This window comes from Anaerobacillus sp. (assembly GCF_046314235.1).
Classification (GTDB): Bacteria; Bacillota; Bacilli; order Bacillales; family Anaerobacillaceae; genus Anaerobacillus.
This window is the reverse complement of sequence record NZ_JBKBWN010000022.1, coordinates 1-47,444: the sequence shown is the minus strand read 5'-3', so window position 1 is coordinate 47,444 and position 47,444 is coordinate 1. Positions and strand designations below refer to the sequence as shown.

At 36.0% G+C, this 47,444-nt stretch carries 52 protein-coding genes and 3 riboswitches; of the genes, 14 read left to right on the top strand and 38 right to left on the bottom strand.

What is annotated here, in order from left to right:
- On the bottom strand, positions 1–704 hold a 704-nt coding region (locus tag ACK4M9_RS20360; RefSeq protein WP_409854555.1), incomplete at its 3' end, for a superoxide dismutase.
- A 169-nt stretch (positions 705–873) separates the two neighbouring features.
- Between ACK4M9_RS20360 and ACK4M9_RS20355 the strand changes: the two genes are divergently transcribed.
- Complete coding sequence (locus ACK4M9_RS20355) at positions 874–1,680, top strand: DUF2935 domain-containing protein (protein WP_409854554.1); 807 nt, start codon at positions 874–876, stop codon at positions 1,678–1,680.
- Between the two features lie 54 nt (positions 1,681–1,734).
- On the opposite strand, the gene ACK4M9_RS20350 is transcribed toward ACK4M9_RS20355, so the two are convergent.
- From ACK4M9_RS20350 to ACK4M9_RS20340, 3 genes are all read right to left on the bottom strand, one after another.
- Positions 1,735–2,226, bottom strand: a complete 492-nt coding sequence (locus ACK4M9_RS20350) for a DUF3907 family protein (protein ID WP_409854552.1) — start codon at positions 2,224–2,226, stop codon at positions 1,735–1,737.
- 140 nt (positions 2,227–2,366) lie between these two features.
- Entirely contained in the window at positions 2,367–2,954 is a 588-nt protein-coding gene (gene scpB, locus ACK4M9_RS20345; protein ID WP_409854560.1) for an SMC-Scp complex subunit ScpB, read from the bottom strand.
- Positions 2,947–3,711 carry a segregation/condensation protein A gene (locus ACK4M9_RS20340; RefSeq protein WP_409854551.1) on the bottom strand — a complete coding sequence of 255 codons (765 nt, stop codon included), beginning with the start codon at positions 3,709–3,711 and terminating at the stop codon, positions 2,947–2,949. Before ACK4M9_RS20340 ends, scpB begins: the two co-directional genes overlap by 8 nt.
- 409 nt (positions 3,712–4,120) lie before the next feature.
- Here ACK4M9_RS20340 and ACK4M9_RS20335 point away from each other — a divergent pair, with 409 nt between their 5' ends.
- Positions 4,121–4,639, top strand: a complete 519-nt coding sequence (locus tag ACK4M9_RS20335; RefSeq protein WP_409854549.1) for a DUF309 domain-containing protein — start codon at positions 4,121–4,123, stop codon at positions 4,637–4,639.
- Positions 4,640–4,793: 154 nt separating this feature from the next.
- Here ACK4M9_RS20335 and ribH read toward each other — a convergent pair whose 3' ends face one another.
- The 26 genes from ribH to ACK4M9_RS20205 form a co-directional block, all read right to left on the bottom strand.
- A complete protein-coding gene (gene ribH / locus ACK4M9_RS20330; protein ID WP_409854547.1) occupies positions 4,794–5,261 on the bottom strand; it encodes a 6,7-dimethyl-8-ribityllumazine synthase in 468 nt (155 codons plus the stop codon).
- Between the two features lie 71 nt (positions 5,262–5,332).
- On the bottom strand, positions 5,333–6,526 hold the full coding sequence (locus ACK4M9_RS20325) for a bifunctional 3,4-dihydroxy-2-butanone-4-phosphate synthase/GTP cyclohydrolase II (RefSeq protein WP_409854545.1): 1,194 nt from the start codon (positions 6,524–6,526) through the stop codon (positions 5,333–5,335).
- 42 nt (positions 6,527–6,568) lie between these two features.
- Entirely contained in the window at positions 6,569–7,222 is a 654-nt protein-coding gene (gene ribE, locus ACK4M9_RS20320; RefSeq protein ID WP_409854543.1) for a riboflavin synthase, read from the bottom strand.
- A gap of 1 nt (position 7,223) precedes the next feature.
- Complete coding sequence (gene ribD / locus ACK4M9_RS20315) at positions 7,224–8,312, bottom strand: bifunctional diaminohydroxyphosphoribosylaminopyrimidine deaminase/5-amino-6-(5-phosphoribosylamino)uracil reductase RibD (RefSeq protein WP_409854541.1); 1,089 nt, start codon at positions 8,310–8,312, stop codon at positions 7,224–7,226.
- Positions 8,313–8,484: 172 nt separating this feature from the next.
- Positions 8,485–8,632, bottom strand: a riboswitch (FMN riboswitch).
- A 205-nt stretch (positions 8,633–8,837) separates the two neighbouring features.
- Positions 8,838–9,272, bottom strand: a complete 435-nt coding sequence (locus ACK4M9_RS20310) for a peptidylprolyl isomerase (protein ID WP_409854539.1) — start codon at positions 9,270–9,272, stop codon at positions 8,838–8,840.
- Between the two features lie 257 nt (positions 9,273–9,529).
- Positions 9,530–10,852 carry a diaminopimelate decarboxylase gene (lysA, locus tag ACK4M9_RS20305; protein WP_409854538.1) on the bottom strand — a complete coding sequence of 441 codons (1,323 nt, stop codon included), beginning with the start codon at positions 10,850–10,852 and terminating at the stop codon, positions 9,530–9,532.
- A gap of 161 nt (positions 10,853–11,013) precedes the next feature.
- Positions 11,014–11,191, bottom strand: a riboswitch (Lysine riboswitch).
- Between the two features lie 99 nt (positions 11,192–11,290).
- A complete protein-coding gene (locus ACK4M9_RS20300; RefSeq protein ID WP_409854558.1) occupies positions 11,291–12,727 on the bottom strand; it encodes a spore germination protein in 1,437 nt (478 codons plus the stop codon).
- A gap of 55 nt (positions 12,728–12,782) precedes the next feature.
- Positions 12,783–13,355, bottom strand: coding sequence for a stage V sporulation protein SpoVABEA (gene spoVAEA, locus ACK4M9_RS20295; RefSeq protein WP_409854537.1), 573 nt, complete (start codon positions 13,353–13,355; stop codon positions 12,783–12,785).
- Between the two features lie 4 nt (positions 13,356–13,359).
- The gene (spoVAE, locus tag ACK4M9_RS20290; protein ID WP_409854535.1) at positions 13,360–13,710 is read right to left on the bottom strand and encodes a stage V sporulation protein AE; all 351 of its coding nucleotides are present in this window, start codon (positions 13,708–13,710) and stop codon (positions 13,360–13,362) included.
- A 54-nt stretch (positions 13,711–13,764) separates the two neighbouring features.
- Positions 13,765–14,763 (bottom strand): stage V sporulation protein AD, encoded by a 999-nt coding sequence (gene spoVAD, locus ACK4M9_RS20285; RefSeq protein ID WP_409854533.1) that lies wholly within the window; start codon positions 14,761–14,763, stop codon positions 13,765–13,767.
- A gap of 18 nt (positions 14,764–14,781) precedes the next feature.
- Positions 14,782–15,249: a stage V sporulation protein AC gene (gene spoVAC / locus ACK4M9_RS20280; protein ID WP_409854531.1), complete on the bottom strand. Its 468-nt coding sequence runs from the start codon at positions 15,247–15,249 to the stop codon at positions 14,782–14,784.
- Positions 15,250–15,261: 12 nt separating this feature from the next.
- Positions 15,262–15,684 carry a stage V sporulation protein AB gene (locus ACK4M9_RS20275; protein ID WP_409854557.1) on the bottom strand — a complete coding sequence of 141 codons (423 nt, stop codon included), beginning with the start codon at positions 15,682–15,684 and terminating at the stop codon, positions 15,262–15,264.
- Positions 15,674–16,297, bottom strand: coding sequence for a stage V sporulation protein AA (locus tag ACK4M9_RS20270; RefSeq protein WP_409854529.1), 624 nt, complete (start codon positions 16,295–16,297; stop codon positions 15,674–15,676). Before ACK4M9_RS20270 ends, ACK4M9_RS20275 begins: the two co-directional genes overlap by 11 nt.
- Positions 16,298–16,456: 159 nt before the next feature.
- Positions 16,457–17,215, bottom strand: a complete 759-nt coding sequence (sigF, locus tag ACK4M9_RS20265) for an RNA polymerase sporulation sigma factor SigF (RefSeq protein WP_409854528.1) — start codon at positions 17,213–17,215, stop codon at positions 16,457–16,459.
- A gap of 12 nt (positions 17,216–17,227) precedes the next feature.
- Positions 17,228–17,668: an anti-sigma F factor gene (gene spoIIAB / locus ACK4M9_RS20260; RefSeq protein WP_409854526.1), complete on the bottom strand. Its 441-nt coding sequence runs from the start codon at positions 17,666–17,668 to the stop codon at positions 17,228–17,230.
- Between the two features lies 1 nt (position 17,669).
- A complete protein-coding gene (spoIIAA, locus tag ACK4M9_RS20255; protein ID WP_409854524.1) occupies positions 17,670–18,020 on the bottom strand; it encodes an anti-sigma F factor antagonist in 351 nt (116 codons plus the stop codon).
- Between the two features lie 164 nt (positions 18,021–18,184).
- Positions 18,185–19,348, bottom strand: a complete 1,164-nt coding sequence (locus ACK4M9_RS20250) for a D-alanyl-D-alanine carboxypeptidase family protein (protein ID WP_409854522.1) — start codon at positions 19,346–19,348, stop codon at positions 18,185–18,187.
- Between the two features lie 170 nt (positions 19,349–19,518).
- Positions 19,519–20,820 carry a pyrimidine-nucleoside phosphorylase gene (locus ACK4M9_RS20245; protein ID WP_409854521.1) on the bottom strand — a complete coding sequence of 434 codons (1,302 nt, stop codon included), beginning with the start codon at positions 20,818–20,820 and terminating at the stop codon, positions 19,519–19,521.
- A gap of 47 nt (positions 20,821–20,867) precedes the next feature.
- Positions 20,868–21,671 (bottom strand): purine-nucleoside phosphorylase, encoded by an 804-nt coding sequence (locus tag ACK4M9_RS20240; RefSeq protein WP_409854519.1) that lies wholly within the window; start codon positions 21,669–21,671, stop codon positions 20,868–20,870.
- A complete protein-coding gene (gene deoB, locus ACK4M9_RS20235) occupies positions 21,664–22,869 on the bottom strand; it encodes a phosphopentomutase (protein WP_409854518.1) in 1,206 nt (401 codons plus the stop codon). The genes ACK4M9_RS20240 and deoB overlap by 8 nt, the downstream gene beginning before the upstream one ends.
- A gap of 204 nt (positions 22,870–23,073) precedes the next feature.
- Positions 23,074–23,964 (bottom strand): site-specific tyrosine recombinase XerD, encoded by an 891-nt coding sequence (gene xerD / locus ACK4M9_RS20230; RefSeq protein ID WP_409854516.1) that lies wholly within the window; start codon positions 23,962–23,964, stop codon positions 23,074–23,076.
- Positions 23,965–23,986: 22 nt separating this feature from the next.
- On the bottom strand, positions 23,987–24,220 hold the full coding sequence (locus ACK4M9_RS20225) for a YqzK family protein (protein ID WP_409854515.1): 234 nt from the start codon (positions 24,218–24,220) through the stop codon (positions 23,987–23,989).
- Between the two features lie 264 nt (positions 24,221–24,484).
- Positions 24,485–24,934 carry a ferric iron uptake transcriptional regulator gene (gene fur, locus ACK4M9_RS20220; protein ID WP_409854514.1) on the bottom strand — a complete coding sequence of 150 codons (450 nt, stop codon included), beginning with the start codon at positions 24,932–24,934 and terminating at the stop codon, positions 24,485–24,487.
- A 137-nt stretch (positions 24,935–25,071) separates the two neighbouring features.
- Positions 25,072–25,716, bottom strand: a complete 645-nt coding sequence (gene spoIIM, locus ACK4M9_RS20215; RefSeq protein WP_409854513.1) for a stage II sporulation protein M — start codon at positions 25,714–25,716, stop codon at positions 25,072–25,074.
- A 186-nt stretch (positions 25,717–25,902) separates the two neighbouring features.
- Positions 25,903–27,075, bottom strand: a complete 1,173-nt coding sequence (locus tag ACK4M9_RS20210; protein WP_409854511.1) for an endonuclease Q family protein — start codon at positions 27,073–27,075, stop codon at positions 25,903–25,905.
- 1 nt (position 27,076) lies between these two features.
- Positions 27,077–27,622, bottom strand: coding sequence for an NUDIX hydrolase (locus ACK4M9_RS20205; RefSeq protein WP_409854509.1), 546 nt, complete (start codon positions 27,620–27,622; stop codon positions 27,077–27,079).
- A gap of 152 nt (positions 27,623–27,774) precedes the next feature.
- On the opposite strand from ACK4M9_RS20205, the gene mciZ reads away from it, so the two are divergent.
- Positions 27,775–27,909: a Z-ring formation inhibitor MciZ gene (gene mciZ, locus ACK4M9_RS20200; protein WP_409854507.1), complete on the top strand. Its 135-nt coding sequence runs from the start codon at positions 27,775–27,777 to the stop codon at positions 27,907–27,909.
- 2 nt (positions 27,910–27,911) lie between these two features.
- Here the strand turns inward: mciZ and ACK4M9_RS20195 are convergent, their stop codons facing one another.
- Positions 27,912–28,988, bottom strand: coding sequence for a DUF3866 family protein (locus tag ACK4M9_RS20195; protein WP_409854506.1), 1,077 nt, complete (start codon positions 28,986–28,988; stop codon positions 27,912–27,914).
- 139 nt (positions 28,989–29,127) lie between these two features.
- On the opposite strand from ACK4M9_RS20195, the gene ACK4M9_RS20190 reads away from it, so the two are divergent.
- Positions 29,128–30,042, top strand: a complete 915-nt coding sequence (locus tag ACK4M9_RS20190; RefSeq protein WP_409854504.1) for an aldo/keto reductase — start codon at positions 29,128–29,130, stop codon at positions 30,040–30,042.
- 30 nt (positions 30,043–30,072) lie between these two features.
- On the opposite strand, the gene crcB is transcribed toward ACK4M9_RS20190, so the two are convergent.
- Together crcB and ACK4M9_RS20180 are read right to left on the bottom strand one after the other, a co-directional pair.
- Positions 30,073–30,456: a fluoride efflux transporter CrcB gene (gene crcB, locus ACK4M9_RS20185; protein ID WP_409854502.1), complete on the bottom strand. Its 384-nt coding sequence runs from the start codon at positions 30,454–30,456 to the stop codon at positions 30,073–30,075.
- Positions 30,453–30,869, bottom strand: a complete 417-nt coding sequence (locus ACK4M9_RS20180; protein WP_409854500.1) for a fluoride efflux transporter FluC — start codon at positions 30,867–30,869, stop codon at positions 30,453–30,455. Before ACK4M9_RS20180 ends, crcB begins: the two co-directional genes overlap by 4 nt.
- 173 nt (positions 30,870–31,042) lie before the next feature.
- On the opposite strand from ACK4M9_RS20180, the gene uppP reads away from it, so the two are divergent.
- Entirely contained in the window at positions 31,043–31,873 is an 831-nt protein-coding gene (uppP, locus tag ACK4M9_RS20175) for an undecaprenyl-diphosphatase UppP (RefSeq protein WP_409854499.1), read from the top strand.
- A 57-nt stretch (positions 31,874–31,930) separates the two neighbouring features.
- Here uppP and ACK4M9_RS20170 read toward each other — a convergent pair whose 3' ends face one another.
- The gene (locus ACK4M9_RS20170) at positions 31,931–32,920 is read right to left on the bottom strand and encodes a CobW family GTP-binding protein (RefSeq protein WP_409854497.1); all 990 of its coding nucleotides are present in this window, start codon (positions 32,918–32,920) and stop codon (positions 31,931–31,933) included.
- Between the two features lie 218 nt (positions 32,921–33,138).
- Here ACK4M9_RS20170 and ACK4M9_RS20165 point away from each other — a divergent pair, with 218 nt between their 5' ends.
- Positions 33,139–34,170: a permease gene (locus ACK4M9_RS20165; RefSeq protein WP_409854495.1), complete on the top strand. Its 1,032-nt coding sequence runs from the start codon at positions 33,139–33,141 to the stop codon at positions 34,168–34,170.
- 32 nt (positions 34,171–34,202) lie between these two features.
- Positions 34,203–35,156: a TIGR03943 family putative permease subunit gene (locus tag ACK4M9_RS20160; protein WP_409854493.1), complete on the top strand. Its 954-nt coding sequence runs from the start codon at positions 34,203–34,205 to the stop codon at positions 35,154–35,156.
- A gap of 52 nt (positions 35,157–35,208) precedes the next feature.
- Here ACK4M9_RS20160 and trpB read toward each other — a convergent pair whose 3' ends face one another.
- Together trpB and cimA are read right to left on the bottom strand one after the other, a co-directional pair.
- Positions 35,209–36,381 (bottom strand): tryptophan synthase subunit beta, encoded by a 1,173-nt coding sequence (gene trpB / locus ACK4M9_RS20155; protein ID WP_409854492.1) that lies wholly within the window; start codon positions 36,379–36,381, stop codon positions 35,209–35,211.
- A gap of 71 nt (positions 36,382–36,452) precedes the next feature.
- Positions 36,453–38,078, bottom strand: coding sequence for a citramalate synthase (gene cimA, locus ACK4M9_RS20150; protein ID WP_409854490.1), 1,626 nt, complete (start codon positions 38,076–38,078; stop codon positions 36,453–36,455).
- Between the two features lie 482 nt (positions 38,079–38,560).
- Positions 38,561–38,662, top strand: a riboswitch (purine riboswitch).
- A 141-nt stretch (positions 38,663–38,803) separates the two neighbouring features.
- Between cimA and ACK4M9_RS20145 the strand changes: the two genes are divergently transcribed.
- Positions 38,804–39,373: a xanthine phosphoribosyltransferase gene (locus tag ACK4M9_RS20145; protein ID WP_409854488.1), complete on the top strand. Its 570-nt coding sequence runs from the start codon at positions 38,804–38,806 to the stop codon at positions 39,371–39,373.
- 77 nt (positions 39,374–39,450) lie between these two features.
- A complete protein-coding gene (locus ACK4M9_RS20140; RefSeq protein ID WP_409854486.1) occupies positions 39,451–40,968 on the top strand; it encodes an NCS2 family permease in 1,518 nt (505 codons plus the stop codon).
- 64 nt (positions 40,969–41,032) lie between these two features.
- On the opposite strand, the gene ACK4M9_RS20135 is transcribed toward ACK4M9_RS20140, so the two are convergent.
- The gene (locus tag ACK4M9_RS20135) at positions 41,033–41,779 is read right to left on the bottom strand and encodes an SDR family NAD(P)-dependent oxidoreductase (protein WP_409854485.1); all 747 of its coding nucleotides are present in this window, start codon (positions 41,777–41,779) and stop codon (positions 41,033–41,035) included.
- Positions 41,780–41,902: 123 nt separating this feature from the next.
- On the opposite strand from ACK4M9_RS20135, the gene ACK4M9_RS20130 reads away from it, so the two are divergent.
- Both ACK4M9_RS20130 and ACK4M9_RS20125 read left to right on the top strand, forming a co-directional pair.
- Positions 41,903–42,178, top strand: coding sequence for a ubiquitin-like small modifier protein 1 (locus tag ACK4M9_RS20130; RefSeq protein ID WP_409854484.1), 276 nt, complete (start codon positions 41,903–41,905; stop codon positions 42,176–42,178).
- A complete protein-coding gene (locus ACK4M9_RS20125; RefSeq protein ID WP_409854483.1) occupies positions 42,179–42,439 on the top strand; it encodes a MoaD-like domain-containing protein in 261 nt (86 codons plus the stop codon).
- 205 nt (positions 42,440–42,644) lie between these two features.
- Here the strand turns inward: ACK4M9_RS20125 and ACK4M9_RS20120 are convergent, their stop codons facing one another.
- Positions 42,645–44,468, bottom strand: a complete 1,824-nt coding sequence (locus ACK4M9_RS20120) for an aldehyde ferredoxin oxidoreductase family protein (RefSeq protein WP_409854482.1) — start codon at positions 44,466–44,468, stop codon at positions 42,645–42,647.
- A gap of 164 nt (positions 44,469–44,632) precedes the next feature.
- Here ACK4M9_RS20120 and ACK4M9_RS20115 point away from each other — a divergent pair, with 164 nt between their 5' ends.
- The 3 genes from ACK4M9_RS20115 (at position 44,633) to ACK4M9_RS20105 (ending at position 47,104) form a co-directional block, all read left to right on the top strand.
- The gene (locus tag ACK4M9_RS20115; protein ID WP_409854481.1) at positions 44,633–45,667 is read left to right on the top strand and encodes a ThiF family adenylyltransferase; all 1,035 of its coding nucleotides are present in this window, start codon (positions 44,633–44,635) and stop codon (positions 45,665–45,667) included.
- A 95-nt stretch (positions 45,668–45,762) separates the two neighbouring features.
- Complete coding sequence (locus tag ACK4M9_RS20110) at positions 45,763–46,473, top strand: class I SAM-dependent methyltransferase (RefSeq protein WP_409854479.1); 711 nt, start codon at positions 45,763–45,765, stop codon at positions 46,471–46,473.
- A 373-nt stretch (positions 46,474–46,846) separates the two neighbouring features.
- Positions 46,847–47,104, top strand: coding sequence for a hypothetical protein (locus tag ACK4M9_RS20105; protein ID WP_409854477.1), 258 nt, complete (start codon positions 46,847–46,849; stop codon positions 47,102–47,104).
- Positions 47,105–47,444 lie beyond the last annotated feature (340 nt).

Genomic DNA, 47,444 nt, shown 5'->3' with positions numbered 1-47,444 from the left:
ACTAAAATCGCCCAACCAACTGCCTCTACTTTTTTTGCGGCTTCTGAAAAATGCTCTTTAAATTTAGCAAAACTGCCAAAATCAAGATTAATTTGTTCGGCCAGTGCTCCTTTAGGCTCACCGCCCCCCTTTGGACTCATAACATTCCAAAAAATCGTGTGTAAATAATGACCAGCACCATGAAAAGCCGCTTCGCGTTCCCAATGCTTAATTAAATTGAAATCCCCACTTTGTCTGGCCTTCTCCATCTCGGTTTCCGCTTTATTTAAGCCATCCACATAGGTTTTATGATGTTGTGCATGGTGCAATCTCATAATTTCTTCATCAATATAGGGTAAAAGTGCATTATACGCGTATGGGAGTGGTGGTAGCCGATGTCCCCCTATAGGTATTCTAGTAACTTCCGCTTCCTTCCTTTGTTCTACACCACTGTATACTTCTCTGTTTACAAATTTTTCATCACCTAAAACATGTTGACCATGATTTAGTTCCATGTAAACTTGGTTCGCTTTTTGCGCTAAATTGCTAAGCTCCTCACTAGATATAAACGAAGTTCTTCTTTGTATGTTAGATAAGCCTCTTTCCAGATCTAAAAATTTTGCTTGCAGATTGCCATCGACTAAATCTGTACCTACACTTTTTTGTAATTCTCTTGACCAACTTAGTAAACGATCAACGTAGTGCATTTGCTCATTTCGTTCCATATTAGCCTCCCAATGAATAAAATAACGGAATTCACCTAGGTTTACTATATGCCTAGTACTGATTTTTGTGCTTAGGATTAGTAGGCAAAAAAGAATGCTTAACATGAATGATTTAAAATGAACATACAATTAAAATTAGGTTACTATTTAACTAAAAGGAGATGAAGACATGAAGAGTTATATCGAAATTTCTTTGTTTGAACATCAGTTTTGGCTTCAAGTATTGGGGGATCATGGGAGATTTATTCGTGATGCACTCTCTCCTGACGAAATTGATGAAGTTAAAAAAGCAAAGACATTCATTTCCATTTTTGACCAACTGTTAGCCCAAACCACTCCTAAAATCACCACATCTAACTTAGATACACTAAATAAACAAGCATATGAATATGCTAATAGAATAAAGGATTTTAAACTAGACCTTATTAAGCTGCACTTAATTGGAGATATATCTATCAATTTACCACCAACTTTTTTAAACCATATGGTAAATGAAGTAGAGGAATACTTACGAATACTCCCTTACTTAATCAAAGGAGAAAACCCACCTTTATGTCATCCACTTCACCATCACCTTGTATGGCTACTTGATGCAGCAGGTCATTCTGATGCAATTACCGGTTCTTTAGACTTAGTGGAAAAACAGCTGCGACAAAAAGGCGAAGATTTCACAAAGAAGTTTGAGTATTTTTATATAAAAGCAGTAGAACTCGCTGGCTATTTAAGAACAAACCTGGAATCGTTCCCCGCCCTTGCCCGATTTAACAATCAAGTTGAATTAGAAATTGCTATTTTTAAAGTTTTCTTAAATGAGTTACAGGAGCTCGAAATTGCTAACGCTTCGTTGAGTACACTTTCTCCTTTAATGGCTGACCATATGGCTAGGGAAGAATGCTACTATTTAACGAAATTAGCGGAAAGTGCAAAGGAAGTCAAAAAGCCCGAATGCGATCCGACAAAACCGCGTACCGAATAGAAATAAACGAAGAGAAGAGGATGACGAAACACTCTATCATCCTCTTCTCTTCGTTTATTTTGTTTGAATAACTTTCGTTTGATAATCTGTTTCGTAATATTCAAGTTCTTCTCGAACTGTTTGGAATGGTCCTTCAATGCTAGCAACCAAATTTCTTAATGACTGTGGTACGTCATATGCAAATTTTATCGCATTTTTACCTGTATAAGCTGCACGACTGTCTTCATACCAATTTTCAATTCTTGGATTGAAGAATTCTTCTACACAATTATGGTAAATCCAAAACAACGTTTTTTCTGCAGCTGCCTTACGAAATGTATTTCCATTTAAAATAACTTCACAGGAGTTTTTCCCCTCATCACAAAATACATTTATTCTTCTTAGTGAAACGAGTAAGTCTCCATAGTAGCCTGCTCTTTCTTCCACTTTTTCTGCTTTCAGATTAGTAACAGTAGCTTCATTCAAAAACTCACTAACAATATTGCTAATCTTACTGAGCTGCTCAAGCGTTAATGTAATTTGTCCTTTTACAAGGCTATCACCCATAATGATCCTCCTAGATTTTTTCATTTTGAAGAAAACTTAATACACTATCTATTTATTACTTATGATTGTTTACCCTATTATACGATAAAAAAGGTGCAAGCTGTGAACCTTTTTGTGAAATTATCTAACTTTTCTTATAACTAATTATCACCGTTTTGAATGAGTTCTTCTTGAAAACGTTCAAAAAATAGATCTGCTTCCTCTATCTCTAATTTCTTTTCTGGAAGTGGTGGAAGCTCTTGTAAGGATTTTAAACCGAAGTGATCTAAAAACGCTTTTGTTGTTCCATAAATAATTGCTCTTCCGGTACCTTCTGCCCTGCCAACTTCCTTAATTAAAAGTTTCGCAATTAATGTTTGTAATGGTCTTTCTGATTTAACTCCTCTAATTTCTTCTATTTCCGCCCTGGTAATTGGTTGTTTATATGCAATGATGGCTAATGTTTCTAGTGCAGCTTGAGAAAGTGTTGCTGAACTTGGTGAATTAATTAGACGCTTAAAATAAATAGCATGCTCTTGTTTTGTAGTAAATTGATAAAGCCCCGCAAGTTGAGTGATTTGCATTCCCCTTACACCATTTTGGTACTCTTCAATAAGCTCATTAAGTATATCTTTCACAAAAATCAGCTCAATTTGTAGTACTTCAGCAATTTGTTTATCTTCAATTCCTTCCTCACCAGAAATAAATAGAAGCCCTTCAATAATAGCCTTTATTTCATTTCTATCCAACAATTGTGCTCTCCTCCCAGCGGCAAACGGAAATATCGTTAAAGTTCGCATCTTGCTCACATACAATTTTTTTCGCCTTCATTAATTCTAAAACAGCTAAAAAGGTTACGATTAATTGGCCACGCTCTTCATATTCGAATAATTGAAAGAACGACGTTCTACCATTACACTGATTTAATATATCGATGATTTCTTCCATCCTTTTCTCAAGTGGAAAATCTTCTCGATGTATCTTTGTTTGTTTAGGAATTTTTAACGTTTTTCTTTTCATAAGCTGATCGAAGGCATCTAACATATCATAAAGGCTGGCATTAATTCGTTGTGGTTCCTTTTTTATCTCGTCTATGTATGGCCCCAGATCACTTGGCATTTTACTGAAAATTAATCCTCGATCTTTTTCTCGTTCTTTTAAAGTGTCTGCCGCTTCCTTATAACGACGATACTCAATTAAACGATTAATTAAATCTTCTCTAGGATCATCCTCATCAAATATATCCTCGTTTTCAGCAAATAAATCGTCGTCATGTTTTGGCAGCAACATTTTACTTTTAATAGCAAGCAATGTTGCTGCCATCACTAAATATTCACTTGCTATATCTAGTTCGAACCTTTGCATCTTATGAATATAATTCATGTATTGATCTGTGATCTTCGCAACAGGTATATCATAAATATCTACTTCAGCTTTATTGATTAAATGTAAAAGTAAATCTAGTGGTCCTTCAAAAGCATCTAATTTAACATTATATTGTGTCATCAATTCCACCATTTTCTTATATGCACTTTAATAGAAATTATATTATGATTTGGCGGAGAAAACTATGCCGCCACATTTTCAATGAAAAGGCGCTGTCTTCCCTTTCTCTTCGCCGTAAAACTCTAACGAATTTTAGAGGCTCGTTCAAAGAAATCCAGCGACATCGTTTACCAGGTTGTTTTGATGTCCTTATATATTGAGATATTGGTATATTTAGTAAATGCTAATTTCACACATAACATTCATGATTTATTGTCCTCAACCCAGAATGAAAATGTAATCAATATGAAATTATATCATAATTTTTAAAAGATAACCTTGTTTTTATGGACGAATGTCTTTCGTTTACGATTATTTTTTATACTATGTTAAGATAAATCTAGATTATTCAAATGAAAGGTGGAAAGTTATGTATCCGCAGCCATTAATTTATTATTTAGTATACTTCCATAGTTTGCGTGATTATTTTGAATGTCATGAAGTCTTAGAGGAGTATTGGAAGGAAGATGGGAAAAACAATAAAATCTGGGTAGGTTTTATTCAGCTTGCAGTAGCTATGTACCATCATCGCAGAAAAAACTATCTTGGGGCAGAAAAACAATTGAGGAATGCAATCGATATATTTGATCAGGAAAAGCTACAATTAGATACATTAGGCTTTGATCCGGAGGAATTTTCAAGGGTACTAAAAGAAAAAAGCATAGAAATAAAACAACGACTACCCTATTCTTCTATCAACCTTCCTATCGTTAATCATAACGTAAATCAAGCTTGTATAAAAACAGCGAAAGAGCTTGGTGCCTGTTGGGGAGAAGAAAATTTAATTATTAGTAAGGAAATAATTGATAAACATAAATTAAGGGACCGCTCAGCTGTCATTGCAGAACGTGATAAACAATTATTAAAGAGAAGAGATAAGAATTTATGATTGGATTGTCAAATGAAGAATTGTATTAACTAAATAATAAATTTACTAAAATAAAAAAGAGAATGTTAATGTAGGTTAATTAAATCAATCAACTAATCATTTAATCATTCTCTTTTGTTTAACTAATTATAGGCTGAACTTTCGCTTTGCTTTTTTATTCAAACGACTTAGAAAGGTTAGCCATTTCAATTGCTGCTGCAGCCGCTTCCCATCCTTTATTACCAGCTTTCGTTCCTGCTCTTTCAATCGCTTGTTCAATAGTATCAGTAGTTAATACACCAAAAATAACAGGCACTTCGTTTTGTAGACTTATTGAAGCTACACCTTTAGCAACTTCACTACAAACATAGTCAAAATGAGGAGTAGAACCACGGATAACTGTACCCAACGTAATAACTGCATCGTATTTTTTCGAACTCGCCATTTTCTTTGCAATGAATGGAATTTCAAAAGCTCCTGGAACCCAAGCGATATCAATATCGGCCTCGTTTACACCGTGACGTCTAAGCGCATCTTCCGCTCCACCTAAAAGCTTGCTTGTAATAAATTCGTTAAACCTTCCTACAACAATCGCTACCTTTAAACCACTACCTACTAAATTACCTTCAAAAAGATTTCCCATAACTCTCTCCTCCAACTTTCATTCAATTATTTTTTTCGAAGTCTTGCTTTCAAAGATCGACCCAAAATATATTAAAAATGTAGCAAATGACCTAACTTTTGCTGTTTTGCACGTAAATATCTTTCGTTATCACTATTATGCGGAAGTTGTATTGGAACTCTGTCAACCACTTCAAGATCGTAGCCTTTCAGCCCTTTTATTTTTCTAGGGTTATTCGTTAAAAGTTTCATTTGTCTAACACCTAGATCTCGTAAAATTTGAGCGCCAATCCCGTAATCGCGAAGATCAGGAGCGAAACCAAGTTTTTCATTGGCTTCTACAGTATCATAACCTTCTTCCTGTAGCTTATAAGCCTTCATCTTGTTAAGAAGACCTATTCCTCGACCTTCTTGACGCATATAGAGCAGGATTCCTTTGCCAGCTTTTTCAATTTGTTCTAAAGCGGCATGGAGTTGTGGACCACAATCACAACGATAAGATCCAAAGACATCTCCTGTTAAACATTCTGAATGAACTCTCACTAACACTGGCTCATCAGGCGTAATATCTCCTTTTACAAGCGCAATATTTTCTTTTCCATCGATTACATTAGAAAAACCAATTGCTTTAAAGATTCCATATTCAGTAGGTAACATAATTTCAACTTCTCGGTGGACAAGTTTATCTTTCCGATTTCGATATTCGATCAGGTCTTTTATTGTGATCATTTTCAACTCATGAATATCTGCAATTTTTCGTAAATCAGGAACCCTTGCCATCGTTCCGTCTTCATTGATTATTTCACAGATGACTCCGGCTGGCTTTGCTCCTGAAAGTCTTGCCAAGTCAACTGCAGCCTCAGTATGACCAGCACGTCTTAAAACACCACCATCTTTTGCGACAAGCGGGAAGATATGACCTGGCCTTTTGAAATCCGTTCCTTTTGCCTGTTCGTCAATGAGAGCTAATATAGTAGCTGAACGCTCATGTGCTGAAATACCTGTAGTCGTCGTTTTATAATCAACACTTATCGTAAATGCTGTTCCGTGTGGGTCAGTATTATGATCAACCATAGGCATTAATTCTAGTTGCTTAGCGCGCGCTTCTGTAATTGGTGTACAAACTAGCCCTCTACCGTGTTTAATCATAAAATTGATCACTTCCGGTGTTGCTTTTTCAGCTAAGGCAACAAAATCACCTTCATTTTCGCGATCTTCATCGTCACATACAATGACTACTCTTCCTTGCATTAACTCATATATTGCCTCTTCAATTGGATCAAACATAGAAACCCCTCCTCATTTTCTGTTCCCCTCAAAAATTGCTCTTTATTTATAACCATGCTCCTCTAAAAAGCTTGCTGATAGTGTTGACTTGTTTTTCCTTTGTTCAAACCTCTGTCCAATAAACTGCTCAATGTATTTTCCAATCATATCGCATTCGATATTCACTACATCTCCAGGACCTTTCATGCCGATGATTGTCTCTTCAACCGTATGAGGAATAATTGATATCGTAAATGTTTCATCAGTTACACCAAAAATAGTCAAGCTTGTTCCGTCAATAGCTATAGATCCTTTTAAAATAATGTATTTACGAAGTTCTTTTGAGACCTTTATTTCATAATAAATTGCATTATCGCGACGGTGTTTACTCAATACTTCTCCAATCCCGTCCACATGTCCTGAAACAAAATGTCCACCAAAACGGCCGCCAGCTGCCATAGCCCTTTCAAGATTTACTCGAGATCCACGGCTAAGCTGCCTAAGACTTGTATTCCTGACTGTTTCCGGCATTAAATCGACAGTAAAACGCTCTTTGTCAAAGGAAGTAATGGTTAAACAAACGCCGTTAACAGCAATGCTATCACCCAAATGAACATCTGTTAGAAGCTTTTTTGAAGCAATTGTCATAACGATTGCTTCACCTGATTGCTTAATTTGTTCAATTGTACCGACTTCTTCGATAATTCCTGTAAACATATTATTCCCCCTTTGGGATTGAAACAATTTTTAAATCATCCCCTAATTGCTTTACTTCTTTTATAGACAATTGCAGGGCATCAGCTAAATTTTCAAAGCCTGTTCCGGAAAACGAAGTTGGTGCTTCTTTACCACCAATAAGTTTTGGGGCAATGTAATTGATTACCTGATTAATAAACCGAGATTGGAGAAAGCTATCATTCACTTTACTTCCGCCTTCAACAAATAATGAGGTGATGCCTCGCTCACCTAGTACTGATAAAAGCTCTTCTATAGCTATCAAGTCGGTTTTCAGACTAATAACTTTGATACCAAATTGACTTAATTCGCTTAGCCTTGATTGCGGCGGAGCATTACCTGTTATGATCCAAGTTTCTGCTTGACCATCGGTTACAACTTTAGAAAGTAAAGGAGTGCGAAGCTGATGGTCTAAAATAATTCGAATAGGATTTTTACCACCTACGCTCCTTCGTGTTGTTAACGAGGGATTATCTGCTAAAACAGTTCCAACACCAACTAAAATCGCATCATGCTCATGACGTAATTGCTGAACATCTTCCCTAGCAACTGCACCAGTTATCCACTTACTTTCACCAGTCGAGGTAGCAATTTTCCCATCCAGACTAGTAGCTGTTTTTAACGTAACATAAGGTTTTTTTGTTTTAATATAATGAAAAAAAACTTTGTTAAGTTCACGGGCTTCTTCTTCTAGAACACCAACTTCCACTTCAATATTGGCGTTTCGAAGCTTTGCAACACCCCTCCCAGCAACTAACGGGTTAGGGTCAAGACAAGCAATCACGACACGTTTAAGCTTGTTTTTAATAATTAAATCAGCACATGGAGGTGTCTTGCCATGGTGGCTACATGGCTCAAGGGTCACATAAATCGTTGCCCCGATCGCCCGATCACCTGCCATTTTTATGGCGTGTACTTCAGCATGCTCAGTACCTGCTTTTAAATGCGCACCCATCCCAACAATTTCGCCGTTATTAACAACAACAGATCCGACAATTGGATTCGGCGATGTTTGCCCCATTGTTCCTTGAGCCAATTGTATCGCAAGTTTCATATAGGAAAGATCATTCATCTTTAGTTCAAATCCTTTAACCCAAAATAAAAACCCCTAACGATAATAACTATCCTAGGGGTAAAATTCATCATTAAATAAACAGGCTTGGTCACTTTTTTAAACTTAGATTTCGCCAATTAAATGCAAAATCCTCGTCAAAAATCGTAGACTACACCTATTGCTTAACTTGAAAATCCTTCTCCCATCCAGACTTTACTGTCGGCTTTGGTTTCTCACCAAATCCACCGTTTTACAAATTGTTGTAAAACGGGTCACGGGCTTAGAAGATTAACTTCATCACCGCCGGTTGGGAATTTCACCCGACCCCGAAGGATAACGCTTATTTAGTTGTTTTGTTTATTATATCACAAAAGGAACCAATGTTGTCTAGTACTATATCTTATTTAGTAAAGGACAACCGAAAACAACATTTCGTCACTAGCGCATCTAGTGTGTAAGGCTGTGCGACAGGGATCTGTTATTAACCAACAAAAAAAGAACTTAAACGAGGTGTCTCTCCTCATTTAAGTTCTCTCTATTTTACTACTCTTCCCAAACTTTAACTTCGCTCATTACATCATTTGGACGAATTCGGTCTACTACATCCATTCCTTCGATAACGCGACCGAAAACAGTATGAACACCATCTAAGTGTGGCTGTGCTTCAAATAAAATAAAGAATTGGCTACCACCAGTATTACGACCAGCATGAGCCATTGATAGATAGCCACGTCCATGTTTATGTGGATTTCCGTCAGTTTCACACTTAATTGTATACCCAGGTCCACCTGTTCCATTTCCAACTGGGCAACCACCTTGAGCTACAAACCCTGGAATTACACGGTGAAAAGTTAAGCCATTGTAAAAACCTTCGTTTGCTAACTTTTCAAAGTTCTCTACTGTTCCTGGAGCTTCCTCAGGGAAGAACTCTATCACAATTTTTTCACCATTTTCAAAAGCAATACTACCTTTTTTCACGTATGTATCCTCCTCAAAATTAAATACTCTGTTACTCTTTTCAATAAAGAAGTAACATTCATGTTCAAACCATTTTACTACATTTTATAAACAAAATACAAACGATGTAAAATAGTCGCTGGCTCTCCTTTCTCTTCGCTGTAAAACTCTAACGAATTTTAGATGCTCGTTTAAGGAAATCCAGAGCATATAGTTAATACTCAAAAATTAGTTTTCATACAAAAAAGTGCATTAGCTATTGCTAATACACTTCAAACTTATTCTTCAATACTGTCCCCATTCAATTGTAAATCTAACTGAACAATATCTTTATATGTTTCTCGTTTTACGACTAACGTCGATTGACCGTTCTCTACAAATACCACGGCTGGTCGGGGAATGCGATTATAGTTATTTGCCATAGAATAGCCATATGCTCCGGTACAAGATACCGCTAAAATATCACCATTTTTTGCAAATGGTAAAGCGATATCCCAAATTAGCATATCACCACTCTCACAGCACTTTCCAGCAATAGAATAGGTCTCTTGCTTGGTATCATTGCTTCGATTAGCAAGCATTGCTTCGTATTTCGCTTGATAAAGAGCTGGACGTAAATTATCGGTCATACCACCATCTACAGAAAGATAGTGACGAACTTCAGGAATTTCTTTTTCAGAGCCTACTGTATATAGTGTTGTTCCTGCATCACCTACAAGAGATCTCCCTGGTTCAATCCAAATTTCAGGTATATCGATACCAAGCTTTGCCGATTGAACTTCAACTGCATCAATCGTTGCATCAATGTAATGGGAAACTGGGAGGGGTGTATCACCCTCGATATAACGTATTCCGAAACCACCACCAAGGTTTAATACTTGTGGTACATAGTCTAGCTTCGACTTCCACTCTGCCAAATATGAGAACACTTTTTCAACAGCCATAATAAAACCAGTAGTTTCAAAAATTTGTGAACCGATGTGACAATGGAAGCCTAACATTTCAAATGCTTCATCGTCTCTAACTTTGATGATCGCTTCTTCAGCTTGACCACTAATTAAATCGAAGCCAAATTTAGAATCTTCCTGACCTGTTGAAATATATTCATGAGTATGCGCTTCTACTCCTGGTGTAATTCGTAAAAGTACCGTAATTTTTTTCTGATGTTTTTGAGCTGCTTCTTTTAGTAGAGCTATTTCAAAAAAATTGTCGACAACAAAACAGCCAATCCCTGCCTCTACTGCCAAATCGATTTCTAAAGCACTTTTATTGTTTCCATGAAAATGAATTTTCTCTGCTGGAAAACCCGCAACTAGCGCTGTATGGAGTTCGCCACCAGATACAACATCTAAACTTAAATCTAGTTCTTTAGCTAATTGAGCCATCGCCACACAACTAAATGCTTTACTTGCATATGCCACTTGAGCTTTGATGCCGCGCTTCTTAAAAGCTTGAACAAAGTCGCTAGCGCGTTCCCTGATTAACGCCACATCATAAACATATAGAGGTGTTGAATATCGTTCACTCAGATCAACGGAGTCAACACCTCCAATTTCTAAATGTCCTAAATCATTAATTCTACTCGTCCCATGTGTGTACATTCACTTTGCTCCTCCCGTAATGTGAATGTTGAATTCAAAAGTATACATAGACAATACCTGTTTACTGTATATAAAATTCAATATTCAAAATAATAATTTCTAAACAAAAAGGCGGTAATGCAAGTTACATTATCCGCCATAAAAGCTTTCGTAACCTCATATATAAAGATAGTCCTCCACTGCAAATTGCAGTGACAGTCCGTTATTTGTTCAATAACGACCCAGCAAAGAATGAAAGGGAAATCTATTTCTTCACTTCGGCAAATCGACCTTTCAAGCTGCTTCAACGCTTCCCTAGCTCCACAGTTTACTCATTCTTTTTGCGCCTCTACCTCATTTAAAATGAGGATTTTATATTTAGTCTAACTCCCAAACCATTTGAGTGAGGGAAAATGATTACGTAAAACTTTATCACAAAAATCTTTTTATCGCAATATGTTAATTTGCGGATTGCTTTGTAGTGTTTTGTGGATTTACTATTTTAGGTCGCTTCTTTTTAATTGGTACTGATAACCTAAACAGTATGTCCAAAAATGCTTTTGGATAAAAAGGTAAAAACGGCCATAGATAGGGTGTATTCATCGGTCTGATACTAACCATGAATAAAATTAATAGCGTAACACCAATCATGAAACCTGGTACCTTAAAAATAAATACTGCAAACAATAGGGCTAAACGTGAAAGTTTTAAAGCAATTCCTAATTCATAACTAGGTGTAGCAAAAGTTCCGATAGCTCCTAAGGCGACATACAAAATAACCTCAGGGATAAATAAACCAACATTTATCGCTATTTCTCCAATCAGTAATGCCGCGACTAACCCAAGCGCTGTAGCTAATGGTGAAGGCGTATGAATAGCTGCCATCCTAAGCAATTCAATACCTACTTCGGCAATAACGATTTGAGCAAATACCGGGACATTGGTCGTTTCGTTTGGACCTATAAATTCAAGTACCTCTGGCAACAAATTAGGTTGCATGACCATTAAAAGCCATAATGGTAAAATGAATAAGGCGAAGATCATCCCCGAAAAACGGACCCATCTTAAAAATGTCCCTACTAAAGGCGCTTGCCTAAATTCTTCTGCATGTTGGACATGATGAAAAAAAGTCGTTGGTAAAATAATAACACTTGGAGATGTATCTACGTATACAACGACATGTCCCTCTAGTAAGTGGGTTGCTGTTACGTCAGGGCGTTCTGTGTAACGGACAAGCGGAAACGGATTTAAGCCTTGTTTAACAATATATTCTTCTACTACTTTATCAGCCATTGAAATTCCGTCAATATTTATTCCTTCAAGCTCTTTTTTCACAGTCTCAATGTACTCAGGATCGGCAATATCTTTTATGTAGGCAATACATATATCCGTTTTTGATCGAACACCTACTTGAACAATTTCGTGCCTTAAGCGTTCATCTCTAATTCTTCTTCTTGTTAGGGCTGTGTTTACGATTAAGTTTTCCGTAAAGCCATCTCTAGCACCTCTAACAACTCTCTCTGTATCAGGTTCGTCAGGTCCTCTTCCAGGATAACTTCTTACATCAACTAGTATTGCTTCTGTCTCATCTTCAATTAAAATAACGATAAGACCTGCAAGTAATTGATCAACCGCTTCATTCAATAGCTTGACACGTTCAACTTGTACATGCGTTAAGCGGTTTTCAATTTGTTCCTTTATTCTAACTTGTTTCTTTTCCGTCGCATCCAAAAACATTAATTCTTTTAGCACTTCGATAATAAACGCACTATCACAAAGGCCATTTAGAAAATAAATTTGTAGTTCCTTATCTAAAATCGAAAGTTTTCTAACACCGATATCGAAGGTTGTACCGATCCCTAACGTTTCTTTTAAATAATTCTCATTTTCAACCATTCTTCTTGAAACACTTTGTTTTATATTTTCAATACTGTTTTTTTCAACAATCTCGTTAGTCACAGTTGTTGCTCCTTTCTAGAATAAGTTCTACAGCTTTTCTTGTAATCGGAGCCCCCCTCCCAACATCATCTTTCCCTGCCATTTTACCGATATCACCAATCCCAATAATAAAAGGTATCGCTAAATCGTTTAAATTGTATACTGTATCTCCATTAATTCTTCCCAATTCTATATCTGGAAGGCCGAATTTATCCACACCATATTCCGTCAAATTACCATTCCGGTCAATACTTACATCGACTCTTGTCCACTCACTATCATGAGTTTTTGAAGCCACTGCAATTGCGCCAATAATTTCCAAATCGTTATGCGTTGCTACATAACGCATTGCTTCCTCGCCTGGCCCCTCTTCTGTATAGCCACAATCATCAAACATGACTAAGACTGGATCATGAGGAGTTTTTTTGATTAGATTTACTAAATCCTCACCAGATAATTTGCTCGGATTCCCCCAGGAACTTGTGATACACCGTCCGCCAATTTGTTTTGCAACAATCTCAACAGCCCTTCTGGCGGAGTCATCACCATCAGTTATTAAAATGACCCTTTTTTTGTTATTTCCCATGGTTTCATCCTTTCGGTTTAAAAAATATAGCTACTAAAAAGCCAAATAATATTGCTGATGAAATACCAGCTGATGTCACTTCAAAAATTCCCATACCGATCCCTAAGAACCCAGACTTTTCTGCTTCCGCCATAGCTCCATGGACAAGAGAGTGACCAAAGCTAGTAATTGGAACAATGGCTCCTGCACCAGCAAAATCAATAAGCCGATCATAAAGGTGGAAACCGTCTAAAAGTGCGCCAATGACAACTAATGAACTCATGACGTGAGCGGGGGAAAACTTAAAAAAGTCCAACATTAACTGACCTATTACACAAATTAGTCCACCAACAGTAAAAGCAACAACATATTCCACCACGCTCCCCCCCTATTTTTTCTACTTTCAACTAAGATTTCAGTATTATTTAAACTAGTTTGCGTATTCGAATGAAACACCATGGGCAATGCAAGGGATTGATTCTTTTTGTTGTACCATTAATGGATTTAATAAGGCACCTGTTGCAACAATTAACACACGTTTTAGGTTCCCTCGCTTTATCTCATTAAATAAATGACTAAACGTGACAACAGCAGAACATGCACAGCCACTTCCACCAGAAAATACCTTTTGGTCCTGACTATAGATTAAAATTCCACAATCTTGATGAACTTTTGCTATATCAAAACCTTGATCTAACAACAAAGTTTTCAGTATTGGTGAACCTACCCTCGATAAATCTCCAGTTACAATTGCATCATAATCTTCAGGAATTCGGTTTAAATCAGTTAAATGAGTTTTAATCGTATCAGCAGCTGCTGGTGCCATTGCTGCCCCCATATTAAATGGGCTTGTTATGCCAAAATCAATTACTTTTCCTACTGTTGCCGTTTCTATCCTTATATTGGATTTTTTTTTACTTATATATGCAGCTCCAGACCCTGTTACTGTATACATAGCTGTTTCTGGCTTCTGTCCACCAAACTCTGTAGGATATCGAAACTGTCGTTCAGCAGTGGCAAAATGACTACTAACTGCAGCAACAACATGGTTAGCAAAGTTGCCGTCTATTAATACTGAAGCAAGTAAAACAGCTTCCATCGAAGTTGAACAAGCATTAAATAAACCAAAAAAGGGAATCTCTTTTTCTCTCGCTACATAACTTGCAGTTATATTTTGATTTAATAAGTCTCCGCCTAGGAAGAAGTCGATTTCTTCATTTTTTTTATTTGCTTTTTGAAGACAGAGGTCGATTGCTTCTGACATTAGTTTCCTTTCAGCTAATTCCCAGGTTGCTTCACCACAATACAATTCATCATAGGCTTTGTCATATGAACCTTGAAGTGGTCCATCCCCCTCTTTTGGACCAACTACCGTTGCAGTACTTTCAATAAAAATGTCACTTTTAAACGTTAGTGTTTGCTTACCCATTACGTACCTCAACTCCAATCAAGAAATTAGCGTTTGTACGAGTAGACGAATCATGCTGACGATATAAGCTGAAACGACTCCAAAAACAATTACTGCCCCTGCAATTTTAAACATATTTCCTGCTATCCCTAAGACAACACCCTCACTTTTATGTTCTAGAGCACTACTAGTGATTGCATTCGAAAACCCTGTTACAGTAGCGATAGAACCCGCTCCTGCAAATTGACCGATACGATCATAACAGCCAAAAGCTGTTAAAATTGCAGCAATAAAGATTAGTGTTCCAATCATTGCACTAGCAACGGTTTTTTCAGTTAAATCTAAGTAATAAATATAAAAATTTGCAATACCCTGTCCTAGCGCACAAATCAACCCACCCACTAAAAAAGCTTTAAAGCAATTTTTAATATAATGTGGTTTTCGTTGAAATGGCTCAATTTTTTTTTTATATTTTTTTTTATTTTTATCTAATTGTTTTTGATCCATAGATATCTCCTCTTATCTGTCAACGAAATATATCCAATGAAATAACGAACCAAATATTTTACCAAGAACAATTGCCATAAATAAATAAATGATTTTTTCAACTACACCTACCCGCTTGGCCAGGATTGGAAACACATTCAGTACTTCGGTTAATGCTGCCGCTAACATACCGACAAAAACACCTGCGAAAAGACCAATAATTAACAAAAAATATGCAGATAGATTAAACAATGGTTCTCTTAAGCTAAACCATGAACCAGTTATCGCTCCAACAACTACTCCCCATTCATAAAGTTTGATATAGTTTTTCGTTTTCGAAAGTTGCGTTAATCTCGGCACAATTCCTAATACTGTTAAAAAAGCAACAAGCCCACTACCTACAGCCACTCCCCCAGCTAAACCGATGATTACAACAAAGAAATAGTTAATGACCATTGAGTTTTTTTTCACTTTCACTATTTTCATGAATTGAAATGTAATGATCTAAAGCTTGTTGATAATTAAACATTTCCACTTCCATTGGGCTCGGTTCTTCATTTATTCGTTTTTTAAATAAATGATTAAAAAATAAGACCATTCCAACACCAAGACCAATTGAATACGGAATTTGTAGCATTAGCGGCTTAGCATTTTCTTCACCTGTAATAATTCGATATAGCTTTTGATGCACTTCCTGCATACTTACATCTTCATGAAAATTCATTACGGCAAGGCCTGCTCCAATGAATAGTAATACCCAAACAACCATAAAAAATAATGGTTTAAACCTAGTTTGTGAGTAGAAAACTTCTACTATTGTTTGAGCCGCTCCCATTGTCTGGATTTCAATTTCAGGAAGAGTCTTATTGACCGCCCTTATCACTTTCATTACGTCAATGACAATTAACTTTCTATCTTCAGGCTTCACTTGATGAATAACAATATTTCCTACCAAGGAGCGGGTTTCATCATTGGCAACAATTTGTGCAATATCGCCAATTTTTAGATTTTGTGAAGGAAGAGCTTGAACACGATGTCGCATCCTTACATAAACGATATCCTTTTTCAATAATACGTTCCCCTCCTTAATAAGTAAGAAGTTGGATTAAATACTTTTATTTATATAGTATGGATGGAATACTCGTTTCTCATGCATTTTTGGGGGAAGTGAGAAAATTTAGGGGCTGATAAAACTGAACAAGTAGACAGCAAATAAAAGACCAAATGGCTAGTCCTCCATTTGGTCTTTTATTTGCTGTAATATTTTTTTCTCTAATCTTGAAACTTGTACTTGGGATATTCCTAGGCGGTTTGCGACCTCTGATTGTGTTTGATCTTTAAAATAGCGAAGGTAGACAATTAAGCGTTCACGTTCATTGAGATGACGGATCGCCTCTTTTAAAGCAATTTTATCAAACCACTTGTGCTCTGATTGGTCAGCAATTTGATCTAGCAATGTGATAGGATCTCCATCGTTTTCATAAACTGTCTCGTGAATGGAAGAAAGACTTCTACTTGCTTCTTGTGCAAAAACAACTTCTTCAGGAGTTATTTCAAGCTTCTCAGCGATTTCGGCAACTGTTGGAATACGTCCTAAAGTTTTGGAAAGCTCATCTTTCATTTTCCTAATTTTATTAGCTGTTTCTTTTAATGAGCGACTAACTTTAACAGTTCCATCATCTCTTAAAAAACGCTGAATTTCCCCAATGATCATTGGTACTGCATAAGTGGAAAATTTTACATCATAAGATAAGTCAAATTTATCTACAGATTTAATTAAACCGATGCAGCCAATTTGAAATAAATCTTCTGGATCGTATCCTCTATTCAAGAAACGTTGTACAACTGACCAAACTAATCTTGTATTTCGGTTTACAATCATATCACGTGCATCTTGGTTGCCTTCTTGACTCCTAGCAATCAATTCTTTTACTTCTTTATCCGTTAAGTATGCTTCCTTCTTTTCTTTTTTAACCTCCACATCCATAAGCAGAACCCCTTAATTGCATAAAGCTTTACTATTTGTTAGTAACTTTGTTAAATGAATGGTTGTCCCTGCAAAAGGGTTTGAAACAACTTTTACATCATCCATAAAGTTTTCCATAATCGTAAAGCCCATGCCAGATCTTTCCAACTCTGGTTTGGTTGTGTACAATGGTTGCCTAGCTTCATCGATGTCATCGATACCAATACCTTCGTCTTTAATTGTAATTTGAACAATATCGTTTTCTAACGTTACTGAAATATAAACAATACCATCAGGATTATTGTCGTAGCCATGGATAATAGAATTTGTGACAGCTTCGGAAACAACAGTTTTAATTTCTGTTAATTCATCCATCGTTGGATCAAGTTGAGCTACAAATGCGCCAACAGTTACACGGGCAAACGATTCATTTTTACTTTGGGCTGAAAATTGAAGTTCCATAAAATTTCTCATCTTAGGCCACCCCCAATGTTTCCAATGCAAACTGCTCGTTGTCAGCTAATCTAATAATTTTGAATAAACCTGACATATCCATTAACCGCTTGATTGGAGGTGTAATCGAGCAGATCACCATTTCGCCACCATTATTCGAAATTTGTTTATAACGGCCTAATATAACCCCTAATCCCGAACTATCCATAAAGGTTAAGTTTTCCAAATTTAAAACTAAATGCTTATATTTACCTTTTTGTAATTGTTCATCTACTTCGTTTCGAAGCAATTCACTCGTATGATGATCTAATTCACCATCAATTCTTACACAAAGTATCGTGTCTTTTTTCTCCATATTAATGGTCAAGCTCACTATCACTCACTCCTTAGATAAACTTTTCAATCAACAACATCCTAATAATAGAATTAATGTTGTATAGAAAAGGTTTTCGATAAAGATGAGCCTCAATCCTTCTTCATGACAAAACTAGTTAGTATTCGGCAATAAATATATAAAAACACTTCTTTTCGTCAAATTTATGAACGGCCGCCAAATTTTGCAGTTGTTCGTTTAAATAATTGCCACCATGTAGCAACTCCAATGTCTTCATTTGCAACCAATGGTACCTCTAATAGTACAGTGCCCTCTTTCTCAAGACGAAGTGTTCCGAGTTGATCACCTTTTACTATTGGTGCTTTTAAACCTTTGTTTAGGTTAACTATTTCTTCTACGTTTTCAATACTCTCACCTTTTTTAGTTAACACCGAAACGCTTTCTGAAGTTACGACTTCTACCGTTGACTTTTGGCCCTTACTTAATTTTGAGGTAGTTATGACATGCCCACGATCGTATAATTTGTGGGTGATATATTGACTAAAAGCATAATCCAACATTTCTGTCACTTGGCGATTTCGATCTTTAGGTGTTTGAGCACCCATAACAATAGTAATCACACGCATACCATTTTTCTTTGCTGTTACTGTTAGGCAATATTTTGCCTCCCTTGTATAGCCCGTTTTCAAGCCATCAACACCAGGGTAAAACTTCACTAATTTATTCGTATTAACTAACCAGAACTTCTTATCAGTATTTTGCCGTAAATAATCTTCATACACGCTTGTATAGGTTAATATATCCTCGTACTTCAATAATTCCTTTGAAATTACAGCTAAATCATAGGCAGTCGTATAATGATTTTCGGCCGGTAATCCATTCGAATTCATAAAGTTTGTATTAGATAGCCCTAACGACTTTGCTTTATCATTCATCATTATCACGAAATTTTCCTCAGAACCTGCCAAATGTTCTGCCATTGCAACCGAAGCATCGTTTCCTGAAGCAATTGCGATTCCTTTTAACATTTCTTCTACAGTCATTTCCTCGCCGACTTCTAAGAAAATTTGCGATCCTCCCATTGAAGCCGCTCTTTCACTCGTACGAACTTTTTCATCGAGAGTAATTTTCCCTTGATCAAGCGCCTCCATAATGAGAAGCATTGTCATTATTTTCGTCATGCTAGCAGGTGGTAACTTTTCATTACTATTTTTTTCAAATAATATTGCACCTGTGTCTCTTTCCATTAATATTGCAGATGATGACTCTTTTGCTAATTGTACCTTTCCTTCTTCAGCAAAGGCAGTTACTTGAAAACTTGATAATAATAGTGTAATTGCTAAAAAACGAACAAAAAAATCCCTCATAGTTATTTTCCCTCCATTCCTATTCTCTAGCATTTTTTCCACTTACATCTTTTTTATACAACTAATGGAAAAAATAGTTTTGAATTGTTTTCTAGTATTCAAACAAAAAAAGATGTCTATCAGCTTTCAATAAAGAAGGCTGTGACATCTTTTTTTACATTTTGGGATAACTATCTAATCTCTTTATAGATTAGTGTAGGGGGCTTAACTTTCTTGGGAGTAACAGTGTACGATTCGTACACTCTTCTTATAACCTCGTCAACATTTGCTTCGTTGCTATGAAGTGAAACCAATGCCTCGCCTGCCTCTACGTAATCACCGACTTTTTTGCGGAGTTCAATACCCACTGCTAAATCAATGACTGATTCTTTTGTAGCACGGCCTGCACCTAATAGCATAGCCGCCACACCGATCTTATCTGCGACAATGTTTGATAGGTAGCCCGACTCTTTAGCTGGAACATCAATTTGAAATTGGGCTGTCGGAAGCTTTGTTACATCATCTACGACAGATGGATCTCCACCTTGGGCTAATAAAAACGTTTTTAAAGTTTCTAAGCCTTTTCTAGTAGTTATAGCATCTTCTAGTAGAAGACGAGCTTCTGCTAATGTATTTGTTTTTCCGGCAAGCAAGACCATTTGACTTCCTAAACTTAGGCAAAGCTCCAATAGGTCTTTGGGACCTTCTCCTTTTAACGTATCAATAGCTTCTTTTACTTCAAGAGCATTACCAATGGCAAAGCCCAAAGGCTGACTCATATCAGAAATGATCGCGATTGTATTTCTACCTAGGTTGTTTCCGATGTCCACCATCGCTTTTGCAAGTTCTTCTGCTTGACTTAAGTCTTTCATAAATGCTCCTGCTCCTGTTTTTACGTCCAGAACGATCGCATCAGCACCTGAAGCAATTTTTTTACTCATAATTGAGCTCGCAATTAAAGGAATTGAATTAACTGTTGCCGTAACATCTCTAAGCGCATAAAGTTTTTTATCGGCTGGTGTTAAATTACCGCTTTGCCCAACTACAGCAACTTTATTTTTATTTACAAGGTCTGTGAATTGCTGACTTGTTATTTCTACAGAAAAACCTTTTATAGCTTCTAGTTTATCAATCGTACCACCTGTATGCCCTAAACCTCGACCACTCATTTTTGCTACAGGAACACCGACACTGGCTACTAACGGTGCGAGAACCAAAGTAGTAGTATCGCCTACACCACCTGTGCTATGTTTATCTACTTTAATGCCTTCAATAGCTGATAGGTCTATTTGATCACCAGACTCCACCATTGCCATCGTAAGAGCTGCTCGTTCTTGATCCGTCATATTCTGAAAGTAAACTGCCATCGCAAAAGCACTCATTTGGTAATCGGGGATTTCTTCACATGTGTAGCCTTTTATGATAAATTCTATTTCTTCTTTACTAAGCTCTTTACCGTCACGTTTTTTTTCGATTAGATCAACCATTCTCATAGCTCTCACCCTTTTTTCAGTGTAGAATGACATTGCTTAAGCTCTCATTAGTTCATTTCTTTGACAATCTCTTTTACGAAACTTAAAAAGTTCTCTCTAACCTTTTCGGTTGTTTCGATAACTTCGTCATGAGTTAATGGTTGATCTAGAATGCCGGCTGCCATATTTGAAATACATGAAATACCTAGTACATCGAGGTTACAATGTCTTGCAACAATAACCTCAGGTACAGTAGACATACCAACAGCGTCTCCACCTAACATACGAAGCATTCTAATTTCCGCAGGTGTTTCATATGAGGGACCTGTATTTCCGACATAAACACCTTCTTTAATTGCGATATCTAATTGATGAGCCACTTGTTTTGCTAATGATATATACTTTTTGCTATAAGCAGTGGACATATCAGGGAAGCGGACCCCTACATCTGGATCATTCGGACCAATTAGTGGGTTGTCTCCGAAGTTATTTATATGATCAGTTATGACCATTAAATCCCCAGGAGTAAAGTTTTCATTAATTCCCCCTGCTGCATTTGTAACAATAACTGTTTTTACGCCCAGTTCTTTCATTACTCGGACTGGAAACGTTACTCTTTCTAATGAATAACCTTCATAAAAATGAAATCTACCTTGCATCGTAATGACTTGCTTGCCTTGAAGTGTACCTATGACAAGTTGGCCTGCATGCCCTTCTACAGTTGAAACGGGAAAACCTGGAATTTCGTTATACGGTATTTTGATTGGATTTTCAATTTCATCCGCTAAAACTCCTAAACCAGAACCTAATATTAAGCCTATTTCTGGGAGCACCGAAACTTTTTTTCTTAAAAATTTAATTGTATTATTCATTTTTTTCACGTCCTTTTCGTATCTCTTCTAGAAAACTTTTCCCAAATTGCGGCATCTTCACATTGAAATTATCTGCAATTGTAGCACCAATATCTGCAAACGTATTTCTAATTCCAAGGTCAAAAACTTGTTTCGCATCTTTCTCATAAACAATTAACGGAACATATTCTCTTGTGTGGTCAGTTCCAGGATGTACAGGGTCATTTCCATGATCTGCGGTAAGTATTAATAAATCACCGCTCGTTAGTTTCTCTAATACTTCAGGCAATCTTGCGTCGTATTCCTCTAATGCTTTACCATAACCAATTGGATCACGACGGTGCCCGAATAACGCATCAAAGTCAACTAAATTTAAGAAACTTAGTCCCGTAAAGTCCATTTCAATGGTTTCAACTAATTTATCCATGCCATCCATATTAGAAACTGTCCGTAATGATTTTGTAATTCCCTCACCATCATAAATATCAGAGATTTTCCCTATAGCAATCGAATCATACCCCGTATCTTTAAGCTCATTCATCACTGTACGGCCAAATGGCTTTAGCGCATAATCATGGCGATTAGACGTACGTTTCCAAGCACCTTGATGACCTAGAAAAGGACGAGCAATAATTCTACCTACCATATATTTTTCATCTAACGTTAGCTCTCTAGCGATATTGCAAATTTTATAAAGTTCTTCAATAGAGACAACATCTTCATGAGCTGCAATTTGCAATACAGAGTCTGCGGAAGTATAGACAATTAATGCGCCTGTATCAACGTGCTCTTGACCAAGCAAATCTAATATTTCCGTTCCTGACGCAGGAATGTTTCCAATGATTTTTCTACCTGTTTTAGTTTCTAATTCATCAATAAGTTCTTTCGGAAATCCGTTAGGGAATGTCCTAAATGGCGTGTCTATACGAAGGCCCATAATTTCCCAATGACCAGTCATTGTATCTTTACCATTAGATACTTCTGCCATTTTCCCGAAGTGTGCAAGTGGAGTTTCCGCTTTTTTAATCCCTTGTATTTCGCTAATATTGCTTAATCCTAACTTTGCCATATTTGGCATATGTAAACCATTCATTCTTTCTGCAATATGTCCTAATGTATTAGATCCGACATCACCGAACCTTTCTGCATCTGGTGCCTCACCAATCCCTACCGAATCCATGACAACTAAAAAAATTCTTTTGTACGTATAATTACTCAAAAGTATTACCTCCTATTTAAACTCATGTTACATCCCTACTAATTTACAGCTTACTATTCCCGATTAACAAAAAAATAATAAAATATAAGCCCATACCTATTATATAAATTGGTCTGAGGTCAGACAACCATTTTCGCTTGTATATTTTAAATTTTATCGAAAAGTTTTGAAATTCGAGACATTTAAAAAAAAAATTGAAGTCCTTTATGCGCGCGGATGAAAATGTGCATAGACATCTTTTAACCTTGCTTTGGAAACATGGGTGTAAATTTGAGTTGTGGATATGTCAACATGCCCCAACATTTCTTGAACAGCACGTAAATCTGCCCCATTTTCTAATAAATGAGTTGCAAAAGAATGTCGTAAAGTATGAGGTGTTAATTCTTTTTCGATTTTCGCTTCCTTACTAACTTTCTTTAAAATCTTCCAGAAGCCTTGTCGAGATAAACTTTCACCATGATGGTTTACAAACAAAAAATCATGCTCCTTTCTTTTCATTAAACTCTTTCTAGACTGGGTTATATACTTACTTAATGCTTCCGTAGCTAACTTTCCAATAGGAATAATTCGCTCTTTATTCCCCTTCCCGAAACAACGGATAAAGCCCATAGATAAATGAACGTCCTGAAGTTTTAAGGAGCAAAGCTCAGATACCCGAATACCAGTAGCATATAGTAGCTCTAGCATTGCTTTATTCCGAACATCAAATGGAGAAGCAGAGTTAGGCGAAGATAATAGCGTATCTACTTCCTCTGAGGATAATACTTTCGGTAATTTTCGCTCTTGTTTGGGAGTTTCAATATGTACAGAAGGGTCAGTTGTCGTTTCCTTCTCTCGCAACAGAAATTGATGAAAAGAACGAACAGAAGCTATTGTTCTAGCAATTGTTGTAGAAGCCTGGCCTTGCTCCTTTAGAAAAAACAGATAGTTCATAATAACAATCCGAGTAACATCATTTAGGGATGTCATTTGCTCTACATTTATTAAGTATTGGCTGTATTTTGTAAGGTCTCTACGGTATGAAACAACTGTGTTTTTGGCTAAACCTTTTTCAACTATAATAAAGTGGAGAAAGTCTTCTATTTGATTTTTCATAATAACTCCTTATTCCAAACGATTACTCACCAAAATGATAGAAAAACAAAAGCCGATCCAATAATTGGTTTTTGTCGATATTATCACTCATTTGAACAACCTTGACAGCTCTACCTTTTGGCTCATCATAACGATGGTAACTTTCATATTCCTGACTCACCCATAGAATACCATAATAAAACAATAACGTGCACCCCATAAATAAGAGGAATACGCGAATTGTCTCCCATGTAACCGAAAAAAAGTTTTTATACATTTGCTGTCCTCCTAAGGTCGAAATCTCTTTAGTACAAGATATGCCAAAAAGAAGAAGCTCTATACCTTAATTTTTGAATTATCACTAGTTATTCTCAAAAGTGTATTAAACAGCTATCAATCTAACGTGCGAATTTAGCAAAAATAAAAAAACTGTCCCGATGGAAAGTATCAGTCACCTCGCATACTATAAATAGAGTTTGTACATACATACACTTCTATCTATAGTATAACTTCGAGGTGCTCTGACACTTATGGGACAGCCTTATTCAGGTTTATTCTCTTGACAGCGGCTACATATACCATGAAATGTAAGTCGATGATCTTTAACTTGAAAGTTCCACTGTTCTTCAACAATTTTTTCAACATCGCCTAATAAGTCTTCTTGAATCTCATCAACCGCTCCACACTCAATGCATACTAAATGATGGTGAAAATGTGCCGCTCCTTCTTGACGTAAATCGTAGCGAGAAACACCATCACCAAAGTTAATTTTATCAACAACTTTTAATTCACTAAGCAATTCTAATGTTCGATAAACTGTCGCTAGTCCTATTTCAGGAGATTTCTCTTTAACTAATAGATAAACATCCTCTGCACTTAAGTGATCCTCTTCGTGCTCTAATAGCACCCTAACTGTCGCTTCCCGTTGCGGAGTAAGCTTGTAGCTTTGAGAATGCAACTGTTTTTTTATACGTTCTATTCTTTTTTCCATACTCTCTTATGCCCCTCCCGAAAAGCCGATTACATGGTTCAATTATACTCAATAAACGAAAAGGGGTCAAATTAAAATCATTATAAAAAATATATTATAATAATTATTTTTTAGTAAAAAATTTAATTTAACATGAATTACATCCAATTAACGACCATTCTCATTAAGTTCGGAGACACATAAGCTTCAAAAGCAGAAGCAACTGCTAAAACAGCTCCTATACATAAAACTAATGCTGAATATCTTAAAAACTGTTGAAAGATTGGCTCATGGCTCCGCTTAATAAATTGCTGACGAATCATTTTTAGTGAAAAAGATACTGAAGCGGTAGCAATAATAATAAACGCTGGTACTAAAATGAAGTTTTGTGGCATTATAGAAGCAAAAGATAATAAAAACCCCGACATCCCTAATTGGTTTACTAAAAAGCCAACTGTAAAACCAACGACTACACCTTTTATGAATAGTAATATTAAAACAATCGGTAGACCGATGATTGACAAGCCTAGCACCCACATTAATCCAATATATTTTACATAATGAGCAAAACTTTGCGAAAACATCGCCGCTGAATCAGCGAGTTGTCCATTTGCTACTTGTCCAAAAAACTGAGTTAAATAAATATGTAAATCTTGTCTCTGACTAAGACTTAAACTATTTACTATGATTGCTCCAAATATAATCCCTATTAAAAATAACACGATTGTAAAAATGTAAATTGGACGATTATCTTCTATATGATAGGCAATTATTTGCCTAATTCCACTTGCCTTCCTTCTCATCGTTCTCCTCCTCATTTTTCATAGTAAGATGAGCCTTTCTACTTCACTCTATGAAAAAAAATCATTTCCTATGACAATTTAATAGAAAATGATTTATGAAAAGAGGTTTTTAATTTTTCTACAGTGCTCAAAATTGTATATTTTTTTGGATTAATTCATTTATTAGCAATAGAAACTGTTCCATTGTTACTTTACCTTCCCGTACTTTCCACCACCCCCAGTAGTAAACTTAAGCTGTCCAGTACGAGCTTTTAGTATATAGTCTACAATTTTACTTGAGACAACTTCTTCAAGCTCTTCTTTCGTTACAAAGTGGATGATATTCATTTCCGTTCTATACTTTTCTCTTAATTTCTCTAATGTTTTAGGACCTAAACTAGGTATAAATTGCAAAGGAACTTGGTGAACATAGGGCGGTCGTTTTTGCTTTGTTCCATCATTCTGATACAGAGCTAACTCATTAATTCTTGCCGCAACCCCTTTTGTAAACTGTTGGTGACCGCACCTAGAACAAACAAGTGATGATACGTCGCTTTTCGCTTCTAAACAACGTTCACAAGTTGTTTGATAATATTTTCCTAGCAGTGGATTTAACCCGTAATTTGCTCCAATCTTTCTGCCAGCTTCTCCATGTATCGCCTTTGCTAGCTCCGTAAAACTAGGTTGCTTCATTTTTATTTTTTGATATTCACGAGCAATGTTTGCTAATGAATGCGCATCTGAATTCGTTAAAAACGCAAAATGCGATAATTCCTTTACTTTTTCTGCCATCATAGTGTCTGAACTAAGGCCCAGTTCGATCGCATCAATTAGACTGAGATCGAAGACTTCTGTAACACTTTTTTCAACACCTTTACCGTAGAGGCTTTTAAAAGGAGTAAAAACATGTGCGGGAATAAATAACCCTCCAAGTTGTTTAACTTTTTGTTGAAGAGTTCTACCCTCCTCGTAAATTCGTTGAGTGCTTAAACTTACATTCGTTACTCTTTTAGATAACCAATCTGAAAACTGTTCCATTGTTTTAATGTAAGGAAAATAAACGAGAACATGGATCGGTCCTTTACTCGATTTATCAAACACTTCAATTTCTGTGCCCAAAATTATTGAAATTTTGCCTTTATAACATAGTCCACCTTCATCGTTTTCAATGATGTCCCCTTTTAATACAAGTTGTTTTAATTGCAGTATAATTTCCGGAACATGGCAATCTATGATTCCAATTAAATCAAGCCCCTTTACATCAGCCGATGTATTTAAGACATTTTCTAATGTAAGTGATTTTGAGGCTGTAATTTTCACCGGTTTTCCTGTCGACGTTATCCCTAAATGAATATGTAAATCAACAAAAAATGATTTCAACTTAAGTTAAGCCACCTTTAAGCTTTAAAAATTGGATTGCATAAACTGTTTTTGCATCATGGATGATTTGTTGTTCTATTAATTTCTCTGCTTCTTGTAATGAAATTTCCATGACTGATAAAAATTCATCTTCATCACAATTTATTTCACCGATTTCAATTTGATCGGTAAAATAAATATGGATTAATTCGTCAGCAAAGCCTGGAGAAGTATAAAACGACGTAATAAATTTTATGTTTAACGCTTTGTACCCTGTTTCTTCTTCAAGTTCTCGCTTTGCACACTCTAATGGATCTTCACCTATTTCTAACTTCCCTGCAGGTATTTCAACAATCGTTTTTTCTAATGGTTTGCGGAACTGTTTAACTAATAATATTTTGTTTTCTTTCGTTAGTGCAATAACAGCTACTGCACCAGGATGATTGATTATTTCTCGTTTACTAGTCTTTCCATCCGGAAGCTCAACATCCTTTACAACTAAGTCAATAACTCTTCCACTAAAGATAGGCTTAGTAGATATAGTTTTTTCATAAAATTCATCTTTCATTTATTACCCTCTCCTTTTCCTGTTTAAATATTTGAAGACTATTCAGAATTTAATTGGCGTTTCAACAAAAGTTTAGTCTTAAAAATTGTTTTCTCTCATATAGTTTACCATAGCTTGTCCGCGCACAAGCAAATTGAGAGGAGACGTAAAGCATGAAAATATATGTTCAAGAACAAAAAGTTACGCTAGTCGGAAAAGCTTGGGAAATTAAATATATGCTCAAAAAATATATGAAACAATATAAAACCGTCCAGGAATGGATCGATAGCCAAAAACCAAAGTATTAAATTTATTGATGAGACTCTGTTATGACTGATTGTAAAGCTGCAGCAACTCCGCGGAAAAAAATTGGATCATCTCGATAGTCCCTACCCATTGTCTTTATTGGTAGAGGGCTACTGTTTATACAATGATTAATTAGTCCATCTAGCCGTTCCATTGGTACCCATAGAACCTCATGTCTTTGACCAATTGCTTCTACTTGTTTCATAATCTTTTCCTTAATAACTCCTTCGATTACTGGGAGTGGTAAGATACTGTTTACGTAGGTGAATTTCGTCAGTGGAGTTATGGTATGATGGCTAATTCCAAGATGACGTTTTCTCTTATCCTTTTCAGATAATCTCGGAACCCACACAGGGATGCCCCCTAAACTCCCAATAATGTTTGCCCAATTCGCTTGTTCAATTCCACTAAAGCCATGGATCGTCCCAGTACCAACTACCCCTGGACCTAATGTCACAAAAATAATGTCGCCTTTTAAAACATCGGTTGCAAACTGCAAGGCCGTAGGAAGATTAACAGCCTCATACGTGCCACCAAAAGCTTGGCCAATTGTAATTGTAACAAAGCGTTCATCTTTTTTTAATGCACGGACATGCCTACTGAAACTTAGTGGAATACTTGCTTCATCACTAATGATGACCACCATTTTCCCACCTTTTTTTAAGTAATCCATTCCCCAAAAGCAAATAGGTATCATACTATGTAGTTCGCCAATTAATACTTTTTTCCCTTGCAATGTAAATGGTTGATTAAACAGATGATGATAGCCACTTTCTTGAGCTTCAACTGCATTGACCGAAAGTTGATTTGGTAAGTATCTCGCTTTCATAATATGTCCATTAGAAAGCGTTTCTTCTTTCGGATTTGCTCCAATAATTGAAGTAACAATATCTATTCCACCTGTTCCTAGATTAAGCTTTGTTGAAGTACTATTAACAATCACCTCATCAGCAACTCTTGCTCTTGGAGTAATTGAGAGATATATAAGCGCTTTCTGTGCTCCTGCTGATGTTTTTAGTATTTGGATTTCTTCATCTTCATATAATATATCTTCAACAGTAACTTTGGTTTCTATATACATAACAAAAACTCCTCTTGAATTATCATAACTCCTCAAACCATTATTTCCTTTCAACTACGAAATAACCATCTTAAATTTGAAATCCTATACATTCATTGCTATTGTTAAAAAAGATGAAATATGTATAGGAGTTGATGTAATGGAAAAAAGACAGATTGGAAACTCTCATTTATTCGCTTCAACAATCGGGCTTGGATGTATGTCCTTAAATAACAGTAGTAAAGAAAGTGTCTATATTTTAGATAAAGCGATTGAAATGGGTGTGAACTATTTTGATACAGCTGATTTATATGACTTCGGGGAAAATGAGCTAATAGTAGGTGAAGTTTTAAAGGGACAACGCCAAAATATCATCCTCGCTACGAAAGTAGGTAATGACTGGAGCTCTTCAAAAACAGGCTGGTCTTGGAATCCTTCAAAAACATATATTAAAGAGGCTGTCAAGGCTAGTTTAAGAAGATTACAAACCGATTATATCGATTTATATCAGCTCCATGGTGGTACAATTGAAGATCCAATCGAAGAGACGATTGAGGCATTTGATGAACTAGTTCAAGAAGGGTTGATACGTTATTATGGTTTATCATCAATTCGTCCTAATGTCATAAGAGAATATGTTGATAAATCAAATATAGTTAGTGTAATGATGCAGTATAGTATGCTTGACCAGCGACCTGAAGAAGAAATAATGCCACTTTTAGCACATCATAATATAAGCTTGGTTAGCCGTGGGCCACTTGCAAAAGGACTTTTAACTGAAGCCTTTAAAACAAAATTAAACGAAGAAGGGTACTTAAACTACTCTAGAACAGAACTAGAAGCGTTTCTTACAAGCTTACAACAATTGGCCCATCAACACGATTACGAACTCCAGGAATTGGCACTCCATTATTGCTTAGGAAATAGTCCAACCGCTACTGTTACACCAGGAGCAAGAACAATGCAACAACTCCTAGAAAATCTTGCAGCAACACAAAAGCCTCAACTATCTATTGAGTTAGTTAAACAACTAAAAGAACTATTAAAACCAAGCGTTTACAATGCACACAGATAATTAGTCCCTAAAACGATTTAAACTTTTCGATTAACCTGCAGTCAGCAACACTGCTAAACTAAAAAAACTTATCGATAGAAGCATCGTAAGAAACATATAGAGGACTGCTTTTCTTAACTTCCCTTCTCGAAGTAAGAGTATCGTTTCTATACTAAAGGTAGAAAAAGTAGTGAAAGCTCCAAAAAATCCAAGACCAACGAATAAGAAGATTGGTGCTTCATATAGTACGGTCGGTTCATAATTTGAAAAATACTTCCCTAAAAATAACCCCAATCCTGTTGAGCCAATTACATTAACGACCAACATTGCCATTGGGATGGGCGGATGCGGGATTCTCTTCATGAAGTATAGCCCTATTCCATACCTAAACATCGCACCAAGAGCTCCACCTGTCATCACTAAAAGGATATTCAATTTGTCTCACCTGCTTTTTTTGTAAATTGATAGTGATAGCTTAGTTTTTCACCTAATATGTATCCAACAAAAGCTAGAGTTACACCACCGAATATTGAGGCACCAAGATAAATGATTGCATAGCTTTGGGTAGTTGCGAAAAGACCAAAAAAATCTGCACTGAGCGTCGACATTGTCGTAAACCCACCGCAAAAGCCAACACCAAGTCCTGTTCTCCATAACTCATTCACATTTTTATGAACAAGGTAGCCAGTAATAAAACCGAGAATTAAACTACCAAATAAATTCTCCAAAAACGTTCCAAAAGGAAAAATCAAATCAACAGTTTGAATGTTAATAACATAGCGAAATAACGTACCAAGAGCTCCTCCTACGCCAACAACCAAAAATGTTAATAATAATCTTCTATTCATGTAATCTCTTCTCTCTATCAATTGTATTTCTTAAAGTATAGAGAACGAACGACCAGTTTTCAACATTTGTTTCCATCATTATTAAATACAAATAAAGTAAAACAGCTTTATTATTACTACTTTATTTGCTAGAATGGTAATCAGTATTTTTTTATATTAGAAAGGATGACATTATGTCTATATTACATGCTATTATTTTTGGAATTGTTCAAGGTATAACGGAATTTTTACCTATTTCTAGTACTGCCCATATTATTATTACACAACTTATTTTAGGAACTCCCTACCCTGGACTAGCATTTGAGATCTTCTTACATATTGCCTCTATATTAGCTGTGGTCATTTACTTTAGAAAAGATTTAATCGCCGTAATCATTGGATTTTTTAGCTATTTCAAAACAAGATCAGCGGAAAATAGAGTTCACTTCCTATTTGCCATCTATATTATCATAGCTACTCTTATCACAGGCGTTTTGGGAATTTTACTGAAAGATTTTGTCGGAGATACAATGAAGACCCCTGCTTTCATGGCTGTAACGTTAATGATTACTGGACTTGGGTTAATTTTTATTGAAAAGTTTCATCGCTATGGAAATCGAACGGAAAAAGAAATGACATTTCTTGATTCGATTATTGTCGGTCTTGCCCAAACTTTAGCTGTTTTACCAGGAATTTCACGATCCGGTGCCACATTAATTGCGGCCCTTCTAACTGGTTTAGAACGAGATACAGCAGTCCGCTATTCTTTTTTACTCGTTATACCAGTGATTTTAGGCTCAACAGTGTTAGCCGTTGGTGATGTCAGTAAAGATATCTTCGCATCAATTGGAGCACCTGCTCTAATCGTAGCATTCATCACTACTTTTATCTTTTCTTGGTTAGGGATTGTTTGGTTGATTGATTTCTTAAAAAGAAGTAAGTTAATTTATTTTGCTATTTATTGTTTCGTAGTAGCGATTTTAATTTTCCTATTCATTGAACCTACAACAATTATGGAAGTATAGGTGGTGCCAGGCACCTTAACAGTAAAAGGGCTGCCTCAAAATGAGACAGCCCTTTTACTAATTAAATGTTTTATCGAATGATTCTCTTATCGCTTTACTATTAAGATCAATCCCAATAAGTATTAAACACGGTTCTAATGTTGAAGCTTCTTTTATCCTAGTCATTTTTAATTGTTTCGATGCATATTGGAATTGAAACAAGCCAGCTGATTCCGTCAATTTTATAATACCCTTGCCACGAATGATTGTCTCTGGGAGCTGCTGTAACCATTGATCGAGTCTAATTCGATCAATATCGTTATTGACGTCAATTTTAATCGCTTGAAATGAGTGATTATCGTCATGACTATGATCTTCACAATGATGTTCCGCTGTACAACCACATTTACCTTGTTTTATAGGGGCATTACGCTCAATTTTAACTCTTCTTTCTAAAACTTGTTCGATATCAACATCCGCGTAGCTTGCTTCTACTAAAGGTGTATCATCCCTTTTTAACTCTTCGATTTTTTTCCTGACTTTTTTAGAGCTTTTTTCATTTATTAAATCAATTTTGTTTAATATTATATAGGAACTAGTCGTAACTTGAGATTTTAATATCGTTCGAACTTCTTTTGAACTTGAAAAGATGCTTTGGTACTCTAAATACTTACTGCCATCAACAACGTTTATAACTGAGTATAAATCAAGGGCATCAATTAAAAGTGGATCTGTTAAAGCTTCGACGATCTCTAATGGATTAGCAATCCCTGTTCCTTCTATTAGCAACAAATCAGGAACTTCCTCTTCACTTAATTGTGTTAAAAAAGAATGTAACTCTTTCGTGAAATCTCCTTGGATTGAGCAACATATACAGCCGTTAAGCATTTCTAAGACATGATCATCACGAAATAAATCCTGTTCAACATTCGTTTCGCCAATTTCATTTAAGACAATTGCTGGCTTTATCTTTTTTTGCTTACAGTAGGATAGTAGATTTTGCAAAACAGTTGTTTTCCCACTTCCTAAAAAACCCGTAATAATATAAGCAGGTACTCTCTTTTTCATAATGTCCTCCAAAATAACGAATTAACCTTAATTTAGCATAAATTTAATAAAAACACAAATAGGAATGATTACTATTTGAGAGAAGGAATATTCAGGAGCATTCTAAAGTTGGTTATTTTATGGTAGAATACTAGATAGTATGTTTATGCTAGTTCTAGCGTCTAGTATTTACGTGAATTCGCTAATTCTAAATTAATATAAAATAGGAGTAGATCCGTATGAACATAAAAGAATCCGTTACCTCTTTAACAAAAGATTTACTCGGTGTAGCCTTATTACTCGTATTTTTAATGCTATTTTTTAACATAGAGAAGATTAAAGGTTCTGTTACCTCTGCAAACATACCTGATAGTTTTGTAAATGTAAATACAATTTTTATTAGCATTATTATTGAGGCTTTTCCATTTATTTTATTAGGCGTATTTGTTTCAGCATTAATTCAAATTTATGTTTCCGAAGATACGATTCAAAGGTACCTTCCTAAAAATGCGATAGCAGCTCTTATACCAGCTGCTATCCTCGGTGCCATCTTTCCAATATGTGAATGTGCAATTGTTCCTGTTGTAAGAAGATTAATTAAAAAGGGAATGCCACTTCATGTCGGAGTCGTTTTTTTAGTTGGAGCACCTATATTAAACCCTGTTGTATTTGCTTCCACTTATTATGCGTTCAGGTCAAATCCAACAGTTCTTTATTCTCGAATGGGACTTGCTTTTATTTTAGCGATTGTTATTGGTGCAATCATCTATTTCTTCTTCCGCAAAAATAGTGATCAGTTAAAGTGGAGTAAAGAAGAACTAATTGGCAAACAAGTAACGCAAGTAAGCATTTCTACTAAACAGCCAAACCGAATAAAACAAACGATGTATCACGCTGCAGATGAATTTTTTATGATGGGAAAATATTTAATTGCTGGTGCCTTTATTGCAGCACTTTTCCAAACATTTTTAGACAGAAGTCTCCTCCAAGCACTAGGATCAAATGAATATTCTGCAACATTTGTAATGATGGCATTTGCGTATGTATTGTCGCTATGTTCAGAAGCTGATGCGTTTGTAGCTGCGTCTTTTGCAAATAATTTTACAACTAGTTCCATTATTGCCTTTTTAGTATATGGACCAATGCTCGATTTAAAAAATACAGTTATGCTACTCGCATTCTTTAAGACTAAATTTGTCTTAGTATTTATGGCAACCGTAACAATTGTTGTGTTTATTTCCGTAATATTATTACATTTTTTCGTCTTATAATTGTCGGTAATTTATAGAAAGGATGTATTCATATGAATAATAAAAGTGACTTAGGCTTTCATGCTTTTATTCGAGGAATTATTCTCTTTGGTTTCGCGCTTTTAATTTTAGGGTTAATCATCTCGGATAATATCAAATACTATATTGCTCCAAAGATGATGCCATTTATCTACTTTTCTGTGATTGTATTTTTCCTTTTAGGGATTATTCAAATCTTTCGCAGTACACGTAAAGGCGATGCAGAAGAAGATACTGATTGCGATTGCGGGTTAGACCATCAAGTGTCTGGTCCTAGTTGGATAAAGGTGATTGTTTACTCAATCTTTATTTTACCGCTTTTAATGGGATTCGTTATTCCTGACCAAGCGCTAAATAGTAAGGTTGCAGCAAATCGTGGAATTATTTATGGTTCAGGTATGAACTTAGCAAAAACAGTTGATGAAGAGCAATCGGCTACACCAAAAACTGATCAATTTTTAAACGACCCTGAAGGATATTTATCAAGTTTAGAGGGAAAGGAAGAAGAGGAAGATATTGAACATTTCCAAATTGAAGACTTCTATGATGAGGATTGGTTTGGTGAGTATTACGATGAATTAATGGCTGATTTACTTAAAGAAACCGTTATTGAAGTTACTGATCAAAACTATTTAGATATTATGACCCTTCTTGATTTACATTTAGAAAAATTTATTGGTAAGGAATTAGAGATTACCGGTTTTGTGTTTCGTGAACAAGACTTTGAAGAAACTCGTTTAGTTGTTGCTAGATTTTCAATGACCTGTTGCACGGCTGATGCAGGTGTTTACGGAACATTAGTCGAAACAGCAGACGCTTATCTATATGAAAATGATATGTGGATTAAAGTTCGAGGTACAATTAACAAAACTGAATATCATGGCTACCAACTGCCTATTGTTCAGTTACGAGAGGTTACAGTTGTCGCTGAACCTGATTCGCCATACGTCTATCCAAGTTTTCGATAATAGCATAGCTAGACATAGAAGGGGATGACTGCTATCAGTCATCCCCCTTTTTTTATTGATTTTGTAGCAACAGTGCTACTTCATTCACATCTTTATCTCCACGACCAGAAATATTAATAATAATTAGTTGATCTTTGTTAAGCTTTGGCGCTTCTTTTAATGCAAACGCCACTGCATGGGCACTTTCTAATGCCGGGATTATCCCTTCAGTACGAGCTAACACTTGGAAAGCATCCAAAACTTCTTTTTTCGTGACAGTATAATACTCAGCGCGTCCACTTACCTTCAGGTAACTATGCTCAGGTCCAATCCCAGGATAATCTAACCCTGCTGAAATTGAATGTGTTGGCAGCAGGTTACCGTTTTCGTCTTGAAGAACTAAGCATTTAAACCCATGTAATACACCTGGAGTACCTTTTGTTAAACTTGCCGCTTCTTCAGGCTCAACCCCAATTAAGCGAACCTTTTCATCAGCAATATATTCGGCAAAGGCTCCAATCGCGTTACTACCACCACCGGCACAAGCAACGACTAGATCAGGTAAACGTCCTTCCTTTTCAAGTATTTGTCGCTTTGATTCTTTACTAATTATAGCTTGAAAATGCCTTACTATAGAAGGGAACGGATGCGGTCCAACTGCAGAGCCTAATAAATAAAACGTGTTTTCATAGTTTGCCACTAAGTCATTTAAGGCCTCATCTACAGCATCTTTCAAGCGCCCTTGACCTTTATGGACTGCAATGACTTTTGCTCCTAGAAGCTCCATGCGAAACACATTGAGCTCTTGGCGCCGTATATCCTCTGACCCCATATAAATAATACATTCCAGCCCTAACATCGCACATGCTGTCGCTGTAGCGACTCCATGCTGTCCTGCACCGGTTTCTGCAATAATACGGTGAGCTCCCATTCGCTTCGCAAGTAAGATTTGTCCAATTACATTATTTATTTTATGAGCACCGGTATGATTTAAGTCTTCACGTTTTAAGTAAAGCTTTGCACCGCCTAATTTTTCTGTTAATCGTTTGGCATAGGTGAGTGGATTTTCTCGACCAACATAATCTTTTAAGTAGTATAAATACTCTTCATTAAACTCAGGATCGTCTTTATACGTTTCAAAAGCTTCTTCTAGACGGTCCAACACTGGTTGCAATTGTGGTGGAACAAAACTACCTCCAAATTCACCAAAATACCCTTTGACATTCACTGTCTCAACTTTACTCATCTCGTCTCATCCTCTCTAAACTAACTAAATTAATATTATCAAGCTAATCAGAAAATTTCAATCATTAATGTTTAATGATTACTTACGCCTAGACTATTCTCAACCTTTTTTGGGTACACAAGTTCTATTTCATTTTCATGCTTCATCAAATAATATTGAACACTATCTACCAGTGCAAGCCAACTTGCTTTTATGATATTGCCGGACACTCCAATCGTGCTCCATTTATCCTCTCCATCTGAGGATTCAATAAGAACACGAACTTTTGATGCAGTTGCCTCTGTTTCATCGAGAACACGAACTTTATAATCAGACAAATACATCTTTTTAATAAGCGGATAAAATTGCTCTAGACCTTTACGTAAAGCCTGGTCGAGTGCATTGACTGGTCCATTACCTTCTGCTGCTATAATAACCATTTCATTTTGAACGCATAGTTTGATTACCGCTTCAGTAGAAAATACTTCATTGCTATTTTTCTCAATAAATATTTTATAATAATCTAATAAAAAGTAATCTTGCCAGTTACTAAAACTCTTTTTCACAAGCAGTTCAAATGATGCCTCTGCCGCTTCATATTGATAACCCTCATGCTCTTTTTCTTTAATTGTTTCTAGTAATTTCTTTGAAGATGAGTTTTTACTATCAACACTGTAGTTCCATTCCTTTGCCTTAAACATTAAATTGCTTTGCCCAGAAAGTTCAGAAATAAGGACACGACGCTTATTCCCTACCACTTCAGGCATTATATGCTCATAAGTTTCGGGATGTCTCAGTACTGCACTTACATGAATGCCACCTTTATGAGCAAACGCACTCCTGCCTACGAATGGCTGATTACTAGGTGCTGCTTGATTAGCGATTTCATGGATGTATTTTGAAAGAGCGGTCAACTTCTTTAACTTATCATCGATCACACACTGGTAATTTAACTTAAGTTGCAAATTAGCAATTACAGAAATTAAATTAGCATTTCCACAACGTTCTCCATAGCCATTCATTGTCCCTTGAACTTGCCTAGCTCCAGATTGAACAGCAGCTAGAGAGTTAGCCACAGCAACCTCTCCATCATTGTGACAATGAATCCCGATATTTACTTTTACTTGACTACAAACGTCTTTTACGATTTCTGCAATTTCGTAAGGTAATGTACCACCGTTTGTATCACATAAAGCAATATAGTCGGCCCCAGCCTTCTCAGCCGTCATAATTGCTTTTAAAGCATACTCCCTATTATGTTTAAATCCGTCAAAGAAATGTTCAGCATCAAAAATCACTTCAAGTCCTTTGTGCTTTAAAAAGCCAACGGAATCTGCAATCATTAGTAAATTTTCTTCTAGAGTCGTCCGCAGCGCTTCTTCCACCTGAAAATCCCATGTCTTTCCGAAGATCGCTACTGCTTTCACTCCACTTTCTATGATTTTTTGAAGATTTTCATCTTCCTCAGCCTTTACTCCGATTTTCCGAGTACTTCCAAAAGCTGTTATTCTTGAATGCGACAGCTCCAATTTTTGAACTCGTTCAAAGAATTCCATATCTTTTGGGTTACTACCCGGCCAGCCACCTTCTATATAATGTACGCCAAGTTGATCAAGTTTTTTGACAATTTTTAATTTGTCATCTACTGACAAACTCACCCCTTCACCTTGGGTACCATCACGTAGGGTTGTATCATAGAGAAAAACTTGTTCTCTCAAGCTAATTCCTCCAATTCTAAGTTCGCTTTAGTAATTTCAATCGCTAAAATCTCTCTGATAATGGATAAAAGTATATCACAGCTCATTTATAATTTCTATGTATTTTCTAAAAAATTAAAATATATCGAATATTTAGTAAAGAAAATAATCATTAAAACAATCGCAATTAGACTGTAATTTCATATAATGTTTAACAACTACAAAAAAATTGCCTTAAGGAAAGAGGTGAACAAGCATGAGAAAAGAAAAGCATATTCCTAAACAATCTCTTATTAACTACACCGAATTGCTGTACAAGTTAAAATTGTTCAGTATTGAGGAAAAAAATGAGATAATTACAAAAATTACTAACAATCGCAGACAAGGTAGATGAAAAATTACCCTTTACTGGATATATTACGAATAAAAATTAAAAATAATTCAAAATCATTCGTAAAATACTATTCTTATAAAACAACTTGTGCTATAATCACAAATACAAACAACAACAAATAATTTAATCTCGTATAATAGCAGGGATATGGCCTGCGAGTCTCTACCGAATTACCGTAAATAATTCGACTACGAGTGAATGCTAGCTTAGCTGTATTTAGTGTACAGTTGGTTATTTGCTATTAAATTCGAGGGATAAGCTCGGATTCTTTCATTCACTCATAGTTTCTATGGGTAAATAAAAGAATCCGAGCTTTTTAATTTTTGTTGAAACTATAGGAGGAAGTGTAAAAATGAAGGAATTACGTGAAGCAATTTTAACTAAGGGTGTTGTTCTTTCCGACGGTGTACTAAAAGTCGACGCATTCTTAAACCATCAAATTGATCCAATCCTCGTTTCACTAATAGGCAAAGAATTTGCCAATAGGTTTAAAAATGATCGTATTACAAAAGTACTTACAATTGAATCTTCTGGTATTGCACCAGCCTTAGCAACTGCATTAGAGCTAAACACCCAGCTAGTTTTCGCTAGAAAGAAAAAATCTCTAACGTTAAGCTCAAATCTTCTAACCGCAAGTGTTCATTCATTTACTAAGAATGAATCAAATGAAATTACAGTATCAAAAGACTTTGTTAAAGAAGGAGATAACATCCTAATCATCGATGACTTTTTAGCCAATGGCGAAGCCGCGCTTGGTCTAGCATCTTTAGTCGAACAAGCGAATGCTTCTATTGCTGGCATTGGTATTGTCATCGAGAAATCATTTCAACCAGGCCGTAAAAAGTTAGAGGCTGCAGGCTACCGTGTAGAGTCACTAGCCAGACTTTCTTCTCTTGAGAATAAAACAGTTCACTTCCTTTAAGATGAAAAAATGATTAGACGGCTTTCATGTCCAAACAACTATTAATGTTAATTAAATTTAATTATAAGGAGATAATCATGTCTACAAATCAAATTAATTATCCATGGTACAAAAAAGAAGATACTGACGCATTCTTTGCCCTTTTTCAAAATAATCTAGCTAACTTCGTCATTATTGCAGTAACTATGCTTGGGATGGGTTTTCCAGCTAGTATTGTTTTTGGAAAGGTAATTCCTGGTGCAGCTGTGGCCGTAATGGTTGGGAACTTATATTATGCTTATTCTGCTAATAAACTTGCGAAAAAAGAAGGCCGTACAAATGTTACCGCGCTTTCCTATGGAATTAGTACTCCCGTTATGTTTGTCTTCTTATTTGGTGTTTTGGGACCTGCTAATGCCTTAACTGGTGATCCAGAATTAGCTTGGAAAATTGCTCTAGCGGCTTGTATGTTAAGTGGATTAATGGAAATTTTACTTAGTGCAACTGGGAATTGGGTTCGAAACAATATTCCAAGAGCTGCAATGCTTGGAGCTCTTGCTGGGGTAGCATTAACATTTATTGCAGGTGAAATGTTATTTAGAACGTTTCAAATGCCTGTCGTTGGTTTGTTTGTTTTAGCCGTAATATTAGTAGGTCTAGTCGGTAAGGTTGCTTTACCATTTAAAATACCAGCTTCATTATTCGCAATTATTATCGGTACTGTTTTAGCATTTTCGCTAGGTTACTCTGAAACTTCTAAAATTACTGAAGGACTTGCTAATTTTGGTTTTTATCCAATCCTACCTACCTTCGCAGCTTTCGAAGGAATGGGTCTTCTATTTGGGACGATGATTGCTCTACTTGCAGTAATTTTACCGATTACGATTTATAATGCTGTTGAGACAATGAATAATGTTGAAGCAATGGCAGCTGAAGGTGATAGCTATGATGTAAGAGAGTGTCAAGCAGTAGACGGAGCAGGGACAGTTATTGGGACTTTATTCGGCGGTATGTTCCCAACGACAGTTTACATTGCTTCTGTAGGTTCTAAATGGATGGGAGCGGGACGTGGCTATAGTATTCTTAATGCAATCGTTTTTGGACTTACAGCTATGTTTGGCGTAATTGCTGCTTTATCTGCAATAATACCAATCTCTGTAGTTGCACCTATATTAGTTTTTGTTGGTATATCAATGGTATCGACAGCATTTCAAACAAATGAAGCAAAGTATTACCCAGCAGTTGTATTAGCTATGCTTCCATACTTAGCAAACTTTATTATGTCTCGCTTTAATAATTCAGCAGGAGAGGCTGTGGCTAATTTTTCAAGTGCAATTGTTCCGCTTGGACAAGGAGCTATGTTTTCGGGGATCATCTTAGGAGCAATTACCGTTTTTATTATTGATAATAACTTTAAAAAAGCTGCTCTATTCTCATTTATCGGAGCAGGGCTATCGTATATTGGTTTAATGCACGCACCGAAACTTACTTTCGGTGCAAACAATGACTTTATGCTTGGATATATTGTTATTGGAATTTTCTTTAGTATGTACGCATTGAAGAAGAATACATCATTAGTCTCAAGCGACTTGAACTCTGAAAAACGAGCGGCTTAAATCTCTAAAAAAAAGTGTCAGTTATCGACAACAGGATAACTGACACTTTTTTTAATAAATATATCTACTCTTCATAAATCATCTTTCGGGTCATACCACCATCAATGATCATATTTGTTCCTGTAATAAAATCATTTTCTTCAGCTGTTAAGTACAAACAAGCATTGGCAATATCTTTTGGTTTCCCGACCCTTCCAGCAAAATGCTGTTTATGGTCACGCTCGCGTAAATCGTTGTAATCCCCAGTTTCAATCCACCCTGGACTAATAGCATTAACCTTTATGTTGTCTACATTTAATGAAGCTGCAAGAGCGTGGGTCAACGCTAATATACCACCTTTTGAGGCTGCATAGGCTTCTGAATTAGGTTCAGACATTAAAGCTCTCGTTGAAGAAATATTTACAATTGCTCCGCCGCCGCATTCTTTCATTGATTTTGCAGCTTCTCTAGAACATAAAAATACACTTCTAAGATTAATATTTAGAATATTATCCCAATCTTCGACCGTTAATTCATATGGTGATTTCCACTTAGAAATACCGGCATTATTTATTAGGATGTTAACTTTTCCATAGAAATGATTAATACTTTGAAAGAGATCTTCAATTTGTTTGGGATCTCTTAAATCTGTATTAATGTATAACGCCTGACCACCTATTGCCTTAATTTGCTTTGCTACACTTTCGCCTTCCTCATAATCGTTATCAACTACAATGACTATGTAATGTCGCTTCCCGTAATTTATTGCGATTTCTTTACCTATACCTTTAGCTGCTCCAGTAATAACTACTACCTTCTCCTCCATCAACATCTCAATCCCTTCTTACATTCTTCAATAATATATTGTTCCAAAATGACATAAAATCGATTTTGTAATCATTTTTATTGTAAAATAATCCTGTCTCTATAATAATAAAATAAAGGAGTGATATAAATGATCATTAAAGTTTTCGCTAATTTCCGAGAAATTTGTGGTGGTAAAACTGTAACTTTATCTATAAATGACGGACAACCAATCGTTTTGATATTAGATCAACTTATTGAGAGATATCCGTTAATGGCTGAAGAGATATTCACTGAGGAAAAGCTTGTAAAACCGCATGTCCATGTATTTATCAATGGTAGAAATATTATCCACTTAGAAGGGCTAACAACCCCAGTGAAAGTAACAGATCAAATTGCCTTATTCCCTCCTGTTGCAGGTGGTTAAATGCACGAGAAAAAATTAGAAATTCGGGGAATCAATAGAAAAGAACTTACTACTTATTTACTTCAAATCGGTGCTACAACAAATAACAATTATAACTTTGTCGGAGATAATTGGTCTTGTCAGGTTTCTGAAGAAGATCATTTCCACATGTTTCAATCCTTAATTCCTAAGGTAAAATTAGTATTCCATACAAGTGATCTAGACACTTTATCGAAAGTTATTGATAGCTTTAGAAAAAAGACATTCAGAGCTGGTGGGTAAATCCCAAACCGCATTTTTATTATCTAACTAAATTAATATAGAACCTACTGCGTTCATTTTTCTAGACTATAAAAGAAAGAGGATGACTCAGAATTAGAGTAGCAATCACCCCAAGTGCAATATAGAATGAGAATCTTATCTCTAATCTATAAATCTTTACAACTTGAGGTGAGCTACGCAATGAGTCACCCTCTCTCGATTAATTTTAAGCTCCTACACTTACTTCTATCTCAAGTTCTTTTAATTTTTGCGGAGGTACTACCCCGTTCTCCCAACCACGTACTTCATTGTATTCTTTAAGCATTTCCGCTAAGTGACTAATAGATCCTGCCGAATTACCAGTTGCAGGCTCTGTTAAGAAACGTTGAGGTAATGTATCGTCTTTACCATCAAAACCAGCTTTGTTGTTAAAATATCTTTCAATATTATAAACCCTTTCACCGATCGTCATGATGTCGTCGCCAGTTAATTCTATTCCTACAACTGCAGAGTATTGTTGTGCGTAAAGATCTGCATTTTCGGAGAATGATGAGAACTTACACAAATCAAGAGAATCTGAAAATGCGTGTAAGTCTTGGAATATCTTTAACAGTTCACCCTTTCCTTCTACTTGAAAACGGTCAACAGCTTCAGGAATTCCAGCAATCTCAGCAGCAATTGTGTAACCTCTTAAATGACAAGCCCCACGGTTACTAGTTGCATAGGCTAAACCAATACCTTGAACTCCACGGGGATCGTAGGCCGGAATTGCTTGGTTCTTTACAACCATCGCTAGATTTGAGTTGCCAAATTTAGTGGCAGCTATTCCAGGACCTTCTGCTAAGATGTCACCAATTCCATCACGGCTGATAATCTTGTCAACCCAAGCGATCATCGTATCAACGTCGCCCCATTCAATCTTATCGTCAATCAAACCTTTTTCAAATGACTCCATAGCTACCGAGAAGACATGACCCAATTCGATCGTATCAATTCCATAATCATTACATTGGTTGATTAAGTATGCAATTGCTTCTTTATTAGCAGTACCACAGTTTGCACCTAATGCCCAAGCTGACTCATACTCATAACTCTCTGTTCTCGTTTGGTATTTTCCTTCTTTTACCTCAACTTCCTTCTTACAGGCGACTGGACAGGCATGACACGTTGGCTCAGCAACTAAGATTTCATCACGGATTGCTTCACCACTAATTAGGTCTGCATCTTCAAAATACGTTTCTTGTGAATTCTTGTATGGAAGCGCACCAACCTCATTCATAATATTCATTAAGACGTTTGTACCATAAACAGACAAACCACCTTTATTCGGAGCCGTTAAAGCGCCTTCATTTAATGCAGTTAAGCCCGCTTTAATGGCATCTGGATATTTTTCCGGTAAGGCAGGTTGTGGCATATTTCCTTTTTGAGTTGCTTTTATAACGATTGCCTTTAAATTTTTGGAACCTGCTACAGCGCCTGTTCCACCGCGGCCAGCTGCACGATCGTCTTCATTCATCCAACCAGCATAACGAACTAATTTTTCGCCACCTTGCCCGATCGCCATTACACTTGTATCTTTTTCGCCATAAAGCGCTTGTAATGCGTTTATAGTTTCACGTGTTGTTTTCCCCCACAAATTAGATGCATCTTTCAATTCAACTTTCCCATCTTCTACATATAAATAAACTGGATTTTCACTTTTCCCTGTAAAAATTAAATTATCAAAACCAGCCCACTTTAATCGTGCTGCAGTCCAACCGCCCATATGAGAATCAGTAACAGTCCCTGTTAATGGCGAACGAGTTACTGTACAAAGCCGCCCACTCATATGAATTCTTGTACCTGTTAATGGACCAGTCATAACCGCTAGCATGTTTTCAGGAGAAAATGGTTCAGCATTGTAAATTTCGTTATCTACCATATACTTAACCCCTAAACCCCTTGCCCCTACATACTTCTTTACATCATCTTCATTCAGTTTGCGGTATTCGATTGTACCTTCAGTTAAATCTACCCAAGCTTCATGATTACGATAACCACCTAGTTGCATGAAAAACCCTCCCTAAAAATTATTTGTATAAAACAATTTACTATTTCTACATATTCTTGAAAATATCCTCTTTTTTCAGTAAATCATTTGCGTTACACTAGATTTAAACTATGCTTATATTTACTATTAAATATTGTTCAATAGAACAGTAGGGAGAGTTTCAAATGGACGAATTTGTTAACAGGTATTCACGCCAGCTACTTTTTTGGCCTGAGGGAATCGTTAGTCAGAAGAAATTAGGAAGCAAAACTGTCACGATTATTGGAGTTGGAGCCTTAGGTACTGCACTTGCTAACCATCTTGTCCGTGCGGGGATCGGCGAACTTAGAATTGTCGACCGTGATATCGTCGAAGAAAGTAATCTCCAACGGCAAATGCTCTTTGATGAACAGGACTCCCGTGACCACATCCCAAAAGCGGTTGCAGCAAAACAAAAGCTTAGTTCAATAAACTCTCATGTAAAAATTCTTCACTTCATTGAAGATGTAAATGCCAGTAATATTGAATCTATTGTAACTGGTTCTGATTTAATTTTAGATGGTACTGATAATATGATGGTAAGATTTCTTATTAACGACATATCAATAAAGTTAGATATTCCATGGATATATGGTGGGGTTGTTCATTCCCGTGGAATGACAACTACGATTATTCCAAACAAAACTCCTTGTTTTCGTTGCTTATTCCCAATTGCCGATATTGGTCATGGAGATACATGTGATACTGTTGGTGTATTAAGCACTGTCGTTCATATTATTGCATCCTATCAAGCAACTGAAGCTTTCAAACTACTCATTGAAAACGATGAGTCTATCCGTAAAGAAATGGTTCAATTAGATGTTTGGAACAATGACTATGATGAATTTCCTTTCCAAAACACCTTAAACGAATCTTGTCCTTGCTGTCAAAAAAGGAAATTTGAATTTTTAGAGACTGATAGAACAAACCATCTTATATCAGCATTATGCGGCCGTGACTCGATACAGGTCACACCAATGAAAGGAACGGTTGAAATAAATATTAACGAGATTTTTAAGCGTTGGAAAAAGCTTGGTAAAGTAGAGAAAACTCCTTATTTACTTAGGTTTACATATGAACATTACCAACTTTCACTATTTGAAAATGGCCGTCTTCTGGTGCAAGGAACTACTGAACCTATGATCGCTAAACGCCTCTACTCTACTTTAGTTGGCGAATAAGATAGGCACAATTTTAAATTACTACTTATCCCTTTGTTCCATTTCATTTTGCTGTTGCATAAATTAAAGCAAATGTTTTGAAAGGGATTGAAATAATGAAAAAGTTGACTTACACTGACATGATTGCTCACCTTGGAATTAGTAGTGCTCATCCAGGCGGATCTGCATTAACAAAGAATATGTTCGCCACTGAAACCATTTTACCTGAAATGAAAATTTTAGATATCGGGTGTGGTACTGGACAAACATCAGCATACTTAGCAAAAAAGTATAAAGCTGAAATTATTGCTATTGATGCTCATAGTACGATGATTGCAAAAGCAAAAAAGCGCTTTGAAAAGGCAGATCTAGATATTAAAGTAATCAAGGCTAATGCTGAAAAGCTTCCATTTACAGATGAAATTTTTGATTATATCATAGCAGAGTCTGTCATTGTCTTTACAAACTTAACTTTATCATTGCCAGAATGGGCTCGCGTCTTAAAGAAATCTGGGAAATTGTTATCAATAGAAATGACTGCAGAAGATGTACTTACAAATGAAGAAAAAAAAGAAATCTTTGATGTTTATGGAGTTAAAAAGATTTTGTTAGAAGAAGAGTGGAAAGAGCATTTTCTTAAAGCTGGTTTTTCAAAAGTTATTATTGAAAAAGATAATGAGCAAAGTAAGCAGCAGGTCATAGCTGATAAAAATGATCCATCTAGTTATATTGACCCTAAATTATTTGAAATATTACAGGCACATACCGATTTGTTGCAGAAATTCCAAGGACGTTTGGGTTATCGAATTTATCGATGTATTAAGTAACAAAGTCAATACAATTTCGGGAAATTTGTGGGTAAATTAGGAGAAATCTAGGGACAAATGATCCTATTAGTATTTCTATAATTTCTCCTGATTTCTTATTTACTTGCATTAAGGCTTTCTGCTTTATTAATTAGTTCATTAGAGATAACGCTTGCGATGTTTCATTTATTTCGTTAATTGAGTCTACGATATGGTTTAGTCATTTTTATTATGCGAATAAAGCAAGGTTATCGCCGTTCTCTTGTTGGGTAAAGAGCAATATAGAACCTATTAATTTGTGTCCAACAGTCCGACCAAATTGTTGAAAAAGGTTATTTTAGGAAGAAAGTAGATTTCAATTAAATAGATAAAATCCTGATTTGGAGGGTTATTAGTGGGTAATATCGATAAAAGAAATCGGTTAGACGAAGCTCCATTTAGCTACAAGGTTACTAAAAATACTACTGTTCTTATCGATTATAATGGAAAACAAGTAAAATTACTAAAAGGTAAAGACGCTGAAAAATTATTAGAGAAAATAAAAATTGCTGAAGATGAAAAAGCAGTTCAACTGATATTGGCAAAGATAACAGGAAATTTTAAAAGAGGAAATGAACGTATTGTGAACTCAAAGAATTCGTTGAAATCATAAAAAAGTTATTATTCGTAATAAATGTGTTTTCTGCCTAGCAACGAAGCTACTGACCTCAATCACATCATGAGTTACTTCTTAGAACTGACATCATGCAGCTTTGCGCCGAGGAAGCATGCTTCGAAGCTCCACTAGAAGACACAGGCGCACACTACTTATTACTACGGCTAAATAATTTTTTAGATGACAAAAAACACACTTCAAATGAAATGTGTTTTCTGCCTAGCAACGTCCTACTCTCACAGGGAAGCTACTGACCTCAATCACTTCATGAGAAACTTCATTGATTTCCTTCGTGCTGCTTTGCATCGAGGAAGCACACTTCGAAGCATTACTAGGA

Excerpts from the sequence above, each read along its gene's own strand:
- ACK4M9_RS20355 (WP_409854554.1), top strand. The coding sequence starts at position 874 with ATGAAGAGTTATATCGAAATTTCTTTGTTTGAACATCAGTTTTGGCTT.
- ACK4M9_RS20350 (WP_409854552.1), bottom strand. The coding sequence starts at position 2,226 with ATGGGTGATAGCCTTGTAAAAGGACAAATTACATTAACGCTTGAGCAG.
- ACK4M9_RS20340 (WP_409854551.1), bottom strand. The coding sequence starts at position 3,711 with ATGACACAATATAATGTTAAATTAGATGCTTTTGAAGGACCACTAGAT.
- ACK4M9_RS20335 (WP_409854549.1), top strand. The coding sequence starts at position 4,121 with ATGTATCCGCAGCCATTAATTTATTATTTAGTATACTTCCATAGTTTG.
- ribH (WP_409854547.1), bottom strand. The coding sequence starts at position 5,261 with ATGGGAAATCTTTTTGAAGGTAATTTAGTAGGTAGTGGTTTAAAGGTA.
- ACK4M9_RS20325 (WP_409854545.1), bottom strand. The coding sequence starts at position 6,526 with ATGTTTGATCCAATTGAAGAGGCAATATATGAGTTAATGCAAGGAAGA.
- ribE (WP_409854543.1), bottom strand. The coding sequence starts at position 7,222 with ATGTTTACAGGAATTATCGAAGAAGTCGGTACAATTGAACAAATTAAG.
- ribD (WP_409854541.1), bottom strand. The coding sequence starts at position 8,312 with ATGAATGATCTTTCCTATATGAAACTTGCGATACAATTGGCTCAAGGA.
- lysA (WP_409854538.1), bottom strand. The coding sequence starts at position 10,852 with ATGTACACACATGGGACGAGTAGAATTAATGATTTAGGACATTTAGAA.
- ACK4M9_RS20300 (WP_409854558.1), bottom strand. The coding sequence starts at position 12,727 with ATGGTTGAAAATGAGAATTATTTAAAAGAAACGTTAGGGATCGGTACA.
- spoVAEA (WP_409854537.1), bottom strand. The coding sequence starts at position 13,355 with ATGGGAAATAACAAAAAAAGGGTCATTTTAATAACTGATGGTGATGAC.
- spoVAD (WP_409854533.1), bottom strand. The coding sequence starts at position 14,763 with ATGGGTAAGCAAACACTAACGTTTAAAAGTGACATTTTTATTGAAAGT.
- spoVAC (WP_409854531.1), bottom strand. The coding sequence starts at position 15,249 with ATGGATCAAAAACAATTAGATAAAAATAAAAAAAAATATAAAAAAAAA.
- ACK4M9_RS20275 (WP_409854557.1), bottom strand. The coding sequence starts at position 15,684 with ATGGTCATTAACTATTTCTTTGTTGTAATCATCGGTTTAGCTGGGGGA.
- sigF (WP_409854528.1), bottom strand. The coding sequence starts at position 17,215 with ATGGATGTGGAGGTTAAAAAAGAAAAGAAGGAAGCATACTTAACGGAT.
- spoIIAB (WP_409854526.1), bottom strand. The coding sequence starts at position 17,668 with ATGAGAAATTTTATGGAACTTCAATTTTCAGCCCAAAGTAAAAATGAA.
- ACK4M9_RS20250 (WP_409854522.1), bottom strand. The coding sequence starts at position 19,348 with ATGAGGGATTTTTTTGTTCGTTTTTTAGCAATTACACTATTATTATCA.
- ACK4M9_RS20245 (WP_409854521.1), bottom strand. The coding sequence starts at position 20,820 with ATGAGAATGGTTGATCTAATCGAAAAAAAACGTGACGGTAAAGAGCTT.
- ACK4M9_RS20240 (WP_409854519.1), bottom strand. The coding sequence starts at position 21,671 with ATGAATAATACAATTAAATTTTTAAGAAAAAAAGTTTCGGTGCTCCCA.
- xerD (WP_409854516.1), bottom strand. The coding sequence starts at position 23,964 with ATGAAAAATCAAATAGAAGACTTTCTCCACTTTATTATAGTTGAAAAA.
- ACK4M9_RS20225 (WP_409854515.1), bottom strand. The coding sequence starts at position 24,220 with ATGTATAAAAACTTTTTTTCGGTTACATGGGAGACAATTCGCGTATTC.
- fur (WP_409854514.1), bottom strand. The coding sequence starts at position 24,934 with ATGGAAAAAAGAATAGAACGTATAAAAAAACAGTTGCATTCTCAAAGC.
- spoIIM (WP_409854513.1), bottom strand. The coding sequence starts at position 25,716 with ATGAGAAGGAAGGCAAGTGGAATTAGGCAAATAATTGCCTATCATATA.
- ACK4M9_RS20205 (WP_409854509.1), bottom strand. The coding sequence starts at position 27,622 with ATGAAAGATGAATTTTATGAAAAAACTATATCTACTAAGCCTATCTTT.
- mciZ (WP_409854507.1), top strand. The coding sequence starts at position 27,775 with ATGAAAATATATGTTCAAGAACAAAAAGTTACGCTAGTCGGAAAAGCT.
- ACK4M9_RS20195 (WP_409854506.1), bottom strand. The coding sequence starts at position 28,988 with ATGTATATAGAAACCAAAGTTACTGTTGAAGATATATTATATGAAGAT.
- ACK4M9_RS20190 (WP_409854504.1), top strand. The coding sequence starts at position 29,128 with ATGGAAAAAAGACAGATTGGAAACTCTCATTTATTCGCTTCAACAATC.
- ACK4M9_RS20180 (WP_409854500.1), bottom strand. The coding sequence starts at position 30,869 with ATGAATAGAAGATTATTATTAACATTTTTGGTTGTTGGCGTAGGAGGA.
- uppP (WP_409854499.1), top strand. The coding sequence starts at position 31,043 with ATGTCTATATTACATGCTATTATTTTTGGAATTGTTCAAGGTATAACG.
- ACK4M9_RS20170 (WP_409854497.1), bottom strand. The coding sequence starts at position 32,920 with ATGAAAAAGAGAGTACCTGCTTATATTATTACGGGTTTTTTAGGAAGT.
- ACK4M9_RS20165 (WP_409854495.1), top strand. The coding sequence starts at position 33,139 with ATGAACATAAAAGAATCCGTTACCTCTTTAACAAAAGATTTACTCGGT.
- ACK4M9_RS20160 (WP_409854493.1), top strand. The coding sequence starts at position 34,203 with ATGAATAATAAAAGTGACTTAGGCTTTCATGCTTTTATTCGAGGAATT.
- trpB (WP_409854492.1), bottom strand. The coding sequence starts at position 36,381 with ATGAGTAAAGTTGAGACAGTGAATGTCAAAGGGTATTTTGGTGAATTT.
- ACK4M9_RS20145 (WP_409854488.1), top strand. The coding sequence starts at position 38,804 with ATGAAGGAATTACGTGAAGCAATTTTAACTAAGGGTGTTGTTCTTTCC.
- ACK4M9_RS20140 (WP_409854486.1), top strand. The coding sequence starts at position 39,451 with ATGTCTACAAATCAAATTAATTATCCATGGTACAAAAAAGAAGATACT.
- ACK4M9_RS20135 (WP_409854485.1), bottom strand. The coding sequence starts at position 41,779 with ATGTTGATGGAGGAGAAGGTAGTAGTTATTACTGGAGCAGCTAAAGGT.
- ACK4M9_RS20130 (WP_409854484.1), top strand. The coding sequence starts at position 41,903 with ATGATCATTAAAGTTTTCGCTAATTTCCGAGAAATTTGTGGTGGTAAA.
- ACK4M9_RS20125 (WP_409854483.1), top strand. The coding sequence starts at position 42,179 with ATGCACGAGAAAAAATTAGAAATTCGGGGAATCAATAGAAAAGAACTT.
- ACK4M9_RS20120 (WP_409854482.1), bottom strand. The coding sequence starts at position 44,468 with ATGCAACTAGGTGGTTATCGTAATCATGAAGCTTGGGTAGATTTAACT.
- ACK4M9_RS20115 (WP_409854481.1), top strand. The coding sequence starts at position 44,633 with ATGGACGAATTTGTTAACAGGTATTCACGCCAGCTACTTTTTTGGCCT.
- ACK4M9_RS20110 (WP_409854479.1), top strand. The coding sequence starts at position 45,763 with ATGAAAAAGTTGACTTACACTGACATGATTGCTCACCTTGGAATTAGT.